This window comes from Pseudomonas sp. GW460-LB5 (assembly GCF_059423245.1).
This window is the reverse complement of record NZ_JBWKXT010000004.1, coordinates 104,099-160,005: the sequence shown is the minus strand read 5'-3', so window position 1 is coordinate 160,005 and position 55,907 is coordinate 104,099. Positions and strand designations below refer to the sequence as shown.

42 protein-coding genes, 1 tRNA gene and 3 pseudogenes are annotated in these 55,907 nt (G+C 64.7%); 29 read left to right on the top strand and 17 right to left on the bottom strand.

Annotated elements, in window-relative coordinates:
* Window positions 1–262: 262 nt before the first annotated feature.
* Entirely contained in the window at window positions 263–2,071 is a 1,809-nt protein-coding gene (locus AC07XM_RS05330; protein WP_016485840.1) for an ABC transporter ATP-binding protein/permease, read from the top strand.
* 10 nt (window positions 2,072–2,081) lie between these two features.
* On the opposite strand, the gene AC07XM_RS05325 is transcribed toward AC07XM_RS05330, so the two are convergent.
* The 7 genes and pseudogenes from AC07XM_RS05325 to AC07XM_RS05295 all read right to left on the bottom strand — a co-directional run bounded on the left by AC07XM_RS05325 (window position 2,082) and on the right by AC07XM_RS05295 (window position 13,880).
* Window positions 2,082–3,284 (bottom strand): MFS transporter, encoded by a 1,203-nt coding sequence (locus AC07XM_RS05325; protein WP_016485841.1) that lies wholly within the window; start codon window positions 3,282–3,284, stop codon window positions 2,082–2,084.
* Window positions 3,285–3,359: 75 nt separating this feature from the next.
* Window positions 3,360–5,000, bottom strand: coding sequence for a propionate catabolism operon regulatory protein PrpR (prpR, locus tag AC07XM_RS05320; protein WP_016485842.1), 1,641 nt, complete (start codon window positions 4,998–5,000; stop codon window positions 3,360–3,362).
* A gap of 30 nt (window positions 5,001–5,030) precedes the next feature.
* Window positions 5,031–5,804 (bottom strand): SDR family NAD(P)-dependent oxidoreductase, encoded by a 774-nt coding sequence (locus AC07XM_RS05315; protein WP_016485843.1) that lies wholly within the window; start codon window positions 5,802–5,804, stop codon window positions 5,031–5,033.
* A gap of 15 nt (window positions 5,805–5,819) precedes the next feature.
* Window positions 5,820–7,004, bottom strand: coding sequence for an acetyl-CoA C-acyltransferase (locus tag AC07XM_RS05310; protein ID WP_096425855.1), 1,185 nt, complete (start codon window positions 7,002–7,004; stop codon window positions 5,820–5,822).
* Window positions 7,005–7,038: 34 nt separating this feature from the next.
* A complete protein-coding gene (locus AC07XM_RS05305) occupies window positions 7,039–9,141 on the bottom strand; it encodes a 3-hydroxyacyl-CoA dehydrogenase NAD-binding domain-containing protein (protein ID WP_102690264.1) in 2,103 nt (700 codons plus the stop codon).
* Window positions 9,142–9,313: 172 nt separating this feature from the next.
* A pseudogene (locus tag AC07XM_RS05300) lies at window positions 9,314–11,112 on the bottom strand (acyl-CoA dehydrogenase C-terminal domain-containing protein).
* A 110-nt stretch (window positions 11,113–11,222) separates the two neighbouring features.
* Window positions 11,223–13,880, bottom strand: a complete 2,658-nt coding sequence (locus AC07XM_RS05295) for a LuxR C-terminal-related transcriptional regulator (RefSeq protein ID WP_016485846.1) — start codon at window positions 13,878–13,880, stop codon at window positions 11,223–11,225.
* A gap of 275 nt (window positions 13,881–14,155) precedes the next feature.
* On the opposite strand from AC07XM_RS05295, the gene AC07XM_RS05290 reads away from it, so the two are divergent.
* The 10 genes from AC07XM_RS05290 to AC07XM_RS05245 all read left to right on the top strand — a co-directional run bounded on the left by AC07XM_RS05290 (window position 14,156) and on the right by AC07XM_RS05245 (window position 23,337).
* Window positions 14,156–15,205 carry a phosphotransferase family protein gene (locus AC07XM_RS05290; RefSeq protein ID WP_060519016.1) on the top strand — a complete coding sequence of 350 codons (1,050 nt, stop codon included), beginning with the start codon at window positions 14,156–14,158 and terminating at the stop codon, window positions 15,203–15,205.
* Window positions 15,202–15,564, top strand: a complete 363-nt coding sequence (locus AC07XM_RS05285; protein ID WP_016485848.1) for a DUF6285 domain-containing protein — start codon at window positions 15,202–15,204, stop codon at window positions 15,562–15,564. Before AC07XM_RS05290 ends, AC07XM_RS05285 begins: the two co-directional genes overlap by 4 nt.
* The gene (locus AC07XM_RS05280; protein ID WP_016485849.1) at window positions 15,557–16,276 is read left to right on the top strand and encodes a histidine phosphatase family protein; all 720 of its coding nucleotides are present in this window, start codon (window positions 15,557–15,559) and stop codon (window positions 16,274–16,276) included. Before AC07XM_RS05285 ends, AC07XM_RS05280 begins: the two co-directional genes overlap by 8 nt.
* A gap of 29 nt (window positions 16,277–16,305) precedes the next feature.
* Window positions 16,306–17,484, top strand: a complete 1,179-nt coding sequence (locus AC07XM_RS05275; RefSeq protein ID WP_102689526.1) for an acyl-CoA dehydrogenase family protein — start codon at window positions 16,306–16,308, stop codon at window positions 17,482–17,484.
* Window positions 17,481–18,239 carry an SDR family NAD(P)-dependent oxidoreductase gene (locus AC07XM_RS05270; RefSeq protein ID WP_016485851.1) on the top strand — a complete coding sequence of 253 codons (759 nt, stop codon included), beginning with the start codon at window positions 17,481–17,483 and terminating at the stop codon, window positions 18,237–18,239. Before AC07XM_RS05275 ends, AC07XM_RS05270 begins: the two co-directional genes overlap by 4 nt.
* Window positions 18,240–18,396: 157 nt before the next feature.
* Window positions 18,397–19,377 (top strand): quinone oxidoreductase family protein, encoded by a 981-nt coding sequence (locus AC07XM_RS05265; RefSeq protein ID WP_016485852.1) that lies wholly within the window; start codon window positions 18,397–18,399, stop codon window positions 19,375–19,377.
* 13 nt (window positions 19,378–19,390) lie between these two features.
* A complete protein-coding gene (locus AC07XM_RS05260) occupies window positions 19,391–20,239 on the top strand; it encodes a TauD/TfdA dioxygenase family protein (RefSeq protein ID WP_023049159.1) in 849 nt (282 codons plus the stop codon).
* Between the two features lie 97 nt (window positions 20,240–20,336).
* Entirely contained in the window at window positions 20,337–21,671 is a 1,335-nt protein-coding gene (locus tag AC07XM_RS05255; RefSeq protein WP_023049160.1) for an MFS transporter, read from the top strand.
* Entirely contained in the window at window positions 21,668–22,330 is a 663-nt protein-coding gene (locus AC07XM_RS05250) for a DsbA family oxidoreductase (protein WP_016485855.1), read from the top strand. Before AC07XM_RS05255 ends, AC07XM_RS05250 begins: the two co-directional genes overlap by 4 nt.
* Window positions 22,327–23,337: a YeiH family protein gene (locus tag AC07XM_RS05245; RefSeq protein ID WP_016485856.1), complete on the top strand. Its 1,011-nt coding sequence runs from the start codon at window positions 22,327–22,329 to the stop codon at window positions 23,335–23,337. Before AC07XM_RS05250 ends, AC07XM_RS05245 begins: the two co-directional genes overlap by 4 nt.
* Window positions 23,338–23,355: 18 nt before the next feature.
* Here AC07XM_RS05245 and AC07XM_RS05240 read toward each other — a convergent pair whose 3' ends face one another.
* Window positions 23,356–24,411, bottom strand: coding sequence for an AraC family transcriptional regulator (locus AC07XM_RS05240; RefSeq protein WP_016485857.1), 1,056 nt, complete (start codon window positions 24,409–24,411; stop codon window positions 23,356–23,358).
* A gap of 244 nt (window positions 24,412–24,655) precedes the next feature.
* Here AC07XM_RS05240 and AC07XM_RS05235 point away from each other — a divergent pair, with 244 nt between their 5' ends.
* The 7 genes from AC07XM_RS05235 to AC07XM_RS05205 all read left to right on the top strand — a co-directional run bounded on the left by AC07XM_RS05235 (window position 24,656) and on the right by AC07XM_RS05205 (window position 35,054).
* The gene (locus tag AC07XM_RS05235) at window positions 24,656–25,222 is read left to right on the top strand and encodes an RBBP9/YdeN family alpha/beta hydrolase (protein ID WP_016485858.1); all 567 of its coding nucleotides are present in this window, start codon (window positions 24,656–24,658) and stop codon (window positions 25,220–25,222) included.
* Window positions 25,223–25,304: 82 nt separating this feature from the next.
* Window positions 25,305–27,170, top strand: coding sequence for a DUF1302 domain-containing protein (locus tag AC07XM_RS05230; RefSeq protein ID WP_060519006.1), 1,866 nt, complete (start codon window positions 25,305–25,307; stop codon window positions 27,168–27,170).
* Window positions 27,171–27,203: 33 nt separating this feature from the next.
* Window positions 27,204–28,562, top strand: coding sequence for a DUF1329 domain-containing protein (locus tag AC07XM_RS05225; protein WP_102689527.1), 1,359 nt, complete (start codon window positions 27,204–27,206; stop codon window positions 28,560–28,562).
* A 36-nt stretch (window positions 28,563–28,598) separates the two neighbouring features.
* Window positions 28,599–29,675, top strand: a complete 1,077-nt coding sequence (locus AC07XM_RS05220; protein ID WP_016485861.1) for a WD40/YVTN/BNR-like repeat-containing protein — start codon at window positions 28,599–28,601, stop codon at window positions 29,673–29,675.
* Between the two features lie 30 nt (window positions 29,676–29,705).
* Window positions 29,706–32,231 carry an efflux RND transporter permease subunit gene (locus AC07XM_RS05215; protein WP_060519000.1) on the top strand — a complete coding sequence of 842 codons (2,526 nt, stop codon included), beginning with the start codon at window positions 29,706–29,708 and terminating at the stop codon, window positions 32,229–32,231.
* A gap of 43 nt (window positions 32,232–32,274) precedes the next feature.
* Window positions 32,275–33,915: a fatty acid--CoA ligase gene (locus AC07XM_RS05210; protein ID WP_102689528.1), complete on the top strand. Its 1,641-nt coding sequence runs from the start codon at window positions 32,275–32,277 to the stop codon at window positions 33,913–33,915.
* A gap of 62 nt (window positions 33,916–33,977) precedes the next feature.
* On the top strand, window positions 33,978–35,054 hold the full coding sequence (locus tag AC07XM_RS05205; protein WP_016485864.1) for a beta-keto acid cleavage family enzyme: 1,077 nt from the start codon (window positions 33,978–33,980) through the stop codon (window positions 35,052–35,054).
* A gap of 72 nt (window positions 35,055–35,126) precedes the next feature.
* On the opposite strand, the gene AC07XM_RS05200 is transcribed toward AC07XM_RS05205, so the two are convergent.
* Complete coding sequence (locus tag AC07XM_RS05200) at window positions 35,127–36,410, bottom strand: arsenic transporter (RefSeq protein WP_016485865.1); 1,284 nt, start codon at window positions 36,408–36,410, stop codon at window positions 35,127–35,129.
* A gap of 289 nt (window positions 36,411–36,699) precedes the next feature.
* Between AC07XM_RS05200 and AC07XM_RS05195 the strand changes: the two genes are divergently transcribed.
* From AC07XM_RS05195 to AC07XM_RS05175, 5 genes are all read left to right on the top strand, one after another.
* The gene (locus AC07XM_RS05195; protein WP_102689529.1) at window positions 36,700–38,940 is read left to right on the top strand and encodes a TonB-dependent siderophore receptor; all 2,241 of its coding nucleotides are present in this window, start codon (window positions 36,700–36,702) and stop codon (window positions 38,938–38,940) included.
* A 157-nt stretch (window positions 38,941–39,097) separates the two neighbouring features.
* The gene (locus AC07XM_RS05190) at window positions 39,098–39,385 is read left to right on the top strand and encodes a hypothetical protein (RefSeq protein WP_016485867.1); all 288 of its coding nucleotides are present in this window, start codon (window positions 39,098–39,100) and stop codon (window positions 39,383–39,385) included.
* The gene (locus tag AC07XM_RS05185) at window positions 39,382–40,902 is read left to right on the top strand and encodes a PepSY-associated TM helix domain-containing protein (RefSeq protein WP_102689530.1); all 1,521 of its coding nucleotides are present in this window, start codon (window positions 39,382–39,384) and stop codon (window positions 40,900–40,902) included. The genes AC07XM_RS05190 and AC07XM_RS05185 overlap by 4 nt, the downstream gene beginning before the upstream one ends.
* Window positions 40,899–41,237: a DUF3325 domain-containing protein gene (locus tag AC07XM_RS05180; protein ID WP_023047828.1), complete on the top strand. Its 339-nt coding sequence runs from the start codon at window positions 40,899–40,901 to the stop codon at window positions 41,235–41,237. The genes AC07XM_RS05185 and AC07XM_RS05180 overlap by 4 nt, the downstream gene beginning before the upstream one ends.
* 111 nt (window positions 41,238–41,348) lie before the next feature.
* Window positions 41,349–41,888, top strand: coding sequence for a histidine phosphatase family protein (locus AC07XM_RS05175; protein ID WP_023047829.1), 540 nt, complete (start codon window positions 41,349–41,351; stop codon window positions 41,886–41,888).
* Window positions 41,889–41,891: 3 nt separating this feature from the next.
* Here AC07XM_RS05175 and AC07XM_RS05170 read toward each other — a convergent pair whose 3' ends face one another.
* Window positions 41,892–42,677 (bottom strand): sulfite exporter TauE/SafE family protein, encoded by a 786-nt coding sequence (locus AC07XM_RS05170; RefSeq protein WP_016485871.1) that lies wholly within the window; start codon window positions 42,675–42,677, stop codon window positions 41,892–41,894.
* Between the two features lie 296 nt (window positions 42,678–42,973).
* On the opposite strand from AC07XM_RS05170, the gene AC07XM_RS05165 reads away from it, so the two are divergent.
* A complete protein-coding gene (locus tag AC07XM_RS05165; protein ID WP_023047830.1) occupies window positions 42,974–43,351 on the top strand; it encodes a RidA family protein in 378 nt (125 codons plus the stop codon).
* An 84-nt stretch (window positions 43,352–43,435) separates the two neighbouring features.
* Here AC07XM_RS05165 and mcpA read toward each other — a convergent pair whose 3' ends face one another.
* Together mcpA and AC07XM_RS05155 are read right to left on the bottom strand one after the other, a co-directional pair.
* Entirely contained in the window at window positions 43,436–45,322 is a 1,887-nt protein-coding gene (gene mcpA / locus AC07XM_RS05160; protein ID WP_102689531.1) for a methyl-accepting chemotaxis protein McpA, read from the bottom strand.
* Between the two features lie 142 nt (window positions 45,323–45,464).
* The gene (locus AC07XM_RS05155) at window positions 45,465–46,343 is read right to left on the bottom strand and encodes a LysR family transcriptional regulator (protein ID WP_016485874.1); all 879 of its coding nucleotides are present in this window, start codon (window positions 46,341–46,343) and stop codon (window positions 45,465–45,467) included.
* Between the two features lie 100 nt (window positions 46,344–46,443).
* On the opposite strand from AC07XM_RS05155, the gene AC07XM_RS05150 reads away from it, so the two are divergent.
* Complete coding sequence (locus tag AC07XM_RS05150; RefSeq protein WP_016485875.1) at window positions 46,444–46,872, top strand: PACE efflux transporter; 429 nt, start codon at window positions 46,444–46,446, stop codon at window positions 46,870–46,872.
* 15 nt (window positions 46,873–46,887) lie between these two features.
* Here the strand turns inward: AC07XM_RS05150 and AC07XM_RS05145 are convergent, their stop codons facing one another.
* From AC07XM_RS05145 to AC07XM_RS05130, 4 genes are all read right to left on the bottom strand, one after another.
* On the bottom strand, window positions 46,888–47,949 hold the full coding sequence (locus tag AC07XM_RS05145; protein WP_016485876.1) for a hypothetical protein: 1,062 nt from the start codon (window positions 47,947–47,949) through the stop codon (window positions 46,888–46,890).
* Between the two features lie 122 nt (window positions 47,950–48,071).
* The gene (locus AC07XM_RS05140; RefSeq protein ID WP_016485877.1) at window positions 48,072–48,740 is read right to left on the bottom strand and encodes a GntR family transcriptional regulator; all 669 of its coding nucleotides are present in this window, start codon (window positions 48,738–48,740) and stop codon (window positions 48,072–48,074) included.
* Window positions 48,741–48,756: 16 nt separating this feature from the next.
* A complete protein-coding gene (locus tag AC07XM_RS05135) occupies window positions 48,757–49,461 on the bottom strand; it encodes a FadR/GntR family transcriptional regulator (RefSeq protein WP_016485878.1) in 705 nt (234 codons plus the stop codon).
* Between the two features lie 44 nt (window positions 49,462–49,505).
* Complete coding sequence (locus tag AC07XM_RS05130) at window positions 49,506–50,819, bottom strand: C4-dicarboxylate transporter DctA (protein ID WP_016485879.1); 1,314 nt, start codon at window positions 50,817–50,819, stop codon at window positions 49,506–49,508.
* A gap of 458 nt (window positions 50,820–51,277) precedes the next feature.
* Between AC07XM_RS05130 and AC07XM_RS05125 the strand changes: the two are divergent.
* The 3 genes and pseudogenes from AC07XM_RS05125 to AC07XM_RS05115 form a co-directional block, all read left to right on the top strand.
* Window positions 51,278–51,559 (top strand): annotated as a pseudogene (locus AC07XM_RS05125) (PAS domain-containing protein); the annotation flags it as partial.
* 798 nt (window positions 51,560–52,357) lie between these two features.
* Window positions 52,358–52,843, top strand: a pseudogene (locus tag AC07XM_RS05120) (methyl-accepting chemotaxis protein); the annotation flags it as partial.
* A gap of 13 nt (window positions 52,844–52,856) precedes the next feature.
* Entirely contained in the window at window positions 52,857–54,545 is a 1,689-nt protein-coding gene (locus AC07XM_RS05115; protein WP_016485881.1) for a putative bifunctional diguanylate cyclase/phosphodiesterase, read from the top strand.
* A 115-nt stretch (window positions 54,546–54,660) separates the two neighbouring features.
* Here AC07XM_RS05115 and folD read toward each other — a convergent pair whose 3' ends face one another.
* Window positions 54,661–55,515 carry a bifunctional methylenetetrahydrofolate dehydrogenase/methenyltetrahydrofolate cyclohydrolase FolD gene (gene folD / locus AC07XM_RS05110; protein WP_016485882.1) on the bottom strand — a complete coding sequence of 285 codons (855 nt, stop codon included), beginning with the start codon at window positions 55,513–55,515 and terminating at the stop codon, window positions 54,661–54,663.
* Window positions 55,516–55,785: 270 nt separating this feature from the next.
* Here folD and AC07XM_RS05105 point away from each other — a divergent pair.
* Window positions 55,786–55,862, top strand: a tRNA-Arg gene (locus AC07XM_RS05105).
* The last annotated feature ends 45 nt before the right edge of the window (window positions 55,863–55,907 follow it).

The window sequence follows — 55,907 nt, the reverse complement described above, 5'->3', positions numbered from 1 at the left end:
TCAGCCCTGCCCGAACCCCTGTAGGAGCAGCCTTGTGCTGCGAAGAGGCCGGTAAGGCTAAAGATTATCTTCGGCTGCAATGGCCTCTTTGCAGCACAAGGCTGCTCCTACAGGGGTCTGTGGTAAGTCGCCGATCGCGACACAAGGCCGCTCCTGCAGGGTCTGTGGCAACAGGTCAGGATCATGAAATGTACGTCATCTATGCCTGATGAAACGTAGGGCAATGCTACGCTCGCGGAAATACTCAGCACGGATACCCACCATGGACATGAACTGGCACCAGGCCCTGCAAGAGAGCCTGCGATGGCTGGCAATCGCTTCGTTCATCACCCTTGTCTGCTTTACCGCTGCCGCGACACTGGCTGTACGTTGCACGCGCTGGGGCAGCCAGTTCTGGCAGCTTGCCGGGCCCTACTTCAGTTTCAGGCGCAGTTGGCGGCCACTGCTGGTGTTTGCGCTGTTGCTGGTGTTGACGCTGTTCTCGGTGCGCCTCAACGTACTGTTCTCGTTCTGGTACAACGGCTTCTACAGTGCCTTGCAAGGCCTGGATCAATCCGCTTTCTGGTACATGCTCGGCGTCTTTGCCGTACTGGCCACCATCCATGTACTGCGTTCGCTGTTCACCTTCTATGTAACCCAGGCATTCAGCATTCGTTGGCGGGTCTGGCTCACCGAGCGTCTGACCCACGACTGGATGCATGGCGATGCCTACTACCGTGGTCAGTTTCTGGCCGAGCCGGTGGACAACCCTGACCAGCGTATCGAACTGGATGCCAATGCATTTGTCACCAACTCGGTCACCCTGGCCTTGGGTGCTGTCAGTGCACTGGTGTCGCTGGTGGCCTTCACCGGGATCCTCTGGTCGCTGTCGGCACCGCTGGCGGTTGCTGGTGTGGAAGTCCCCCGGGCGATGGTGTTTGCCGTGTACCTGTATGTCATCGTTGCCACCTGGATTGCCTTCCGCCTGGGGCGCCCGTTGATCCGTCTGAACTTCCTCAATGAAAAACTCACCGCCAACTTTCGCTATGCGCTGATGCGCCTGCGCGAGAATGCCGAGAACATTGCCTTCTACCAAGGCGCCTCGGTGGAGCGTGGCACGTTACTGGGCCGCTTTGGCGCCTTGATCGTCAATGCCTGGGCGCTGGTGTTCCGGAACCTGAAATTCAGTGGTTTCAACCTGGGTGTTAGCCAGGTTGCCGTGGTGTTCCCGTTTATACTCCAGGCGCCACGCTTCTTCAGCGGTGCGATCAAGTTGGGTGACGTGATGCAGACCGCCCAGGCCTTTGGCCAGGTGCAGGATTCATTGTCGTTCTTCCGCGAATCTTACGATGCGTTCGCTCAATACCGGGCCACCCTCGACCGTCTGACCGGTTTTCTTGATGCCAACCAGCAGGCGAGCGCCTTGCCGCGTGTCACCCTCGAGGCTCAGCAGCATGGGCTGGAAATCATTGATCTGCAGGTGCTGCGGCCAGACGGGCATGCCCTTGTCGCTGACCTTGGCCTGAGCCTGCACGCCGGTCAGGCATTGTTGATCAAGGGCCCGTCGGGCAGTGGTAAAACTACCCTGCTGCGAGCCCTGGCGGGCCTTTGGCCTTACGCTGAAGGTAAGGTCAGGCGCCCGCCAGGCCATCAGGCGTTGTTCCTGTCGCAGCGCCCCTACCTGCCGCTGGGCGACTTGCGGGCGGTCATCGCCTACCCGGCAGCCAGCAAGCCCGAGGACGAAGGACGTATGCAACAGGCCTTGCGCCAGGTCAACCTGGCTCATCTGGCGGAGCGGCTGGAGGTCAGTTGCGACTGGTCGCATATTCTCTCGGTGGGCGAGCAGCAGCGCCTGGCGTTCGCACGGGTGCTGTTCAACCGGCCTCAGGTAGTGTTCCTCGATGAGTCCACTTCGGCGATGGACGAAGGGCTCGAGCACGCCCTGTATTCGCTGCTGCGCACGGAAATGCCGGGTGCGCTGCTGGTCAGTGTTGGCCATCGCAGCACACTGGCGGGGTTCCATACTCACCGGCTGGAGGTGGATGGGCACGGGGGCTGGTCGTTGCTCAAGCAGGAGCCGGCGTTGGCCTAGTCCGGTATGCTCAACGTAACAGCATCACCCCCACCAGGGTGGTGCTGGCAAGCCCTGCGCCGACCAGGAAGGTTGCCTGGAACCCCGCACCATCCCACAACAACCCTGCCACCACGCTGGCCGTCAGCAGTGCCACCCCGGTCAGCAGGTTGAACAGGCCGAAGGCGGTCCCGCGCAGGTTGGCCGGTGCGCTGTCGGCGATCATGGCCGCGAAGATGCCTTGGGTGAAGCCCAGGTGCAGGCCCCAGGCGGCAACCCCCAAGGCCAGCCCCGCCCAGCCAGACAGCAGGGCCAGCAACAGGTCGGCGGCGATCAGCAGCCCCAGCCCCGTCATCAGCACGCCGCGGCGCCCCAGACGGTCCGACATTACCCCGGCAGGGTAGGCCGACACCGAGTAGGCCAGCGCCATCAGCACCAGCACCGCAGGCGCCCACATTGGCGCCAGGCCCATGTCCTGGGCGCGCAGTAGCAGGAAGGCCTCGCTGAAGCGGGCAAGGGTGAACAAGGTGGCCAGGCCGATCAGCCGCCAGTAGGCCGGGCCCAGGCGTACCCGTTCGTGCACCGCCAGCGGTGCGCGCACGGGCGGTGTCGTGGCAGGCGTTTCAGGTTCGTGCACGAAGGCGATGAGGATGTACACCGCCACCAACGCCGGGATCACCGACACCCAGAACACCCTCTGGAAGTGGCTCGCGGTCAGCCACATCAGCACGATCGCCAGCAATGGCCCGAGGAAAGCGCCAACCGTATCCAGCGCCTGACGCAGGCCAAAGGCGGCACCACGCAACTCGGGGGGCGTGACATCAGCCACCAACGCATCACGCGGCGCCCCACGTATGCCTTTGCCGACCCGGTCGACGAAACGTGCTGCGATCAGCCACTCCAGCCCGGAGGCCATGGGGAATACTGGCTTGGTCAGCGCGCCCAAGCCGTAGCCGAGCACGGTCAGCAGCTTGCGCTTGCCCAGCCGGTCGCTGAGCGCGCCGGAAAACACTTTGGTGATCGAGGCGGTTGCCTCGGCGATACCTTCGATAACGCCCACAGCAACCACCGAAGTGCCGAGCACGGTGACCATGTACAGTGGCAGCAGGGCGTGGATCATCTCCGAGGAAATGTCCATGAACATCGACACGAAGCCCAGCGCCCAGACACTGCGCGGGATCTTTGGCAAGGTTCGGCTGGCATTAACGGCGCCGCTTTCTTCATTGCTGCGCATCTGGGGTCTCGTCAGCGTTGCTACGTTCAAACTGTAGGAGCCCACGCGCAGGATGCAAACCGGAACCACGACCGGTCAGGCCAAGCTGCGCACCCGCCGCCAGACGGTGCTGCGGCTGACCCCCAGGCGCCGCGCGGCCTCGTCCATGTCGCCGTCGCAGCAAGCCAGCACCTGACGCGCATGGGCCGTTTCGGCTGCTTTGCCCAGGCTACGCAGGTTGTCGGTGGCGGCATGGGGCAGCTTCGCCGCTGCAGCCGCGCCGGCCTCGAAGAACTCCGGGAACAACGTGGCCAAGTCGACCTTGTCATCGTGGCCCTGCGGACTCAGGCACAAGGCCGCGCGCTCGGCGATGTTCTCCAGCTCACGCATGTTGCCCGGCCAAGGGTGGCGCAGCATCAATGGCAGAATGTGCTGCACGTGCTCGTCACTTGAAGGCGGCAAGCCCCTGGCTCGGCAGTGGCGCGCAAGCAGGGCATTGAACAGCGGCACGATGTCTGCGATCCGCTCGCGTAGCGGCGGTACGGCCAGGCGCAGGATATTCAGGCGGTAATACAGGTCCTGGCGAAAGCGCTGGTCGGCGATGCGCGCGGGCAGGTCGCAATGGGTGGCGGCAATCACCCGGATATCCACTGCCTTCGGCTGGCAGGCGCCCAAACGCAGCACCTCGCGCTCCTGCAGCACCCGCAGCAGGCGGGTTTGCAGGGCCACCGGCATGTCACCTATTTCGTCGAGGAACAAGGTGCCGGTGTGCGCCAGCTCGATCAGGCCGGGCTTGCCGCCTTTGCGCGAACCGGTGAAGGCACCGTCCTCGTAGCCGAACAGTTCACTTTCAAGCAGCGACTCGGGCAGCGCCGCACAGTTGATCGCCACGAACGGCCCCTGTTGGCGCGGGCTGGCGTGGTGCATGCTTTGCGCCAGCAACTCCTTGCCGGTACCACTCTCGCCGGTGATCAGCACCGTGGCGTCGGCCTGTGCGTAGCGCTGAGCCAGGCTCAGGATGGCGCGAAATGCCGGCGCGTCACCGAGCAGTTGCTCGAAGCGATGGCGCGCCTTGAACGGGCGCGCATCGGGCTGTTCACGGCCGCGCCGTGGCAGGCGGTGTGTGGGGGGCTCACCAGCCTTGGCACTCAGGGTCACCAGGCTGTCGAATGTATGGCGCAGGCTTTCGGCATCCAGCGCCAGCACGCCTTGGGCACCCGCGGCGTCGGCCAACTGGCATACCGTTGGCGAGCCGATGATCACCTCGAAGCCATCCGCGACCAAGCGTTCGACCTGATCCCGGGCCTGCTCCAGGCTGGTGTAGGTGTGTTCGCGAATCTGCAGGGTGAACAGCGCCTGCATCGCCGCCAGTTCCGGGTACGGCTGGGCGAAACTGAGGATACCCACCCGGCTGGCCCGGTCGCGGGCCTGCACCAGGGCACGGATCAGGTCGAACTCGCCCAGGTGCAGGGTTCGCACCGAGGTAATCAGGTGATGTCGCAAGTAATCGGCGGCAGCCCCGGAACACAGAATGACGTCTGCCTGCTGGTGGCTTTCCAGCTTGCGCGCCAGTGGCAGCAGGTCGGCCAGGCTGGTTTCGATGACCTCTATACGGGCTTGTTGCCGGTAGTCGGCGCTTACTTGCTCGATCAGTTGCGCCATGCGGCTGGGAGCGGCGGGGCGATGCAGGTGGGTAACCAGCGCAACCACGCGGGGCAGGTAAGCGGTGACGGGCATACAGGCTCCTTGTCTACAGCAATTGGGGCATTACAGAGGGTTTACCAGGTGCCCGCCATCCACGGCCACGATGCTGCCGGTCATGAATGCGCCGGCATCACTGGCCAGCAACAGCAAAGGGCCGTCCAGTTCGTGCAGTTGCCCCAGGCGGCGCATCGGCACGTGGTTTTTGATGTAACCCTGACCGTCCTCGCTGTCGAAGTAGTCTTCGTTCATCTCGGTCCTGAAGTAGCCTGGGGCAATGGCATTGACGCGGATCCGGTAGCGGGCCAGCTCCAGTGCCATGGCCTTGGTCAGTTGCACCACGGCGGCCTTGGCCGTGCAGTAGTGGCTCAGGCCGCTGCCGACCCGCAGGCCGAGGATCGAGGCGATGTTGACGATGCTGCCTGGCTGCCCGGCCTTGACCAGGCGCTGGGCTGCGCACTGGGCAACATGAAACACACCGTCGAGGTTGGTCGAGAGCATGCGTTGCCAGTCCTGCTCCCTCATATCGAGAAAGCGCCCGGGGTCGCCGATACCGGCATTGTTGATGATCACGTCGACCACGCCAAAGCGTGCCTCGGCTTGGTCGAAGGCCTGCTCGACGCTGTCGCGGCGGGTCACGTCCAGTGCCACGGCAAGTGCTTCACCGCCGTTGGCCTGCAGTGCGTCGGCCAGCGCCTGCAGGCGCTCGACCCTGCGCGCTGCCAGCACCACCCGGGCGCCAGCAGCCTGGGCCAGGCGTGCGAAATGCGCGCCCAGGCCGCTGGAGGCCCCGGTGACCAGCACGGTCTTGCCAGTCAAGGAAAATGTGTTTGCAAGCATGCTGTCGGCCCTTGGTCAAAGTACTTCGAACAGGCCGGCGGCACCCATGCCACCGCCCACGCACATGGTCACAACCACGAACCGCTCCCCGCGCCGTTTGCCTTCGAGCAAGGCATGCCCGACCATCCGCGCACCGCTCATGCCATAGGGATGGCCGATGGCGATGGCGCCGCCGTTGACGTTCAGCCGCGCGGGGTCGATACCCAGCTTGTCGCGGCAATACAGCACCTGGCAGGCGAACGCTTCGTTGAGTTCCCACAGGCCGATGTCGCCCACCTTCAGCCCATGCTGCTTGAGCAGGCGCGGCACGGCGTATACCGGGCCAATGCCCATCTCTTCCGGGGCCAGGCCGGCCACCGCGATGCCCCGGTAAAGGCCCAGCGGCTCAAGGTTGCGCTGCTCGGCCAGGCGCGCGTTCATCAGTACGCAGGCGCTGGCACCGTCGGACAGCTGGCTGGCATTGCCGGCGGTGATGCAGCCGCCTTCGAGCACGGGTTTCAAGCCGGTCAGGTCCTCCAGGCGTGTCTGCGGGCGGTTGCCTTCGTCCTGCGTCAGGGTCACCTCGCGGTAACTGACCTCGCCGGTCTGCTTGTCTTTGATCAACTGCTGCGCTGTCACGGGCACGATTTCGGTCTCGAACAACCCGTTGCGCTGGGCGGCGGCGGTGCGCAGCTGTGACTGTAGGGCGTAGGCGTCCTGGGCGTCGCGGCTGATGCCATAGCGCTTGGCCACGTGCTCGGCAGTCTGCAGCATCGGCATGTAGGCATGTGGGACACGTTGAATCACGCGGCTGTCCTGCTCGGCCAATGCCCATTCCAGGTTACGCGCCTGTACCGCGCTGATGTTTTCCTGGCCGGCGCCGACGGTCACCTGCATGCCATCGACCATGATCTGTTTGGCGGCGGTGGCGATTGCCATCAGCCCGGAGGCGCACTGGCGGTCCAGGGTCTGGCCGCTGACCGACACCGGCAGGCCGGCAGCCAGCGCGCTCATGCGGCCCAGGTTCCAGCCAGCGGTGCCGGAGGGCATCGCGGTACCCATTACCAGGTCTTCGATTTCATCACCGGCGATGCTGGCGCGGACCACCGCCGCCTGGATGGCCTGCGCGGCCAGGCTCGGCGAGCGGGTGTTGTTCAGCGCGCCGCGAAAGGCCTTGCCGATCGGGGTACGGGCGGTGGAGAGAATGACGGCTTCTTTCATGTCCGGGGTTCCTTGATGAACAGGGGAGAACGGCTCATAGGCTGGCCGTGCGCAACTTCGCACTGGAAGCCAGGCGCCGCAGCAACGGGGCTGGCTGTAGCCACATGTGGCCATAGGCGCCGAGCGCTTCGCGCTGTTGCTCGATGCCCGCCAGCACGTTGTCCAGGCCCAGCTCGCGGGCATAGTGCAGTGGGCCCCCACGCCAGGCCGGGAAGCCGTAGCCGTTGGTCCACACCAGGTCGATGTCGCCACTGCGCAGGGCAATGCCTTCATCGAGCACCTGCAGGCCCTCGTTGATCAGCATGAACAGGCAGCGGTCGTGGATTTCGGCGTCGCTGATGGTGCGCCGGGTGATGCCCAGCCTGGCCGCCAGTTGCGCCGCAATCTGCTCCACTTCCGGGTCTTCGATGCGTTCGCGGCCTTCGTAGCGGTAGAACCCGCGCCCGCTCTTCTGGCCGTAGCGGCCCAGGCTGTAGAGTTCGTCGGCCAGGCGGAAGTAGCTCGGGTCGTGGGCGATTTCACTGCGCCGTGCCTGGCGCACCAGGTAGCCGACATCAATGCCGGCCAGGTCGTACATGGCGAACACGCCCATGGCCAGGCCCAGGCCGGTGAGGACCTTGTCCACCTGGGCTGGCGAGGCGCCTTCAAGCACCAGGCGGTGGGCTTCGCGGGCATAGGGTTCGAGCATGCGGTTGCCGATGAAGCCAAAGCACACGCCCGAGACCACCGGCAATTTGCCGATGCGCTTGGCGACCTGCAACGTGGTGGCCAGCACGTCGGGCGCCGTCAGCCGGCCGCGCACCACTTCGAGCAGGCGCATGACGTTCGCCGGGCTGAAGAAATGCAGGCCGACCACGTCCTGCGGTCGGCGGGTACAGGCGGCGATGCGGTCGACGTCAAGGGTCGAGGTGTTGCTGGCGAGAATCGCGCCCGCCTTGCACACCCGGTCCAGGGTGCGGAACACCTGCTGCTTGATCGACAGGTCCTCGAACACCGCCTCGATCACCAGGTCGGCGTCGGCCAGGTCGGCGTAGTCGAGGGTACCTTGCAGCAGGTTCATACGTTGATCGAGCTGCTCGGCGCTAAGCTTGCCGCGCTTGATGCTGCCTTCGTAGGTCTTGCGGATCTGCGCCAGGCCCCGGTCCAGCGCTTCGGGCTTGAGCTCCAGCAGGCGTACCGGGATACCGGCGTTGATAAAGTTCATGGCGATGCCGGCGCCCATGGTGCCGGCGCCGATCACCGCCACCCGGTCAATGCTGCGCAGCGCCGTGCTGGCGTCGATGCCGGGTACGCGCAGCGCCTCGCGCTCGGCGAAGAACTGGTGGCGCAGGGCGGTGGCCTGTGGGTCTTGCAGGGCTTCGCGGAACAGTACCTGCTCGCGGGCCAGGCCCTCGGCCAGGGGCATCTCGCAGGCGGCGCGGACCGCGGCGAGCACGCGCAGGGGCGCAGTCTGGCCGGGCTTGCGGGCGATCAGCTGTGCCTCGCGGCTGGCGAAGAAGTCGCTTTCCAGGCCGTCGGCCAAAGGTGTTGCAGGGGCGCTTGGCAGGGCCGGTTGGGCCAGTTGCTCGCGAGCCAAAGTGCAGGCTGCTTCGAGTAAGTCCTGCCGGCTTTCGACCAGGCGATCGATCAGACCCAGGGCAAGGCCCTGGCGGCCATCGATCGGGTCGCCGCTGAGCATCATCTCCAACGCCGGGGCCACGCCGATAAGGCGCGGCAGGCGCTGGGTGCCGCCAGCACCGGGCAGCAGGCCCAGGCGGACTTCGGGAAGCCCCAGGCGTGCGGTGGCGGTAGCCAGACGATGGCTGCAAGCCAGGGCCAGTTCCAGGCCGCCGCCCAGGGCCACCCCGTCGATGGCGGCAATCAGGGGTTTTTCGATGCGGGTCAGGGCATCGAGGAGTTCGGGCAGTGCCGGCGCCTCCCAGGTGCGTGGGCTGCCGAACTCGCTGATGTCGGCACCGGCACTGAACGGCAGTTGCTCACCGTGCAGGATAATGGCCTGCACTTCGGGGTCAGCAGCGGCCCGGCTGCAGGCCTGCATCAGTGCCTGGCGCAAGTCATGGCCAAGGGCGTTGACCGGCGCGTGGCGCAGGCCGATCAGGGCCAGTTGGTTTTCGCGGCGATAGTCGATGAGTTGCATGGGGTAACCTTCCTGTTAGTGGGCCGTGGGCGCACGCCCGACCCGGTGGGAGCGGGCTCGCCCGCGAACACCGGCGAAGCCGGTGCCATGCACCGCGGTGTTTTCTTCGCGGGCAAGCCCGCTCCCACAGGGTAAAGCGCCGCTTGCCGGGGTTTTGACCGGCGCGCTGGTATCAGCGGGCGAATGCGGCCTCGCTGATGTCCATCAGGTTGTTGCTACCGGTGCGAATCAGCGTTTCGTGCAGGTTGGCGCGTGGCAGCAGGCGTTGCAGGTAGAAGCGTGCGGTCTCGCGCTTGCCTTGGTAGAAGGCCGCCTCGTCGCTGCCGGCAGCCAGTGCCCGTTCGGCCACGCACGCAGCGCGCAGCCAGAGGTAGCCGAGCAGGGTGTAACCGCTGAGCATCAGGTAGTCGTAGGCGCTGGCGCCGATCAGGTTGGCATCGCCTGCGCTGGCGTCACTCAGCCAGGCACTGACTTCGCGCCAGGCAATCACTTGCTTGAGCAGGGCCTGGGCCAGGTGGGTCGGGGCACTTGTGCTCTGGGTGAAGTCTTCGATTTCACCGAGCAGTTCGCCCAGGGCTTCGCCACCATCGGCGAGCACCTTGCGGGTCAGCAGGTCGAGGCCCTGGATGGTGTTGGTGCCTTCGTAGATCGCGGTGATGCGCACGTCGCGTGCAATCTGCTCCATGCCCCACTCGCGGATGTAGCCGTGGCCACCGAATACCTGAATACCCAGTTGCGCGGCCTCGTTGCCGGTTTCGGTGAGGAAGCCTTTGGCAATCGGCGTGAGCAGCGCGAGGCGGCGTGCCGCCCCCCCCCCCCCCCCCCCCCCACGCCGGCGCTGGCGCCGTGGTGCAACTGGTCGACGCCCTTGGCGCAGGTGTAGGCAAGCATGCGGCCACCTTCGGCATAGGCTTTTTGGGTCAGCAGCATGCGCCGTACATCGGCATGGCCGATGATCGGGTCGGCTGGCTGGTCACTGCGCAGGCGGGGTGTGGCGCGCATCTGCACGCGGTCCCGGGCATAGGCCAAGGCACCCTGGAACGACGCTTCGGCGTGAGCCTGGGCCTGCTGGGACACCGCCAGGCGCGACTCGTTGATGTAGGTGAACATGGCGTTCAGGCCACGGTTGGCCTCGCCCAGCAGGTAGCCTGTGGCGCTGTCGAAGTTGAGCACGCAGGTAGCGTTGCCGTGGATGCCCATCTTGTGCTCGATGGAGCCGCAGCTCACACCGTTGGGCGCGCCAAGCTGGCCTTGGGCATCGACCTGGATCTTCGGCACGGCGAACAGCGAAATGCCTTTGACCCCCGCCGGCGCGCCTTCGATGCGCGCCAGCACCAGGTGGATAATATTTTCGGTCATGTCGTGCTCACCGGCGGAGATGAACATCTTGCTGCCGCTGACCTGGTAGGTGCCGTCGGTTTGAGGCTTGGCGCTGGTACGCAGCAGGCCGAGGTCCGAACCACAGTGGGCTTCGGTCAGGCACATGGTGCCGCCCCAGCGGCCGGCGATCATCGGTGGCAGCAAGCGCTGCTGCAGGGCTTCGTCAGCGTGCTCGCTGAGGGTGCTGATGGCGCCTCCGGCGAGGTTGCCGTACATGCCCCAGGCGTGGTTGACGCTGCACACCATCTCGTAGTTGACGAACCCCAGCGACGGCGGCAGGCCCTGGCCACCGAAGGCCGGGTTCTTGTCCAGGCCCAGCCAGCCGTTGTCGGCGAAGCGTTTGTAGGCATCGGCAAAGCCGGGCGGGGTGGTGACCTTGCCGTCCTGCCACTGGCAGCCGTGCTGGTCGCCTACGGCGTTGAGCGGGGCCAGCTGCTGTTCGGCGAATTTGGCACCTTCTTCGACGATGGCGGCGAAGGTAGCCGCGTCCGGGGCTTCACAGCCAGTCAGTTGTTGGTAGTGGCGGCTCAGGCCGAGCAGCTCTTGGGCAACAAAGGTGATATCGCGCAATGGGGCGGTGTAGCTGGGCATGCCGAACTCCTGGCTGGGTGGACTCGGCATGTTGTAACAGGCAGGCCCGGGCACCGCGTCCACCCCGGGGTGGAATGGCGGGTGGAATCGCGGCGAGGGCCAGGTGGAGGTCAGCCCAGCAGTTGCAGTTCGCGCGCCGAACACAGGGCGCTGTCGCGGTCGGCCACGTCGAGCTTGCGGAACAGGTTGTTGATGTGGGTCTTGACCGTGCTAAGGCTGATGAACATCGCCTCGGCGATCTGCCCGTTGCTCTGCCCGCGGGCCATGCGCTGCAACACTTCCAGCTCACGGCGCGAGAGCGGCACGATCAGGGCGCTTTCCACGTTTTCCTTGTTTGCCAGCAATGGCCGGAACAGGGCATTCAGGTGCTCGCGCAAGGGCGCTGGGGCCTGCAGGCCCAGGCGTTGGCGCACCTGGGGCAGCAGCAGTTGGCGCAGGGCCTCCAGGCAGACGTCACCTTCATACTGCAGCAGTTGGCCGAAGCCGTAGGTGCAGGCCAGTTGCAGCGCCTGTTCGAGGCTGAGCAGGGCGTCGTCGCGGGCACCACGGTCCTGTAGCAGGGCAGCGTGGAGCAGCAGTGCGTCGACCAGCAGGCGGCGGTTGCCTTGGGCCTGCGCTTGAGCCTGCAAGCTCTGCTGGATCTGCCAGGCCTTGTCGCGCTGGCCGAGGTGGCGTTGCACCCAGGCATAGGCAAGCCACTCTTCCGGTAAGAGTTGCTCGCCATATTGGCGCCGGCACCAGTGCCATTGGTCGAGCCAGTCGGGCAGGTAGTCCTGGTCATTGTCGCGCAAGGCCAGGCGCGCGAGCCAGGCGCCGGCCTGGCGGTAGAGGGTAAGCAAACGGTTTTGGCGGGCCAGCCGGCGTACCTCTGCCCAGCGTGCCCTGGCCTGGCCGGTCTCGCCCAGCGCCCAGTGCAGGCATGCCTGGTGGTGAAACACCCAGGGCAGCGCAGCGCTGTGGGGGAAGCCCAGTGCCAGCACCTCGGCCTGGGCCAGGGCTTGGCGTGCCTGGGCCAGGCGGTTGGCTTGCAGCAGTGCCAGGCCTTTGCCCAGGTGGCGGAACAGTTCATAGAAGCGCCCCGAACTGCCGGCGGCAGGCAGCTCGGCCATGCCTTGCAGGCGCGCCCAGGCAGCATCGTTGGCACCCTGGGCCAGTTCGATCTGCGCCAGCAACAGTTGCAGCAGGTTGGTGTAGCCGCTCAGGCCAAAGCCCTGCAGCTCGCGTAGGGCGCGGCTGCCTTCGGTGTGGGCCTGCTCCAGTTGGCCGAGCGCCGCCAGGCAGTTGGCGCGGTCGAAATACAGCACCGAGCGCGCTGCGTTGTGCTGGGGAAACCGCTGCAGTGCCCGCGCCGCGAGGGCCAGGGCGTGCCCCAGGTTGCCGCCCAGGTAGGCCAGGCGGCTGCGCAAGAACATTACCGTCTGCTGCACCCGCTCGGGGTGGCGCGGCACTGCCTGGCGGCGCTGCAAGGCGTGTAGCTGGTGCAGGCACTGGCAGGCCTGGGCGATATCGTTGGTGACCATCACCGTGGAGGCCTCGGTCACCGCCAAGGTGAAGCTGTCGTTGCCAGCGTGGCCAGCGACCTCGTCGAGCACATCGACCAGGGTGTTGACCTTGCCCTCGCGCAGCAGCTCGAAACCGTGCCGGTCGACGATGTTGAGCACGGCATCCAGGTCGCGTGCCCGGCCGAACTGGTAGATCGCCTCGGTGTAGCGGCGCTGGGCCAGCAGCCAGCTGGCAGCCTGGCGGTGCAGCTGGCGCAGGCGTTGGGGGTCGCGTTGTTCCAGGCGTTGGTAGAGGCTGTTGCGCAGGGCTGGGTGGTAGCGGTACTCGGCGTGGCTGCCCTGGGGGACTTCGATGATCAGGTCCAGGCGCTGCAGCTGGCGCAGCGCGGCGGGCACATCGGCATCGGCGGCCAGTTCGCTGGCAAGGCCTGCATCAAACACCTGGGCCACGGCGGTGTGTTCCAGAAATATCCGCAACGGCACGGGCAAGCGCTGCAGCCGTTCTTCTTCGAGAAACTGCCGGGCATGGGCATACGCCTGGCGGGTGATCGGGCGCAGGTCAGCAGGGGCCTGGCCGGTGCTGTGCAGCGCCTCGCGGTAGGCCTCGAACCAGAACAGCACACCGCTAAGCCAGCCTTCGCTGCCGGCGCGCAGCTGGTACAGCGCATCGCTGCCCAGGTTGACGTCCCGGGCCTGTGCCAACTGGCGCGTCTCTTCGCTGTCCAGGGCCAGGTCACGGGCGCCCAGCACAATCAACCGACCCTCGCGGCGCAAGTGGGCCAGCGGCAGCGGGGGCGGTCCTTCGCTGGCGGCGACCAGGCGCAGCGCAGGCGGCGGGTCATGCAGCAGCGTGTCCAGGTACTGCCAGGCGGGCGCGGCGTTGAGCAGGTGCAGGTCGTCGAGCAGCAGCGTCAGCGGCGCCTGGCGCGCCTCCAGGTCGGCCAGAATCAGGCTCCACAGGTGCTCGGCCTGCGGTGTATCGCGTTGTTGCGCAGGCAGTTGCAGCGCAGCGTGCAGGTGCAGCAGCAGGGCCAGTGGCTGGTTCTCGGCGCGGGTCAGGCGCAGCCATGCCCAAGGCCCGGCCAGGCTGCGGGTGAACTGGCCAAGCAGTGTGCTCTTGCCATAGCCCAGCGGTGCTTGCAGGAGCACGACGCTGCCTTCGTCCAGGGCGTTGGCCAACTGGTCGAGCAGCCGCGCTCGCACCACCCCCCTGGTCGGCTCGGCGGGCGGGCGAAGCTGGTTCGGTTTGAGCGCGGGAAGATGCATGGCTAGCAGGTTCCATCGGTTTGGCCAGACATCCTAGCCGAGCGCACGCCCGGCGCGGGGAAATTCTGCTGGGGGAGGGCAGTGGCTTGCTGTGCAGAATTGAACGGCGGTTTCAGCTGTGCAATGGCGCTGTTCAAGTCTGATTTGAATGGCGTTGAGTGCGCTGAAAGATTAGATACAACTTATTGATTTTTAAGCGAATATTTAATTCATAGGAAGCTGGCAACCATCTTGCTTAGAGCCACGGCACTCGTGAACAGTGAGTTGGACCGACCATGCCAAGCAGTCATTTAGCGCAGCAATCCAGTGCTCGCATCGACGTCGCAGACGCCCATGAGGTGCTGTCTGCCTATTTACAGGAGCGCCTTCACGGCCAGCCGGTGCGCATTACCCATAGCGAGCGATTGTCGGGTGGCGCCATCCAGGAGAACTGGTTGATCAAGGCCGAGGTTGCCGGTGTGCCGCAACGTTGGGTACTGCGTACCGATGCGGCTTCCGCCGTGGCCGCCAGCATGAGCCGCGCGCAGGAGTTCGCCGTGCTCAGCGCCGCTCACCAAGTGGGTGTGAAGGTGCCCGAGCCACTGTGGCTGTGCCAGATGCCACAAGTGATCGGGCGCGATTTCTTCATCATGCAGGCCCTGGCCGGCCACGCTGGCGGCCACCACTTGACCAGCAGCCAAGGCGCCCCCGAGGGCGACCCGGGGCTGTGCCGGGCGCTTGGGGCCAACCTCGCACGCTTGCACCAGCTGCGCCCGCCGCAAGCGGCGCTGGCGTTCCTGCCTGCACCGGTGGCCGATGCCGTGCAGGCCAGCGTCGACCAGTACCGCCTGTTCCTCGATGCCTTGCCGGGTAGCCACCCGATCATCGAATGGGGCCTGCGCTGGTGCGAGCTGAACAAGCCTGCCCCCCTTGCCACTTGCCTGATCCACCGCGACTACCGCACAGGCAACTACATGGTCGAGGAAGGTGAGCTCTGCGGCGTGCTGGACTGGGAATTTGCCGGTTGGGGCGACCCCCGCGAAGACCTGGGCTGGTTCACCGCACGCTGCTGGCGGTTTGCCCGGCCGGACCTGGCGGCGGGCGGCATCGGCCGCCTGGACGACCTGCTCGCCGGCTACCGCAGCGTCTCGCCACTCGACCTGGACAGCGAAACGCTGCGTTTCTGGCAGGTCATGGCCCACCTGCGCTGGGCGGTGATCGCCCTGCAGCAGGCCGAACGCCATGCCTCAGGCCAGCAACGCTCGCTGGAATTGGCGCTGACCGGGCGCATGGTCAGCGAGCTCGAACAGGAACTGCTGTTGCTCACCCAAGGAGGCCGCGCATGAACCCGCCCGATGCCCAGGACTTGCTGCTGACGGCGCGTGACGCCCTGCTCAGACAGTTGTTGCCCGCATTGCCGGCACACTTGCACTACGAGGCGCGGATGGTGGCCAGCGCCTTGCTGATCGCCAGCCGCGAGGCTGCCCAGGGTGCGGCCTGTGCCGACATCGAACGCCAGGCCATGGCCGGGTTGGTGCAAGGCCAGGCGTCGCTCGAGCAAGCCCGCAGCGAACTCGCCCAGCGTATTCGCTTGGGTGCCTTCGACCAGGCCGGCGAGCCCCGCGCCCACCTGCTGGCGGCACTGCGCACCATCAACCGTGCACAACTGAGCATCACCAACCCCAAGGTATTGGCCCATGACTGAACAGCCTGCCCAGCCGGTGCGCCGCCGCCGCTGCTACCTGGTCCGCCATGGCCATGTCGACTACTTCGACACCAGCGGCCGTCCCCTCGACCCGCGCAGCGTGGCGTTGTCGGCCAACGGCGTAGCCCAGGCCCAGGCGCTGGGGCAGGTGCTGGCGCACACGCCATTCGACCGCGCCGTGTGCTCAGACTACCCGCGCACCCGGCAAACCCTCGACCAGCTCCTGGGCGGCCGCGTCCAGCCTGTGGAAGAGCACGCCGGGTTTCGTGAGATCCGTGCCGGCCGCTTGCGGGAAATCCCCCGTGAATACCTGCACCGTGAAGTGGCCCAGGCCTACCAGCTCGCCGATCACCCCGACGCAGCCTTTTTGCGCGGTGAGCCTTGGGCCGCGTTCCAGCAACGCGTGCTGGGCAGCTTCCAGCAGTTGCTGGAAGCACCTGACTGGAACGCGCTGCTGCTGGTCAGCCACGATGCGGTCAACCGCATTCTTCTGGCCTGGGCCTGCGGCGCCGGCCTTGGTGCCTTGGCTGCCTTCGAGCAAGACCCGGCCTGCCTGAACATCGTCGACATCGACATGGCGGGCCCGCAGGCGCTGCGTGCCTACATCCGCACCCTCAACTACTCAGCCTACGACCCTGCCAAGGCAACGATCGACCAGACCGTCATGGAGCATGTGCACGCCTCCATCGACCCACGTCGCCTGCTCGCCTGACCCTGATGACCCTGCTAAGGAATACCGCCATGCATTTCGCCCTGTCTGCCGAGTTGACTGCCCTGCAAGCCAAAGTACGGCAGTTCGTCGCTGACGTCGCCATCCCCCTGGAGCGCGACCGGCGCCAGACCCCCCACGGTCCGTCGCCCGAGCTGCGCCAGGTGCTGATCGAGCGCGCCCGTGAACACGGCCTGCTGACTCCGCATGCCTCGCGTGAGATGGGCGGGCTGGGACTGAGCCACATCGAGAAGGCGATCATCTTTGAAGAGGCCGGCTATTCGCCGCTTGGGCCGGTAGCCCTGAACATCCATGCCCCCGACGAAGGCAACATCCACCTGATGGAACAAGTGGCAACGCCTGCGCAAAAAGACCGCTGGCTCAAGCCGCTGGTGCAGGGCCGGATCCGCTCCTGCTTCGCCATGACCGAGCCAAGCCCGGGCGCCGGCTCCGATCCTTCGATGCTCACCACCCGGGCCGTACGCGACGGCGACGACTACATCATCAACGGCCAGAAGTGGTTCATCACCGGTGCCGAAGGCGCGCAAGTGGCAATCATCATGGCGCGCATGGAAGACGGTAGCGCGACCATGTTCCTCACCGACACCGACCGCCCCGGTTTCATCCTCGAGCGCATGATGGACTCGCTCGACAGCTGTTTCGCCGGCGGCCACGCGGTGCTGCGCTTCGACAACCTGCGCATTCCCGCCAGCGATGTGCTGGGCGAAGTGGGCAAAGGTTTCCGTTACGCCCAGGTGCGCCTGGCCCCGGCGCGCCTGACTCATTGCATGCGCTGGCTCGGCCAGGCCCGTCGTGCCCATGACGAAGCCTGCCGCTACGCCAACCACCGGGTATCGTTCGGCAAGCCGCTGGGCGAGCATCAGGGCGTAGGCTTCATGCTCGCCGACAACGATATGGACCTGCACACCACGCGCCTGTCGATCTGGCACTGCGCCTGGGTACTGGACCAGGGCGAGCGCGGCAACTTCGAGTCGAGCATGGCCAAGGTGCTCAGCTCCGAGGCCATCTGGCGGGTGATCGACCGTTGTGTGCAGGTGCTCGGCGGGCAGGGCGTTACCGGCGAGTCGATCGTCGAGCGGATTTTCCGCGATGCGCGCAGTTTCCGCATCTATGACGGCCCCAACGAAGTGCACCGCATGAGCCTGGCGAAGAAGATCCTCGCCCGTACCGCGCCGGGGGTGGCCGGATGAACCTGGACAGCTATCGCAACCAGGTGGTGATGATCACCGGCGCCGCCAGCGGTTTTGGCGCATTGTTGGCCGAGCGCCTGGCCGGGTTGGGCGCCCACCTGGTGCTCGGCGACCGCAACGTGACGGGCCTGGAGCGGGTGGCCGGCACCTTGCGCGAGGCCGGCGCCACAGTGCTGGCGGTGCCGTGCGACGTGACCCGTGAGGTGCAGGTCAAGGCGCTGGTGGACGCGGCCATGGCCACCTTCGGCCGCCTCGATGTGGGGGTGAACAACGCCGGGATACTTACGCCGATGAAGCGCTTCGTCGACACCACCGAAGAAGAGCTGGACCGCAGCCACGCGGTCAACACCAAGGGCGTCTTCTTCTGCATGCAACAACAGCTGCGCCAGATGTTGCCGCAAGGCGGCGGGGTGATCCTCAACATCGCCTCCATGGCCGGGCTCGGCGGTGCGCCCAAGCTGGCCGCCTATGCGGCGGCCAAGCATGCGGTGGTCGGGCTGACCCGAACCGCAGCGGTCGAGTACGCCCGCCGAGGCATCCGCGTCAATGCGCTGTGCCCGTTCTACAGCGCCACGCCCATGGTTACCGGGAGCGATGTGGGCGAGGAACAGGCGTTTCTCGCCCAGGGCTCGCCGATGAAGCGCCTGGGTACCCCCGACGAAATCGTGGCGGCCATGCTGATGCTGTGCGCCCGTGAAAACAGCTACATGACCGGCCAGGCGATCGCCGTGGATGGCGGTATTTCGGCGTTCTGAGCCATGCCAGCCGCGCCCCGGCACTGAAACCGGGGGCGCTGTCATGAACTGAAAAACCGTTGTCGTCCGATGATAAGCGGCGTATTGCGCAACGGCCTAAATTGCCCTTCAAGACGCATGTTGCTGTTCAACAAAAACTACAAGAAGGGAGATTGGCATGGCCAAAGCGGTACGTTTCTACGAAACCGGAGGGCCTGAGGTCCTGCGCTACGAAGACGTCGAAGTCGGCGAACCGGGCCCTGGGCAGGTGCGCCTGCGGCACGTGGCGGTCGGCTTGAACTACGCCGACACCTATTTCCGCAACGGCACCTACCCGATCCCGCTGGCCAACGGCATGGGCGTGGAAGCGTCCGGCGTGGTCCAGGCGGTGGGCGAGGGTGTCAGCGACGTAGCGGTCGGCGACCGGGTGACCTACACCGGCTTCATGAATACCCTCGGCGCCTACAGCACCGAGCGCCTGATCCCTGCCGCGCCGCTGATCAAGCTGCCGGAAACCATCGCGTTCGAAACGGCCGCGGCCATGACCATGCGCGGCCTCACGGCCTCGTACCTGATGCGTCGCCTGTACGACTTCAAACCGGGTGACAGCATCCTGCTGCACGCCGCTGCGGGTGGTGTCGGCTTGATCGTCTCGCAGTGGGCCAAGCTGCTGGGGCTGACCGTGATCGGTACCGTGTCCACCGACGCCAAGGCCGAATTGGCGCGTGCCCATGGTTGCGACCACACCATCAACTACAGCCACGAAGACGTGGCCAAGCGCGTGCGCGAGCTGACCGATGGGGTTGGCGTCAACGTGGTGTTCGACAGCGTCGGGCGCACTACCTTCATGGGCTCGCTGGACTCGCTCAAGCGCCGTGGCCTGATGGTCTGCGTGGGCACCGCTTCTGGCACCATCGAACCGTTCGACCCGCAGATCCTGGCGATGAAGGGCTCGTTGTTCCTGACCCGCCCGGCACTGGCCGACTATATCGCCGACCCGGCTGAGAAAGCCGCCCTGGCAGGCGAGCTGTTCGGCCATGTGGCCAGTGGCCGCATCAAGATCGAGATCAACCAGCACTACGCCTTGCAGGACGCAGTTCAGGCGCACCGTGATCTGGAGTCGCGCAAGACCACCGGTTCGTCGATCTTCGTCATCTGAGGAGGGCACTGCCATGCAAGTCGAACAATTGACCTGCGCCATCGGTGCTGAACTGCTTGGCGTCAGGCTGGCCGATGCGATTCATGATGACGGCCTGTTTGCAGAGGTCCGTGCCCAGTTGCTCAAGCACCGGGTGCTGTTCCTGCGCGACCAGGACATCAGCCGCGCCGACCACGTGGCGTTCGCCCGCCGCTTTGGCGAGCTGGAGGACCACCCCGTGGTCGGCAGCGACCCGGACCACCCCGGCCTGGTGCGGATCTACAAATCGCCGGAAACGCCGGTAGACCGCTATGAAAATGCCTGGCACACCGATGCCACCTGGCGTGAAGCACCGCCGATGGGGTGCGTGCTGCGCTGCGTGGAAAGCCCTGCGGTGGGCGGCGACACCCTGTGGACCAACATGGTGCTGGCCTACGACAACCTGCCTACCGAGATCAAGTCGCGCATCGAGGGCCTGCGTGCCCGGCACAGCATCGAGGCCAGCTTCGGCGCCGCCATGCCGATCGAAAAGCGCCTTGCCCTCAAGGCCCTCTTTCCCGATGCCGAGCATCCGGTGGTGCGTACCCACCCGGAAACCGGCGAGAAGGTGCTGTTCGTCAACGCCTTCGCCACCCATTTCAGCAACTACCACACCCCCGAGCGCGTGCGTTTCGGCCAGGACGCCAACCCCGGCGCGGGCGAATTGCTGCGCTACCTGATCAGCCAGGCCTACATCCCCGAGTACCAGGTGCGCTGGCGCTGGAAGCCCAACAGCATTGCCATCTGGGACAACCGCAGTACCCAGCATTACGCCGTCATGGATTACCCCGCCTGCCACCGCAAGATGGAGCGCGCCGGGATCATGGGGGATGCGACTTTCTGACCCGCCAGACACGTTGGGGCCGCAATGCGGCCCCAATCGCTACGCGATAGCCTGTAAGCAATAACAACAATAAAACTCAGATATCCGAGGAGGCAGCATGGCCACCTATCACGCCAGTGCGGCAGAACCAGGCACTGATACTTCGCTCGGCATTCCACGGCGCTACGCCTGGATCGTTTTCGCCCTGACCTTCGGCCTGCTGATTTCCGACTACATGTCGCGGCAAGTGCTCAACGCCGTATTCCCGCTGCTCAAGCAGGAATGGCAGCTCAGCGACAGCCAGCTGGGGCTGCTCAGCGGCATCGTCGCGCTGATGGTCGGTTTGCTGACCTTCCCCCTGTCGTTGCTGGCCGACCGCATTGGCCGGATCAAGAGCCTGACGTTCATGGCCGTGATGTGGAGCCTGGCGACCTTGGGTTGCGCCCTGGCGGAAAACTACCAGCAGATGTTCATCGCACGCTTTCTGGTTGGTGTCGGCGAGGCGGCCTACGGCAGCGTCGGTATTGCCGTGGTGGTGGCGGTGTTCCCGCGTGAGATGCGCGCCACCCTGGCCGGCTCGTTCATGGCCGGTGGCATGTTCGGTTCGGTACTGGGCATGGGCCTGGGCGGTGTGATGGCCCAGCACCTGGGGTGGCGCTGGGCATTCGCCGGCATGGCCTTCTTTGGCCTTGCGCTGGCGCTGCTGTATCCGCTCATCGTGCGCGAGGCGCGCATTGCCCCCAAAGGCCTGACGGCAACGCCCGACAAGGCTGCGCTCAAGGCAATGCGGCCACTGCGTACCCTGTATTCAAGCCGCTCGGTCATCAGCGCCTATGTCGGCAGCGGTTTGCAGTTGTTCGTCGGTGGCACGGTGATCGTGTGGTTCCCCAGCTACCTGAACCGCTACTACGCCATGAACACTGACCGCGCCGGCGCCGTGGCTGCGATTATCGTGCTGTGCAGCGGGGTGGGCATCGTGCTGTGCGGCATGCTTTGCGACCGCATGGGGCGCAAGCGCCCGGACTACAAAATCAGCCTGGCCATCGCCTACTGCCTGGGCAGTTGTGTGCTGCTGTCAGTGGCCTTTGCCTTGCCGCCGGGCATGCCGCAACTGGTGCTGATTTGCCTGGGCATGATGATCGCCGCCGGCACCAATGGCCCGTCCAGCGCCATGGTCGCCAACCTCACCCACTACACGGTGCACGGCACCGCGTTTGCCACGCTGACCTTGTGCAACAACCTGCTCGGGTTGGCCACCGGCCCGCTGATCACCGGCAAGGTGTCTGACCTGATCGGCTTGCAGTCGGCATTCCAGCTGGTGCCGTTGATCAGCATCGGCGCAGCAGCGGTGTTCATTTATGCCAAGCGTCACTATCACCTGGACATGGCGCGCCTGCAGCTCGGTGAAACCGCCCAGGCACCTGTCCAGCCAGAACTGGAGGCCCGTTCGTGAAGCGTTTGTTGTCGATTGATGTGTACTTCGATTTTATCTGCCCGTGGTGCTTGATAGGCCGCCGGCAATTGCAAGCCGCCCTGGTGCAGTTCAAGGCAGCGCAGCCAGAGGTCGAGGTCAACCTGGCCTGGCAGGGCGTGCAACTGTTGCCTGAGCTGCCATTTGACGGCCAGCCGTTCGCCGAGTTTTACCGGCGACGCCTGGGCAGCGATCAGGCCGTGCGGCAACGTCAGGCCCAGGTGCGCGAAGCGGCCAGCGCCGTCGGCGAGCAGATCGAATTCAGCCGCATCGAGCGCATGCCCAATACCGCCGACGCCCATCGCTTGTTGCTTCACGCCAGTGAGCTGGGCAATGAAGCACAGGTAGAGGCACTGCTGGAGCGGTTACTGGCTGCGTATTTCAAGCAGGGTGAAGACCTGGGCGACCGCGCTACGCTGTTGTGCATCGCCGAGCAGTGCGGCTTTGCCCCCGAGGCCCTGGCCGGCAGCGTGCGTGGCGATGGCCTGCCGTTCGTCAGTGCCGGCGCCGACATCGCCGGCCGTGGCGTGCCGTGCTTCGTTTTCGATGACCGGCTGCAAGTGGTTGGTGCGCAGCCGGCCGAGGCCTTGCTGGAGGCCATGCATCTGGCGGTGTCGGGCCTGGCGGAGAGGGAGGCATGAGCACGCTGGCGTTTGCCTGGGTCAACAACCGGGTGCGCGACCTGGCCCCGGGCCTGATCGTCAGCCTGATCGCCGCGGGTGCGGCGAGTTTCCTGGCCGAACACTACGGCGCGCCGGTGATGCTGTTCGCCCTGTTGCTGGGGCTGGCGCTGAACTTTCTGAGCGCGGACGGCAAGTGCAAGGCCGGCATCGAGTTTACCGCGCGCAGCGTGCTGCGCCTGGGCGTCGCGCTGCTGGGCATGCGCATCACCCTGGAGCAGATGGCTGGCCTTGGCTGGAAGGCGGTGGCGCTGGTGGTGATCCTGGTGGTGGTGACCATCGGCGTGTCGATGGTGGCGGCCAAGGCCATGGGCTTCCAGCGCCTGTTCGGCATGCTGACAGGCGGCGCCACGGCGATCTGCGGTGCTTCGGCGGCGCTGGCGCTGGCTGCTGCGCTGCCCAGCCACCCGCAGAAGGAACGGGCGACGCTGTTCACGGTGATCGGCGTGTCGGCGCTGTCGACCCTGGCGATGATCCTCTACCCGATGATCGCCAATGCCCTGGGCCTGTCGCCGCAAGCCGCCGGCGTGTTCCTCGGCGCCACCATCCATGATGTGGCGCAGGTGGTGGGGGCCGGCTACAGCATGTCCACCGAAACCGGTGATACCGCCACGGTGGTCAAGCTGATGCGCGTGGCCATGCTGGTGCCGGTGATCGTCGTCGCGGCCATGATCGCGCGTCGCCAGGGTATCGACAGTACCGGCAAGCGCCCGCCGTTGCTGCCATGGTTCGCGGTCGGCTTCATGATCCTTGCCTGCGTCAACAGCACCGGCTGGGTGCCGCTGGCGGTGCAGGGCAGTATCAACGAACTGTCGCGTGGGTGCCTGGTGGTATCGATCGCAGCCCTGGGCATGAAAACCCAGCTCAAGGAGCTGGCCGCCGTAGGCATCAAGCCGATTTTGCTGATGGTGGGCGAGACGGTGTTCCTGGTGCTGCTGGTGCTGGGCCTGATGCACGTCGGCCTGTAGCCCAGAGGCCCAGGGCCGTCAGCGTGCGCTGGTGGTCGCCTGGGCGGCGCTGCGGTTGCGTCTGGTTTGTGTGTGCGGCTCATGCTGCGCACGCCAGGTGGCTGGCGGCTGGCCGAACTGGTTGATGAACCAGCGGGTGAACGAGCTGTGCATGGAATAACCGAGCATGTCGGCGATGCGCCCCAGCGAATAGCCAGGGCTTTCCAGGTAGCGCACCACCAGGTCGCGGCGTACGCCGTTGACCAGCTCGCTGAAGGTCGCGCCTTCTTCTTCCAGGCGCCGCTGCAAGGTGCGCACGTTCATGCCCTGGGTCTGGGCGATGTGCTCGATGGTGGCGCGGCCCATGGGCATCAGCAGGAAGATCGCCTTGCGCACTTCCAGCGTCAGTGATGGCAGGTTTTCGTCCTGCAGCAACCCCACATAACGTTGCGCCAGCCGCGCCATGCCTTCGTTGGCCTGGGGGTTGGCGGTGTCCAGGTCGGATGCCGAGCAGACGATGCCATTGAAGTCGGTGTTGAACTCCAGTTTGCAGCCGAAGATGCGCCGGTGGATGGCCAGGTCAGCGGGGGCGGCGTGGGTGAAGTTGGCGCTGATCGGGTGCCAGTGCGAGCCCAGTAGCGCCGAGCAGAAGCGGTGCATCACGCCGATGGCCAGCTCGATAGCCTGGCGGCTGTGCATCGGCTGGTCAGTGATGACCTCCTGGCGGATGATCACCGTCTTGCCGATTTCCTCGATGTGGATGGCCAGTGCGTTGTTGAGCAGGTGGCGGTACTGCACGATCACCTGCAGGGCGTCGCGCAGCGAGTGCTGATGGCTGATCAGCAGGCTGACCTGGCCAAAGTCCGACAACTGGCGGAGTTCGGCCATGCGCAGGCCGAAGGCTTCGCAGCCGCTCAGCCGCGCCGACTCCTCCAGCACGTTGATGGCAGCGGCCACCGGGATGCGTTGATCGGGGGTTTCCAGCAGCGATGCACTGAGGCCGGCCTGAGCCAGCAGGCCATGGCCGTTGAGGCCCAGATGGCGTGAAACTTCCAGGTAATTGGTGAGGGTTGCAGCACGGGCGAGCACGGTCATTTTATTGTTTTCCACGTGATCTTGATGAGCTTCCGCTGCGCTGGCGGGTGGTCTTTTATAGCGGTTGTGTCGTCAGATGCAAAGCCATTTCCGAGCAGCGGAGCCCGGGGCCGGGCGGCACGGCAGCCGTGTCATCAACTGAAAAGTTCGTGACGCGCAATGTAAAGCGGCTGGCAGGGCGACTCTTTACTCTGGCTTCAAGCAGTCGGCAATCGACCGAGTTGACCAGAGCAAGGGCCCTGACGTGGAAAAACTGCAAACCGCCGCAACCGTGCTGATCGTGCCTGGCTTGCGCGACCATGTACCCGAACATTGGCAAACCCTGCTGCAAGCGCGCCTGGGCAAGGTGCGCTCGGTACCACCGCTGGAAACCGACAAGCTCAGTTGCAGCGCCCGCGTCGAAGCGATCGAGCGCGAACTGGCCAGCATTGACGGCCCGGTGATCCTGGTCGCGCACAGCGCCGGTGTGCTGATGGTGGCGCACTGGGCCGCCCGCTACCAACGCCCGATCAAGGGCGCCTTGCTGGCCGCCCCACCGGACCTGGATACCGATTGGCCGGCCAATTATCCCACCCCCGACAGCCTGCGCGCCAACGGCTGGGCACCCCTGCCAAGCGGCCGGCTGCCATTCCCCAGCCTGGTCGCGGCCAGCAGCAACGACCACCTGGCGAGCTTCGAAGCCGTCGCCCGCATGGCCGACGAGTGGGGCAGCGAGCTGGTCGATCTCGGCGCCGTTGGCCACCTCAACCCAGCCTCGGGCTTCGGCCCATGGCCACACGCCGAGGCCTTGATCCAGCAACTCGATCGCTAAACCGCCCGGGGCACGCGCACTCAGGGTCAGGCCGGCGCCCGATCGTTGCTGGCACCTTGCACATCCCAAGCAGAGATACCGCATGAACAACAATAAGAACGTTCTCTTCTGCCTTCACCGCCGCAATCTGTTGGCCACGCTGGTGCTGGTCGCCGGCGCGCCGGCTGCCCAGGCATTTCAGCTTGACCTCGCCGACCCTGACTGGAACGTGCGCTTCGACAACACCGCCAAGCTCAGCTACGGCCAGCGCGTCGAGGGCCAGAACGCCAAGGTCGCCCGCACCGCCAACCTCAACGACGGTGACAAGAACTTCAGCGTCGGCAGCGCGGTGACCCAGCGGGTCGACCTGCTGACCGAACTGGACGTGGTGTACCAGGGCAACATGGGCATGCGTGTTAGTGCTGCGAGCTGGTACGACCACGCTTATGACGACGTGGGCTCCAATTCCAACCCGTTTCCCGGCCAGGCGGGCAATGCCGGCAACCTGGTGCTGGCGCGCCCGGCCGGTGGCCTGCCGGCTGGCGCTGTGCTGCAGGGCGGCCCGTCCAGGCGCCATGGCCTGAGCAATTACAGCGACCGGTACTACAACGGCCCGTCTGGCGAATTCCTCGATGCCTTTGTGTTCTACAGCACCGAAATCGGTGACGAGTCAATGGTGAGCGGCAAGCTCGGCTGGCACTCGCTGTACTGGGGCGAGACCTTGTTCAACGCCGCCAACGGCATCAACTATGGCCAGTCGGCACTGGACCTGGCCAAGCTGTACAACGTGCCCGGCACCGAAACCAAGGAACTGTTCCTGCCGCGCAAGCAGCTGTCGCTGAGCTACACGATCAACCCGGAACTGACCCTGGCGGCCCAGTACTTTCTCGAATTCGAAAACTCGCGCCTGCCTGAAGGGGGCACCTACATGGGCGCCTACGACATGCTTGGCGACGGTGCCGACATTTTCTGGCTGCCGGTGCCCAACGCAGTCGGCGGTGCCGGTGCCTTCTATGGCGCACCCCGCGGGCATGACATCCGCCCGCACAACAGCGGCGACTTCGGTGTAATGGCCAAGTGGAGCCCGGAATGGCTCGACGGCACCCTGGGCTTCTACTACCGCAATACCTCCGACCCGACCCCCGCGGTGCTGATCAATGCCCCCAACCTGCACACGGGCAGCCTGGAAGGCACTAGCTACATGACGGCCTATGCCGACGATATCGATATCTACGGCATCAGCCTGGCCAAGAGCGTTGGTCCGGTGAGCGTGGGGCTGGACGTCAACTACCGCGAAAACATGCCGCTGATCAGCAACTTCACCACGATCAACGGGCCGCTGTACGGTGCCCTGGCCGGCACCGCCGGCGGCACCAACCTGATCGGCGAAGTGCCAGGCCACGGTGAAACCGGGCTGGCCCGCGGCAAGACCTTGCATGTGGTACTCAACGGCTTGGTGTCGTTCGGCGCCACGCCGTTGTGGAACGCTTCGTCGCTGGCCGTGGAAGGCGCCATGACCCATCTGGTCAGCGTCGACAAGGGCGAGCAAACCTTCAAGGGCGACGCCAGCTACGAAGGCGTCGACAAGGTCACCACCAACGCCTACACCCTGGCAGTCAACTTCACCCCGACCTGGTTCCAGGCGCTGCCAGGGGTCGATATCACACTGCCGCTGTCCTACAACGTTGGCCTCAAGGGCAACTCGGCCGTGCAGCTGGGCGGTAACGAAGACGCCGGCAGCTACTCGATCGGGATCGCCGCCGACGTCTACCAGAAGTACAAGTTCGACCTGAAGTACGTCGACTCCTTCGGCAAGTTCGATACCTGCGAAACCGGCACCGACAACAACACCCCGGGCACCAACGGGCGCTACCAGTGCATCCCCGGGCAGATCACTTCGCAGGCTGGGCTTGCACCGCTGCTGAAAGATCGCGGCATGGTCACGGCCTCGTTCAAGACCACCTTCTGAAGCTCCTAGTACAACAACAAGCGGAGAAACGCGATGAAGTATCTCAATAGCCTGCTGTCGGCCTCGCTTGCGGTCGTTATTGCCGGTAGTGCCCATGCGGCCGCCCCGGCCCAGGACGTCGCCCGGCTGGGCAAGGACCTGACCATGGTCGGCGCCGACAAGGCCGCCAGTACCGACGGCGCGATCCCGGCCTACCAGGGTGGCCTGAACACCCCGCCCGCCGGCTTCAAGCAGGGCGATACCCTGCGCCCGGACCCCTTCGCCTCGGAGAAACCGCTGCTGGTGATCGACGGCAAGAACGTCGACCAGTACAAGGATTCGCTGACCGCTACCACCGTGGAGCTGGCCAAGCGCTTCCCGAGCTTCCACATCGATGTGTACCCGAGCCACCGCACCGCGGCGTTGCCCAAGGTGCTGCTCGACAACACCCTGAAAAATGCCGCCAATGCCAAGTCCCTGCAGGACGGCATGGCCATCGAAAATGTGCTGCCCGGCGTGCCGTTCCCGATCCCGCAGTCGGGCGCCGAGGCCATGTGGAACCACCTGCTGCGCTACCAGGGTGTGGCACAGAAGGCCAAGTATGACTCCTGGAACGTCGACTCCGCCGGTGTCGCGGCCCTGGCCACCACGGGCCTGGCGTACAACGCCTACCCGATCTACGAAGACATGAACAAAGTCATCGAACCCAAGGACATCTACTTCCAGACCAAGCTGTACTTCGAAGGCCCGGCGCGCCGCGCCGGTGAGTCGATGATGCTCAAGGACGCCGCCAACCCGCTGGTACAAGAGCGCCGCGCCTGGCAGTACCTGCCAGGGCAGCGCCGGGTGAAGCTGGCGCCGAACCTGGCCTACGACACACCCAACCCAGGCACCGCAGGCTCCGGTACCTTCGACGACGTGTACGTGTTCAACGGTGCGCTGGACCGATACGACTGGCAACTGCTCGGCAAGAAAGAAATGTACGTGCCGTACAACACCTACAAGCTCACCTACATCCACGACCCGAAGGCCCTGACCACGCCGAACCACCTCTCGCCCGACCAGGTGCGCTGGGAAAAGCACCGTGTCTGGGTAGTGGAAGGCACCCTCAAGGGCAATGCCCGCCACATCTATGCCAAGCGCCGCTTCTACCTTGACGAGGACAGCTGGTTTGCACTGGCTTCTGACCAGTACGACGCCCGTGGCCAGCTGTATCGCGGCTCGTTCAGCTTCTTCACCCAGAGCTACGACGTGCAGATTCCCAACAACAACCCGCACGTGGTCTACGACCTGGTCGGTGGCACCTACAACGTCAACGGCCTGATCGGCCCGCACGGCGGTATCGAGTACGTCGCCCCTCTGTCCAAGGCGCAGTGGTCACCGGAAGCACTGGCCGGCGCCGGCATTCGCTGACCCCGATGACCCGTCAGGTTTTGCAGAGGATGTGGCATGGCTTCTTTGAACAAGTATGCGCCGTGGGCGTTGGCAATCACGCTCGCCCTGGGCGGCAGCTGCGGTGTGGCCCAGGCGGCCTATGTCGATGTGCTGGACCTGCCGGCCGAGCCTAGCGCGCTAGCGGTGCACAGCGCCCTGCGCGATGTGGTGCGGGCCGGCGAGCGGCTGGTCGCGGTGGGGCCCCGTGGGCACATCGTGTATTCCGACAATCAGGGCCAGGACTGGCGCCAGGCCAGCGTGCCAGTCAGCGCCGACCTCAATGCCCTGGCGTTCCCAACCCCCCAGGAAGGGTGGGCGGCAGGCAACGATGGCGTGGTGCTGCACAGTCGTGATGGCGGTGTGAACTGGGCCGTGCAGCTCGATGGCCGGAAGATCGGTGCACTGGTCACGGCCCATTACCAGGCCTTGGCACAGGCCCACCCCGACGATGCGCAATGGCCGCAGTTCGCCGCCGAAGGCCAGCGCCTGGAGCAGGAGGGTGCCGACAAGCCGTTTCTGGGTGTGTGGTTCACCGACACCCGGCACGGCTATGTGGTGGGCGTGTTCAACCTGATCCTGCGCACCGACGACGGTGGCGAAAGCTGGGTGCCGATGCAGGACCGCACCGACAACCCGCAAGGCCTGCACCTCAATGCCATCCGGGCGGTCGGCGATGACCTTTACGTGGCCGGCGAACAGGGCCTGCTGCTTAAGTGGAATGCCCGGCAGCAGCGCTTCGTCGCCCTGCCTGGCCCTTACCAGGGCACCTGGTTCGGCATTCTCGGCAAGCCCGGCGAAGTGCTTGCCTACGGCCTGCGTGGCCACGTGGCGCGCAGCCTCGACGGCGGCCAGAGCTGGACCAAGGTGGACACCGGGCTGGGCCAGAGCATCACCGCCGCCAGCCTCGACAGCCAGGGTGACTACTGGCTGTTCAGCCAGGCCGGGCATGTGCTGCGCAGCCACGACGGCGGTCAGAGCTTCGCCCTGCAACCGCAGGTGCCGCTGGCACCTGTGGCGGCTGCCCTGCAGACCCGCGGCAACGGCACCGTGCTGGTAGGTGAGCGCGGCGTGCGCGTGCTGCCAGCCCGCTAAGACCCACAAGTATTCCAAGAGAGCCTCGTGATGGCCAACATCAAGCAAGACACCATGCCGGTGATCCGCGACCTGCGGGATTTCGATCCACGTTCCGGCAACCTGCTCGAACGCATGATCTTCAACTATCGCCCGCTGTTCATGCTGTTCATGGTGCTGGCCACGCTGGTGCTCGGCTATGTGGCTGTCACTCGCCTGGAACTGCGGCCGAGCTTCGAGAAAATGATCCCGCAGAGCCAGCCCTACATCCAGAACTACCTGGACAACCGCAAGTCGCTGCGCGGCCTGGGCAACTCGGTGCGGGTGGTGGTGGAGAACACCCAGGGCGATATCTTCGACCCCGAATACCTGGACGTGCTGAAAAAGATCAACGACGAGCTGTTCCTTGCCCAGGGCGTCGATCGTGCCTGGATGAAGTCGTTGTGGAGCCCAGGCGTGCGCTGGACCGAGGTCACGGAGGAGGGCTTCCAGGGTGGCGCGGTGATGCCCGATGACTACCAGGGCAAACCGGCCGACATCGAGCAGTTGCGCCAGAACATCAACCGTGCCGGTATTGTCGGCAGCCTGGTGGCGAGCGACTTCAAGTCCAGCATGCTGGTGGTGCCGCTGCTCGACCACGACCTGGCTACCGGGCGCGGTATCGACTACCGGCAGTTCTCGCAGATGCTCGAACAGCAGTTGCGCGACACGTACGAATACGGCGGCGACAGCAAGGCGCGCGCGTCTGGCAAGGAAGGCGAGGGCAAGTACAAGGTGCGGGTCATCGGGTTTGCCAAGCTGATGGGCGACCTGATCGACGGCCTGATCCAGGTGATGATGTTCTTCGCCCTGGCGGTGGTCACCTCGCTGGTGATTATCTTCCTGTACACCCGCTGCGTGCGCAGTACCCTCTTGGTGGTGTTCTGCTCCCTGGCGGCGGTGGTGTGGCAGTTGGGCATTGTCGGTTGGCTCGGCTATGCCATCGACCCGTACTCGATCCTGGTGCCGTTCCTGATCTTCGCCATCGGCGTGTCGCACGCGGCGCAGAAAATGAACGGCATCATGCAGGACGTCGGCCGTGGCACCCACAAGCTGGTGGCGGCGCGCTATACCTTCCGCCGCCTGTTCGTGGCCGGGGTTACGGCGCTGCTGGCGGACGCCGTGGGCTTTGCCGTGCTGATGCTGATCGACATTCCGGTGATCAAGGACCTGGCGATCACCGCCAGCATCGGCGTGGCGGTATTGATCTTCACCTCGTTGCTGTTGATTCCAGTGTCGCTGTCTTACGTTGGCGTTGGCCGCAAGGCGTCGGAGCGTGCCTTGCGTATCGACCAGCGCGCCGCCGAGCACCGGGGCTTTGGCAAGTTGTGGGACGCCCTCGACCGCTTTACCACGCGCAAGTGGGCCACCGGCGCGTTGCTGGTAGCCACGTTGCTGGGCCTGGGCGGTTTCTGGGTGAGCCTGCAGCTGAAGATCGGCGACCTCGACAGCGGCGCGCCGGAGCTGCGCGCCGATTCGCGCTACAACCGCGACAACGCCTACATCACCAGCCACTACGCGCTGTCCAGCGACCTGTTCGCGGTGATGATCAAGACCCCGCCGGAAGGCTGCCTGAGCTACAAGACGCTGATCCTCGCCGACCGCCTGGCCTGGCAGTTGCAGCAGTACCCCGGGGTGCAGACCACAGTGTCGCTGGTCAACGCCGTGCGCCAGATCACCGCAGGCGCCTTCGAAGGCAACCCGAAGATGAGCAGCCTGCAGCGCAACCAGGACATGCTCAACTACGCCGCCCAGCAGGCTTCGGTCAACGCCCCGGAGCTGTTCAACACCGATTGCTCGATGATGCCGGTGATCGCCTACCTCAAGGACCACAAGGCCCAGACCCTGGACGACGTGGTGGCCATCGCCGACCGCTTCGCCCGCGAAAACAGCAGCCCCGACCGGCAGTTTCTGCTGGCCGCCGGCAGCGCCGGTATCGAAGCTGCCACCAACATCGTGGTGCGCGAAGCCAACCGCACCATGCTGCTGTTCGTCTACCTGGCGGTCACGCTGTTCTGCCTGATCACCTTCCGCAGCTGGCGCGCGACCTTGGTGGCGCTGCTGCCTCTGGTGCTGACTTCAGTGCTGTGCGAAGCGCTGATGGTGGCCATGGGCATTGGCGTGAAAGTGGCCACCTTGCCGGTGATCGCCCTGGGCGTCGGCATCGGCGTGGACTACGCGCTGTACCTGCTCAGTGTGCAGCTGCACTACCAGCGGCAGGGCCGCACCCTGGGCGAGGCGTACCAGAACGCCGTGGCCTTCACCGGCCGGGTGGTCGGGCTGGTGGGTATCACCCTGGCTGCCGGCGTGGTCGCCTGGGCGTGGTCGCCAATCAAGTTCCAGGCCGACATGGGCATCCTGCTGACCTTCATGTTCCTCTGGAACATGCTCGGCGCACTGCTGCTGATCCCGGCCCTGTCGCACTTCCTGCTGCCGGACAAGCGCTTTGTCGCGGCGGCCCCCGCGCATTGCGAAGCCGCACCACAGCCCCGTGACAGTGCCCAGGTACCACGCGCGCAAGCGCGGGTGCAGGCGTAGTCAGCTCTTAGTCGATTCGAACATGGAAACTGGAACCAACGTCATGGCCAAGACAAAAATAATGCCGCCGGCAGCCGGCGCCTATGCCTACCCCTTGCTGATCAAACGCCTGCTGATGTCGGGTGTGCAACACCAGCCGGACCAGCAGATCGTCTACGCCGACACGCTGCGCTACACCTACCGCGAGCTCGAGCAGCGGGTGCGGCGCCTGGCCAACGTGCTGCGCGCGGCCGGCGTGCAGGCCGGTGACACCGTCGCGCTGCTGGACTGGGACAGCCACCGTTCGCTGGAATGCTTCTTCGCCGTGCCGATGATTGGCGCGGTGCTGCACACAGTGAACATTCGCCTGTCGCCGGAGCAGGTGGCCTACACCATGAACCACGCCGGGGATGACCTGGTGCTGGTGCATGACGACTTCGTGCCTCTGCTGGAGCAGCTGCACGGCCAGTTGGGTAAGGTCAAAGGCTACCTGCAACTGACGGACCGGGAGGCTGCGGCCACGTCGCTGCCGGTGCTCGGCGAGTACGAAGCGCTGCTGGATGCAGCCAGCCCCGAGGCCGAGTTCGAGGACTTCGACGAGCAGTCGGTGGCCACGCTGTTCTACACCACCGGCACCACCGGCAACCCCAAGGGGGTGTACTTCTCGCACCGCCAGCTGGTGCTGCACACCCTGAACCAGTTAGGCACTTTCGCCGCCTACGACGGCCAGCCGTTGCTGCGATCCAGCGACGTGTACATGCCGATCACCCCGATGTTCCATGTGCACGCCTGGGGCGTGCCCTACACGGCCACGATGCTGGGCATCAAGCAGGTGTATCCGGGCCGCTACGAGCCGGACAAGCTGGTGCGCCTGTACCGCGATGAGGGGGTGACGTTCTCCCACTGCGTACCCACCTTGCTGCAGATGATGCTCGACAGCGAGCAAGGCCGGCACACCGATTTCAGCCGCTGGAAGATCCTGCTCGGCGGCAGCGCGCTTACCCACGGCCTGGCGCGTCAGGCCAGCGAGCGCGGCATGCTGATCTTCAGCGGTTACGGCATGTCGGAAACCTGCCCGCTGCTGACCCTGACCCACCTGCACGACGAAGACCTGGCCTTGCCCATGTGCGAACAGGTGGCGCAGCGGATCAAGACCGGCGCCCCGGTGGCGATGGTCGACCTGCGCATCGTTGATGCGGCGGGCGTCGAGGTGGCCCACGACGGTGAGTCGCTGGGCGAGATCGTGGTGCGTTCGCCGTGGCTGACCCAGGGGTACCTGCACGAGCCGGAAAAGGGTGCCGAACTGTGGCAGGACGGTTGGCTGCACACCGGCGACATGGGCTCGATCGACCGCCACGGGGTGCTGGAGATCAAGGACCGCATCAAGGACGTGATCAAGACCGGGGGTGAGTGGATCAGCTCGCTGGCGCTGGAGAACCTGATCAGCCAGCACGCTGCGGTCAATGCCGTGGCGGTGGTGGGCATTCCCGACGCGCACTGGGGCGAGCGGCCGATTGCGCTGGTGGTGTGCATGCCGGGTGACAGCCTCGATCAGGTAGGGCTCGAAGCGCACCTGAAGCAGTTTGTCGACAGTGGCCAGATCAACAAGTGGGCGATTCCGCGCCAGGTGCACTTCGTGGCGGACATCCCCAAGACCAGTGTCGGCAAGATCAACAAGAAGCTGATCCGCGAGATGCATTGCTGAAACCCAATAGCCGTCGGTCTGTACCGACACCTTTCCAACAATCCCAATATAAGGAACACCCCATGAACTTCCTTGATGGCCACCTGTTCACCGAGAACCAGCAGCCGTTGATCATCACCGCAGCGCCCTATGCGCCTTCCTGGGTGCCGTCCGACTTCCCCGAGGACATCCCGGTGACCATGGCCGAGCAGGTACAGAAGGCCGTGGATTGCTACAACGCCGGTGCCACGGTGCTCCACCTGCATGTGCGCGAGCTGGATGGCAAGGGCTCCAAGCGCCTGTCCAAGTTCAACGAGTTGATTGCCGGTGTGCGTGAAGCGGTACCGGAAATGATCATCCAGGTGGGGGGCTCGATCAGCTTTGCCCCCGAGACCGAAGGCGCTGCGGCCAAGTGGCTGAGCGACGATACTCGCCACATGCTGGCCGAGCTCGATCCCAAGCCCGATCAGGTCACGGTGACGGTCAACACCTCGCAGATGAACGTGGTCGAGCACTGGGGCTATCAGGATGTGCGCGGGACTTCGATGGAAGACCCGGCGGTGTACGAGGCCTACAAGGAAATGACCGTGCCCGCGCAGCCCGGCTGGGTCGAGGAGCACGTGCGCCGCCTTAGCGCCGCGGGTATCCAGAGTGCCTTCCAGTGCTACAACCTGAACAGTTTCGAGTCGGTCGAGCGCCTGATGCGCCGTGGCATCTACAAAGGCCCGCTGGTGATGAACTGGGTGGCCATCGGCGGCGGCATGGACGTGCCGAACATCTACAGCCTCGCCAACATCGTGCGGGCCGTGCCGGACGGCGCCGTGCTCACCGTGGAAAGCTCGATGCGCAACGTGCTGCCGATCAACATGATGGGCATCGCCATGGGCCTGCACGTGCGCTGCGGCATCGAGGACAACCTGTGGAACCAGGCGCAGACCGAGAAGATGTCCACGGTGCAGCAGATCGAGCAGCTGGTGCGCATGTCGCGCGAGTTCGGTCGGCCGATCGCCACCGCCAGGCAAGCCCGCGAAATCAGCAAGATCGGCGTGTTCTACGACACCGTCGAAGAAAGCCTGCAGGCCAATGGGTTCGCGCCAAACCGCAACGGTGGCCAGCAGGGCTTCTTGCGCAAGACGGCTGAAACCGCTGACGGCAACTGAGCATTGGTTGACGAGAGGTTTTGCGCTGGCTGAAGCTGTGCTCCAGGGATTGGAGCCAGCTGCTCGGCAACCTCAAACACTCAACCAAAGTGCCAGGGCCGCCAAGGTCACCAGCAGCACCGGCACGGTCAGCAGTACGCCGACCTTGAAGTAATACCCCCAGCCGATCACCACCCCTTTGCGCGCCAGCACATGCAGCCACAGCAACGTGGCCAGGCTGCCGATCGGGGTGATCTTCGGCCCCAGGTCGCAGCCGATGACATTGGCGTAGATCATCGCCTCGCGCACCACGCCCTGAGCTTCGCTGGCATGGATCGACAAGGCGCCGATCAGCACACTGGGCAGGTTGTTCATCAGTGACGAAAGCAGCGCTGCAATCAGCCCGGTGCCCAGCGTAGCCGCCCACAGCCCATGCCCGGCGAGCCAGTCCAGTACCCCGGCAAGGGCGTCGGTCAGGCCGGCATTGCGCAGCCCGTACACCACCAGGTACATCCCCAGTGAGAACACCACGATCTGCCACGGTGCTTCGCGCAGCACGCGGCGGGTTGAAATCACGTGGCCGCGGGCGGCCACGGCAAACAGCACGGCGGCGCAGGCCGAGGCCACGGCGCTGACCGGGATGCCCAGCGGTTCCAGCACGAACAGCGCGGCCAGCAACACCACCAGTACCACCCAACCCGCACGGAACGTGGCGCGATCGCGCACTGCCAGGGCAGGCACTTGCAGGTCGTCGGTGGCGTACCGCAGCGGGATGTCGCGGCGAAAATACAGCCACAGCACCAGCAGCGTGGCCGCGACCGCCACCAGGTTCACCGGCACCATCACGGCGGCGTAGGCGTTGAAGCCGAGCCCGAAGTAGTCCGCCGACACGATGTTGACCAGGTTCGATACCACCAGCGGTAGGCTGGCGGTGTCGGCGATAAAACCGGCGCCCATCACGAAGGCCAGGGTTGCCGTGGGGGAAAAGCGCAGCGCCAGCAGCATCGACATGACGATGGGGGTGAGGATCAGGGCTGCGCCATCGTTGGCGAACAGCGCGGATACCGCTGCCCCCAGCAGCACCATGAAGGCAAACAGGCGACGCCCGTCGCCTCGGGCCCAACGCGCCACATGCAGCGCCGTCCAGGCGAAGAAACCGGCTTCGTCCAGCAACAGGCTGATGACGATCAGGGCGATGAAGGTGGCGGTGGCGTTCCAGATGATTGCCCAGACGGTGGGGATATCGTGCAGTGACACCACGCCGCACAGCAGGGCCAGAAGCGCACCGAAGGTGGCACTCCAGCCGACGCCGAGGCCTTTGGGTTGCCAGATGACCAGGGTCAGGGTGAACAGGAAAATCAGCGTGGCTGGGAGCATGAACAGATGGCTCGGGTTAGAGGAAGGCCAGTGTAGCCAGTGCAGCAGCCAATTACTGCAGCATGGCCAGGATTCTGTGTGAGCGGGAATACGGCGCTCTACCGCGCGCTTCAGCAAAGTTCGGTTACAAACATGTAAACTTCGTAAATACGATTTACTCTCATTTGCAATTCCCTATATTTACCACCCCTGTTGGCCACCAGACTGTGTTTGCGAGGCCGGTGGGCGAGGGCTCCCGGTTTGCGACAGGGATGTGCCGTTTCGCTCATGAATCGCAGGAGATGTACCCATGCAGTGCAGAACTTCACCCAACAGCCTGGCCCTGGCGTTCGTGGCGCTGGCGTCACCGGCCATGGTGGCCACCGCGGCCCAGGCTGAAGAGCAGCGTACGGGTGAGGTGCTGGAAGTGCCGGTTGCCGACAACGCGCTGGTGATTCAGGACACCCTGATCACCGCCGAGCGCGAGGCGCGTCAGGCCTTGGGTTCGTCGATCATCACCGCCGACGACATCAAGCGCCACCCGCCGTCCAATGACCTGTCCGATATCATCCGCCGCGAGCCCGGCGTCAACCTGACCGGCAACAGCGCCAGCGGCGCGCGCGGCAACAACCGCCAGATCGACCTGCGCGGCATGGGCTCGGAAAACACCCTGATCCTCATCGACGGCAAGCCCTCCAGCGCCCGCAACGCTGTGCGTTATGGCTGGAACGGTGACCGTGATACCCGTGGTGAAACCAACTGGGTGCCCGCCGAGGCCGTCGAGCGTATCGAGATCTTGCGTGGCCCAGCCGCCGCTCGCTACGGCTCCGGCGCCATGGGCGGGGTGGTGAATATCATCACCAAACGCCCCACCGACGAGCTCAAGGGCAGCGTCAGCCTGTTCACCCAGTTGCCGGAAGACGGTGCCGAGGGTGCCAGCCGGCGCGCCAACTTCAACCTCGGTGGCGGCCTCACCGATAACCTTGGTTTCCGGCTGTTCGGCGGCTTGGCCAAGTCTGACGCTGACGACCTCGATATCAACGCCAGCCACGCCAACAGCGCACTGGTTGCCGGGCGCGAGGGGGTGCGCAACAAGGACATCAACGGCCTGCTCAGCTGGAAGTTGAACGACGAGCACCGCTTCGAAGCCAGTGCCGGCTACAGCCGCCAAGGCAATATCTACGCGGGCGACACCATGAACAGCAACGGCGGCAGCGACGTCGCACTGATTTCCAGCCTGTATGGCCACGAAACCAACGTCATGCAGCGCAGCACCTACGACCTGACCCACCTGGGCGACTTCACCTGGGGTACCAGCAAGACCACACTGGCCTACGAATACGTGCGCAACTGGCGCCTCAACGAGGGTTTGGCTGGTGGCCCGGAAGGGGCGATCAACGACAGCGGCGCGGCGATGTCGCGGTTGCGTAACACGCGCTTGAACAGTGAGGTCAACTTGCCGTTCGCCCTGGGCAGCACCGAGCATGTGCTGACCCTGGGGGGCGAGTACCTGTACGAGTCGCTCAACGACCAAGGCTCGTTCCGTCCGCAGAGCTTCGACCCGAGTGGGTCGGGCAATGACGCGATCAGCGGTTTCGACCGCAGCGAATCGAAGATGACCGCCAGAAGCTACGCGTTGTTCGTCGAGGACAATATCGTCATCGGCGACACGACGGTGACGCCTGGCTTGCGTTTTGACCATCACGAGATGTTTGGCGACAACTTCAGCCCCAGCCTGAACCTGTCGCACAAGCTCACCGAGGCGCTGTCGGTCAAAGGCGGCATTGCTCGCGCCTACAAGGTGCCGAACCTGTACCAGTCCAACCCCAATTACCTGCTCTACAGCCGCGGCCAAGGTTGCAGTGTGGGGCAGACCAACTCCGGTGGTTGCTACCTGCAGGGTAACGCCGACCTCAAGCCGGAAATCAGCGTCAACAAGGAGATTGGCCTGCTGTACGACCGCGGCACCTGGCGTACCAGCGCCACCTACTTCCGCAATGACTACAAGAACAAGATCATCGGCGGTACCGATGTGCTCTATGCCATCAACAGCGGCCGCCGCGTGACCCAGTGGGAAAACGCCGGCAAGGCGCGGGTGGAAGGGATCGAAGGCAACGTCTTCATCGAGCTGACGCCGACCCTGGACTGGAACACCAACCTGACCTGGATGCTCGACAACGACAATCGCGAGACTGGCGAACCGCTGTCGGTGATCCCGGAATATACCGTCAACACCACCCTGGACTGGCGCGCCACCGAGCAGCTGTCGTTCCAGGTGGCGGGCACCTACTTTGGCAAGCAGAAATCGCCGACCTACAACTACCGCACCCAGCAAGACTACGACAAGGCCGCGCAGCAGGACGTCGAGGCCTATGGCCTGGTGGATGTGAGCGCCGGGTACAAGTTCAACGCCAACTACGACGTGCGGGTGGGCGTGAACAACGTGTTCGACAAGCAGATCCTGCGTGGCGGCAACGCCAGCAGTTCGGGGGCCAACACGTATAACCAGCCGGGCAGGGCGGTGTTTGCTGCGCTGAATATCAACTTCTGACAGCGGGGGCCGCTTCGCGGCCCGATCGAGACACGAGGCCGCTCCTGCAGGTACCGCACAGCCCTCGAATGCTGTGCGGGGCCTGTGGGAGCTGGCTTGCCGGCGATTGGGCTGCGCACAGCCCTGGCCTCATCACCGGACCTCAAGGAACCCTCCGATGATCAAAGCCCCTGCCTGGCTACAACTACTCTCTCGCAGCGCCGCCGCGTTGCTCGGCGGCTACGCCCTCAGCTACGCCGCCAGTGCCTGCCTGGCCCGCATCCTGCCGCTATCTGCCGCCGATGCGGTCATCGTCGCGACCCTGCCGGCGTTCATTTTTTACACCGTTGCCATGCTCTGGGCCTTCGCCTGCCGTGATGCCCTGCGCGCCTGGGCGCCGCTGGCACTGGCCGTGCCCCTTGCCCTGATCGGTTTCTGGCCCCAGGTAATGGAGCGGCTGACATGAAGAATACCTTCACCCAATCGATGGCCTGGCTGCATACCTGGGCCGGGCTGATCTTCGGCTGGCTGTTGTTCGCCATCTTCGTCACCGGCACCCTGGCGGTGTTCGACAAGGAGCTCAACCACTGGATGCAGCCGGAAATCCCGGCCACCCAGGTGCCCCAGGCCGACGCTGCCCGGCGCGCTATCAACTACCTGCAGGCCCATGAACCAGAAGCAGGCAACTGGGGCATCAGCCTGCCGAGCGAACGCGCGCCAGGGCTGCGCGTTTCTACCGGCGAGCGCCGCCACGGCGGTGGCGTGCAGCTCGACCCGCGCACCGGCGAGGCCATCGAGGTGCGTGACAGTGTCGGCGGCAACTTCTTCTTCCGCTTCCACTTCACCCTCGACCTGCCACGCAACTGGGGTATTTTCGTGGTCGGTGCGCTGGCGCTGGTGATGCTTGCGGCACTGGTGACCGGCATCGTCATCCACAAGAAGATCTTCAAGGAGTTCTTTACTTTCCGGCCGAACAAGGGCCAGCGCTCGTGGCTGGATTTCCACAACGCCAGCGCGGTGCTGTTGCTGCCGTTCCACCTGATGATCACCTACACCGGCCTGGTGATCTTCATGCTCATCTACATCCCCGCCGGGGTCGATGCGCTCTTTGCCGGCGACGCACGCGCCTACTTCCAGGCCCAAGGCAATGCCCGCGTGGAACAGCCCCGTGGCCTGGCCAGGCAGCCGGCCGCGCTGGTGGATGTAGCCCCGCTGTTGGCCCAGGCCGAGGCGCGGTTGGGGCCGATCGGCGGCTTGAACATCCGCAACCCGAACACGGCGGCGGCGCGCGTTGAAATCCGCCCCGAGCTGGGCAACCGGATTGCCCTGGCCAAGGGGCAGGCCATGGTCTTCGATGGCGTCAGCGGGCAACTGCTCAGCGACGTACCTGAGTGGCGCGCGGTGCCTTTGACCCAGCGGGTCATGGTCGGGCTGCACTTTGCCCAATTTGGCGGCTACCCGATGCGTTGGTTGTACTTCGTGTGCGGGCTGGTCAGCTGCCTGATGATCGCCAGCGGCCTGGTGCTGTTCTGCGTAAAGCGCGGGCGCAAGTATGTCAGTGCCACTGCCGATGCTTCGGCACGGCGCTGGTACCGGGTGGCCGAGGTGTGCAACGTGGGCTTCATCAGCGGTTTGCTACTGGCATGCGTCGGGCTGCTGTGGGTCAGCCGCTTGTTGCCGGTGGAACTGCTACAGCGGGAGAGCTGGGAAGTACGTGCGTTCTTTGGTGTATGGCTGCTGGCGCTGTTGCATGCGGGTGTCAGGCCGGCACGCCGTGCATGGGCCGAGCAACTGTTGCTGACGGCATTGCTGTGCATCGGCCTGGGTGCGTTTGGCGGCCTCGAAGACGCCATGCGCCTGGGCGTAGCGGCCTGTGCGTTGGTGCTGGGCGTGTTGATTGGGCTGGTGGCCTGGCGGGTGCGGCAAGTACAACCGGTGCAGCGCAAGGCCCGGGCAGGCCGGCAACAGGAGGCCGAGGCATGATGATGTGGATTGCAGGCGCAGTGCTGTTCGCTTATGCCGGTATGCTCGGGCTGTGCCAGGGGCTGGAGCGGCATTACAAACAGGTGTGGAATCGCACCTGCCCGCGCGTTTGGAGTATCAGCCTGCGCAGTGCCGGTTGGTTGGCGTTGCTGGCGAGCCTGACGCTGTGCGCCCAGTCCTGGGGCTGGGCCATGGGGCCGGTGGCCTGGTTCGGCGTGTTGTCGCTGGCGGGGTTGGTGCTGGTGATGTTACTGCCGTACTGGCCACGGCTGGCGGTGGGATTGGTGGGGGCGCTGCCGGTGTGGGGTTTGGCGCAGGTGGTTACCTATCTATGAACTGAGCGCGCCTACAAGGGATACGCGTTTGTGCGGGTGGCGACAATGTTGCAGCCAAACGCCTCGCAGCATGCTAAACCATGGGCCCCTGCCTGCTGCGAGAGAGCCCCGGTGAAAGCCGTCCGCCTGACCCTGATCTGCCATGCCCTGACCCAGGCCCAGAAGACCGGGCGCCTGCACCGTGCAGATGACGCCATCTTGCCGTTGACCCAAGAGCCCGACGCCATCGTGCCCGGCGTGCAAATGCTGACTGCGCCAGAACGGCGAGCCTGCGAGACGGCGGCGTGGTGGTCGGGGCCGGTGCAGATCGAGCCGGCATTGGCCGATTGCGACCTGGGGCGTTGGCAGGGTTTGCCGCTGAAGCAGTTGCAAACCGAACAACCGCAGGCGTTGGCGCAGTGGCTGCAGGACCCGGCCAGTGCGGTGCATGGGGGGGAATCTTTCGCGAGAGTATGCCAGCGTGTGGCCGCTTGGCTGGCGGCCTTCGACACGCCGGGTGAGTGGCTGGCAGTGACTCACCCGATGGTGATGCGCGCCGTGTTGGTAGAGGTGTTGGGGTGCCCGATGCAGGCTAGCCAGCGTGTCGACGTGCCGCCGCTTTCGCGCCTCGAGTTGAGCTTTACCGGGCAGTGGCGCCTGCGCCTGGGCTGAGGGTCAGAACGCCAGCTTGTAGCCGATCAGCAGCAGCATCGCCGCCAGGCACGGGCGCAGTACGCGGTCCGAGATCCGTCCGGTGAGGTGGCTGCCCAGGTAGATGCCCGGCAGCGAGCCCAGCAGCAGGTAGCCCAACAGCGACCAGTCCATGTTGCCCATGCCCGCGTGGCCCAGGCCTGCTACCAGGGTGAGCGGCACCGCGTGAGCGATTTCCGTACCGACCAGGCGGCGGGTGACCAGAAACGGGTACAGCAGGAACAGCGCCACGGTGCCCAGGGCGCCAGCACCGATGGAGGTGAGGGTGACCATAACCCCCAGCACCACGCCGGTGACTACGGTGAGGGTGTTCAGGCTGCGGTCGCTGAGGTGATAGTGGTCACTGGCATGGCGGCTGGCAAAGGCCTGCAGACGCGATTTGAACAGAATGGCCAGCGCGGTGAGGATCAGCACCACTGCCAGGCCTTGCTTGATGATGGCGTTAAGCGCCGAGGTGTCGGTGTGCAGGGTGCTGAGGAACCACAGGGTCAGTGCTGCGGCGGGCACGCTGCCCAGGCTGAGCAGCCCGGTGATCTTCCAGTCGATGTTCTTGTGGCGCGCATGCACCCAGACGCCACTGGCCTTGGTGATGGCTGCATAGAGCAGGTCCGTACCAACGGCCGTAGCCGGGTTGATGCCAAACCACAACAGGATCGGGGTCATCAGCGAGCCGCCACCGACGCCGGTCATGCCGACGATGAAACCCACGACCAGGCCCGCAATGGTGAAACCGAAAGAACCTACATCCATACGCTACTCGACTGCCCATCTTTGCCCGTTATCGGATGCAGCCAGCATATAGATTTTTTTATAGCCAAATAGACTTGTTCGTTATTAGGTTATAACCGGCATGTGTTCAGGCCCCGGGCGAACGCTTGCCCGGGGTTGCAGATAAAATCGTCGAACTGGCGCCCGTTCGCGGGCGATAATCCGGGCTTGGACCGGAGCCGATCAGTGCGGCATGGCGAGGGTCGGCCTGTCACCTTGCCGGCGCAGCGCCCCCACCTTCCCCGGCCCGTTTCCAGCAACCTCGAAAGGAGCATCCCATGAGCAATGACATCCAGCGTTTCCCCAGTAGCCTGCCGTTTCCGTTTTCCCGTGCAGTGAAGGCCGGGGGGTTTCTGTTCCTCTCCGGCCAGGTGCCGATGAGCGCCAGTGGTGAAGTAGTGCGCGGTGATATCCAGGCCCAGACCCGCGCAGCCTGCGAGCGCATCGCCGAAAGCCTGGCGGCCTGCGACGCGCGCTTCGATCAAGTGGTCAAGGCCACGGTTTGGCTGTCGGACATGAGCCACTTTGCCGGTTTCAACGAGGTCTACAAGGAGTTTTTTGGCGCGGCGCTGCCAGTGCGTTCGACTGTGGCCTCGGCGTTGGCGCTGGGGGTGGATGTGGAAATTGAAGTGCAGGCGTTTGTCGGCGAAGCCTGACCGAGCTGAGTCCCTTGCAAATCAATAACCCATTTTTTCTAAGAGGCGGCAACAGGCAGTGGCTGTTGCCGTCTATGACATGGCTTAGATCCTGAAGCTGCCTACCAGCTGCTTCAAGCGGCCAGCCTGTTGAGCCAGTTGATCGCAGTGCAGCAGTGTCTCGTTCAGGTTCTCGACGCCTTGCTGGTTCAGGGCGTTGATCTGGGTGATGTCCAGGTTGAGGCTCTCGACTACGGCAGTCTGCTCTTCGGTGGCGGTCGCCACCGACTGGTTCATGCCATCGATTTCGCCAATACGCTGGGTCACGCTGGCCAGGCGTTCGCCGGCCTGGTTGGCCACCTGCACGGTCTGCTCGCTCGAAACCTGGCTGGTGTTCATGGTGTGCACCGCTTCGCGCGAGCCTACCTGCAGGCTGGTGATCATGCGGTGGATCTCTTCGGCCGATTCCTGGGTGCGGTGTGCCAGGTTGCGCACTTCGTCGGCCACCACGGCAAAACCACGGCCGGCCTCACCGGCACGGGCGGCCTCGATCGCGGCGTTCAGTGCCAGCAGGTTGGTCTGCTGCGAGATGCCCTTGATCACATCGAGGATCTTGCCGATTTCGTCGGTGCTGGCGTTAAGCGTTTCGATCTGCGCGCAGGACTCGCTGATGCGCTGGGACAGGGCGGTCATGGCGCTGATCGCTTCCTCGACCACTGCACGCCCGCCGTGGGCCTGCTCGCTGGCGCCGCTGGCATGCTGCGAGGCATCGGCGGCGTTACGGGCGATTTCCTGGGTGGCAGCCCCCAGTTCGTTGATGGCCGCGGCCACACTGTTGGTGCGCATACTCTGTTCTTCAGAACCGCTGATTGACGCGTTGGACGCGCTGACCACTTTTTCCGACAGGTCATGCACCAGGCGGGTGGCCGAGGACACTTCGCTGATGGAGGCATGGATGCGTTCGACAAAGCGGTTGAACGAGGTGGCCAGCTCGCCGAATTCGTCCTTGTTTTGCACGGTCAGGCGGCGGGTCAGGTCGCCTTCACCTTCGGCGATGTCGCGCATGGCGCGGCCCATGGTGGTCAGCGGGCGCATCAGCACCGGGATCAGCAGGCCCAGCAGGCCGGCGATGGCAGCCACGGCAATGAGCATGGCGATGATCGCCGAGGTGCGGAATTGGCTGAGCGCCGCGTAAGCCTTGTCTTTATCGATGGACAGGCCGATGTACCACTGTGCCGACGGCAGGCCGGCCACCGGGGCGAAGGAAATGATGCGGTCCTGGCCGTTGAGGATGACATCCTGCATGCCGGCGGCAACCCGCAGGTTGCTGCCCGGATAGATGTCCTTGAGGTTCTTCATCACCTGGTCTTTGTCGGGGCTGACAATCACCTGGCCGTTGGCGTCGGCCAGGAAGGCGTGGCCGATGCCGCCGAAATCGACCGAGTTGATGATCTCGACCAGCGTGTCCAAAGTCACGTCGCCACCGACCACACCTATCAGTTCACCATCGCCCTTGCGCTTCACCGGGGTGGCGATGGTCACCATCAGGCCACCGACAGCGCCTTGGTAGGGGGCTGTCAGCACAGTCTGCCCGGCGCTGGCGGCGGCGCCGTACCACGGGCGCTGGCGAGGGTCGTAACCGGCAGGCATCTGGGTATCCGGGCGCTGGGTGAACACACCGTTGGCCTGGCCCAGGTAGGTGAACAGGAAATTGCGCGTGTAGGAAGGCTGCTCGATCAGCCCGGCCAGGGTCTCGCCGGTGCCTTGCTGGCCGATATCCTGGGCCAGGTTTTCCAGCACCAGGATGCGCCCGCTCATCCAGTTTTGCACGCTGCTGGCAGTCAGTGCGCCGGATTGCTGTACCGAGGCTTCGATGTTCTGGCGGATCGTGTTGCGTTGCAGGTAGTCGTTGTAGAGCGTGAACAGGGCAAATGCCAGGACCACGACGCCGCAGGCGCTGAGCAGGATCTTGTGGCGAAATTTCAGGTTCATGTTTCGAGACCTTGAGCCAATGAGGGGAGGGCGCAGCACGCTCATGACGCGATGCGGTGCCTGTCGACCGAGATATCGGCTCAAGGGGTAAAAGATTGAAGCACTTACAGTAATTTCTTCTGGGCGTTTCGACAGACGGCAGTCACTGATTCGTCAGCTGTTCGATCAACAGCCGTGCGGCCTGCTGCAGCGGTTGTTGTTTGCGCCACAAAATGTGTACCGGCAACTGCAACTCGTTGCGGGTATTGCGAAAATCCAGGCGTACCAAGCGCCCGTTGGCCAGCCGCGGCGCGACCCGTGACAGTGGCAGGTCGCCCCAGCCCAGGCCGGCTTCCACCATTTGCAACGCCAGGTCGAAGCTGTCGGTGGACCAGTGTGTGGCGCCGATCAGCGGGCGCGGGTCAGCCAGCGGCAGGTCGCGGCTGCGCACCAGAATCTGACGCACCCGGGTCAGGTCTTCGAGGTAGTGAATGCGCCCCTCGCGCAAGGCCGGGTGGGTGGGCGACAGCGTGGCCACCAGCGACTCCACGCCGATGTGCTGGAAGCTTCGGCGGGCATCGACCTGCAGGCCGGCAAAGGCCACGCAGAGGTCGGCCCGCCCGCTGTCCAGCAAGTGCAGGGCTTCTTCCTGCGGGGCGCTGAGCAGGGCGATATCCAGCAACGGGTGGCGCTCGCCCAGGCTGGCGATGGCCGCCAGCAACGGGCGGTGGTCGATGTCTGGCACAACGGCCACGCTCAGGCTGCTTTCCAACCCCTGGGACAGCTCCAGGGCATGCACTTGTAGCAGCCCCAGTTGTTCGGCAATCAGCCTGGCGTGTGGCTCCAGGGCCAAAGCCTTTGCGGTAGGGCGAACCTCACGTGAGCCGCGCTCGAACAGGCTGTAGCCCAGCTCGGCCTCAAGATTGCCGATGGCCATGCTCACGGCCGAAGGCACCCGCTGGAGGGCGCGTGCGGCGGCGGAAAACGAGCCGCGGTCGAGTACGGCAAGAAACAGCTGGATGTTGTCGCTGGAAAAATTCATGGCAGCCTCCTGTCAGTAGATCTGACAGCCGCTGACTTTTGCTGTCAAGCATGATGACGCATGATCGCGCCCCATCGCTTTTGTCATTGGAGTAATCCCGATGCAGGGACTAAAACGCAAACTGGTCTACGTGACTTTCTATGAGCTGATCGGGCTGTGCATGTCGACCCTCGGCCTGGCCTACCTGTCGGACACCCAGGCGTCGCATACCGGGCCACTGGCGGTCATGATCACCACCATCGCCATGCTCTGGAACCTGATTTACAACACCCTGTTCGAGTACTGGGAGAGCCGCCAGGCCAGGCGCGGGCGCAGCGTGGCGCGCCGAGTGGCGCATGCCATCGGTTTCCAGCTGACCTTGGTGGTGTACCTGATCCCGCTGATTGCCTGGTGGCTGGACATGACGCTGATGGAGGCGTTGCTGGTCGATATGGCGTTCATCATTCTGGTGCCGTGCTACACCTTCGCCTACAACTGGGCGTTCGACCGGGTCTTTGGGCTGCCACGTTCTGCCATGGCTGCTGCTTGATCCAGCCTGTACCCACTAAGGCGGCAGGCGGATGATCAAAGGTTCTTGCTGCTGCTTTACCTGCTGTTCCACCGGTTGTTCAACTGGCCGTGGTGCGCTGGCGAGCAAGCTGTCCTCAACCTGCCCCGACAGGTAATACACCCCCGCCATTGCCCCGCTCTGGCGGTTCTCCATCAACTCCTGCCATTCCTGGTTCAGTGCCACGTTGAGGATCACCCGCAACTGCTCGACCATCTGCGGCTGTTCGCGGTCATGGGTCATCATGCCGTAGCCGGCCGCGGCGATTGAAATCATCGCTCCCGCCACTTTGCCGACTGCTGATGCGACGGCGCTGGCGATGCCGCGTGGGGCCAGGGTAGCGCCGAGCTTGTCGCTCGCCTGGGTGGCCACCGAATTAAGCCCGACATCGGTTCTCCCGGGGCCCTTGCTGGCCAGTTGATGAAGGTGCTGGCGCATGGCTTGCCAGGCCGGCTGCTGGTCCAGCGGCTTGGCCCGTAGCAGTTGATACAGGCTGGCATTGCGGGCATCCGGTGGCCCCAGGGCGATGGCGGGGATGCGGTTGAGGCGCTGGCTGAGCTGCTCGGGCGGCGCGTTGTAGCGGCTGATGATGGCTGGCAGTTGCTGGCCGAACAGTTGCAGGTACAGCTCGCAGGCCCGGTCACGGATGCCCTCGGGGTTGATCTGTTCGGCCACCGGCTCGATCACCCGCACGTGGTATTGCTCCTGCAGGTACAGGGCCAGGCGCTTTTCTGCCGGCTCCCGGCCTGTGCCACTGTCGAGTTTGTACCAGGCCACCTTGAGGGTCAGCCACTGTTGGGTCCAGTAGCCGGTGAACCAGGGGATGAAGTCACTTTCGGTGCGCTGTTGTACCTGTTCCCGCCACACCCGCATGGAGCGCCGTGCATAGTCATTGGCCGAGCCGGCTGCGCCGACCGAGGCGTCGATCAATTCCTGATCGATGCGTTGCCAGGTGGCCGGGGTGAGCACCGCAGGGGGCGGCGGGGCTGGTGGGCGCTTGCCCGCGCAACCGGTGAGGGCCAGCAGAAGGCACAGCAACAGAAGGATTCGAGAACTCACGCGGCCGCCTCCCTGGTAGAGGCTGGGGTGGTTCTCGCAGTATAGGGCCGGGTGAGTGGGGTTGCTGTGCAGCCCATCGCCCGGTCATCGCGGTCCTACAGGGACCGCGTCAGCATGAGCGGCTAGTTCAGGTCGAGCTTTTGTTCCAGGCGGTCCAGGTGCTTGTGCATCAGCCCAAGCGCCGCCTCGGCATCGCCTTGCTCCACGGCATCGATGATCGCCGCATGTTCTTGCCAGGCGCAGTGGTCGCAGCACGGCGATTCGTAGCGGGCAATGATTAGCGAGGTCATTGGAACCAGGCCGTTGAGAAACCGCGCCAGTGGCGCATTGGCTGCCACCTGCGCCAGTTTGAGGTGAAACTCGCCGCCCAGGCGGATTGCCGCGCACCGTTCGCCGCTTTCATGGTGCTGGCGTTCGCGTTCCACCAGTTGCCGCAGCTGGCGCACCTGCGCCGGCCGAGCGCGTTGGGCGGCCAAGGTGATCAGCGTGGTTTCGGCCAGGCGTCTGGCACTGAGTACCTGGCGCGCCTGGTCCGGGTCGGGCGCCGCCAGGTGCGCGGTGTGGCTGGGCCGCTGCACCACCACCTGCTGGTCGGACAGGCGCCCAAGCACACGGCGTATCACGGTGCGGCTGACGCCAAAGGCATGGCCCAGCGCCTGCTCGGGCAACAGGGCGCCCGGTGGCAGGCGCTGTTCGAGAATGGCGTCGAACAGCCGAGGGTAGATTTGCTCGGCCGACAGACGGGTTTCGCCAGCAGCCAGCAGGGCTGGCAGGTGGGGGGCGGCATTCATGGTCGCTCTCCTGGGGTCATGGGCGCGGGTGTTCGTCCGGGATGTTCAGCGGGATGCCCATGCGTTGGCCTTCGGCCAGAATGTGCTGGCGCATTTGGGCGCTGGCCTGGGCACTGTTGCGTTCGCGAATGGCGCGTACCACGGCTTCGTTTTCCTTGAGCCGTGCTGCCAGGTGTTCGGGGGAATTGCGCAGCATGTCGGCACTTTGCTTCAAGGCATTACCGGTCTGTTGCACCACGCTCTGGAAGATCGGGTTGGTGGTCAGGGTGAACAGCGCCTCATGGAAAGCGATGTAGGCTTTTACCCCGGCTTCGCTGTCATCGGCCTCCAGCGCTTCACGCATGTCCATCAAGGTGAGGCGCAACTGGCCGACGTCCTGGCTATTGGCCGACTGCGCCACCAGCCCGACGATGAAAGGCTCGAGGGTGTAGCGCAGCTCCAGCACATCGGCCAGGCTGGCCGCAGCACCGGTGTCCATGCCCTGTTCCTGAGTGACGGCGTCGGCATCCAGCACCAGGACGCCCTTGCCCGGCAGCGAGCGCACCAGGCCCAAGGTTTCCAGTACGGTCACCGCTTCGCGCAGGCTGGGCCGGCTGATGCCCAGCTGTTCGGCCAGCTCGCGCTGGCCCGGCAGCATGTCGCCGGTGCGCCATTGGCCCCGGGCCAGGGCCTGGCGCAGTTTTTCCACCACTGAGTTGACGACGGTCGATGAGCTGATCACGGTTCGCTCCTGCAAGGGCCGGCGTCATCGCCGGCCACTTTCGGTCAAAATTCCTGTTGATGGTGCGTATTGGGCTGTTTGCGCGGGGTTGGGGTAAAGCCGAGCTTGCCGTCGAGCACGTTCTGCGCGCGTTCCAGGTCAATATCCTTTTCCCAGCGGGCGATGGCCACGGTGGCCACGCAGTTGCCAATCAGGTTGGTCAGCGCCCGGCCGATGCCCATGAACCAGTCCACCGCCAGCACCAGCACCAGGCCTACCACCGGGATTGCCGGCACGGCAGTCAGGGTGGCGGCGAGGATCACCAGTGCCGAGCCTGGGATGCCATGAGCCCCCTTGGAAGTCACCAGCGACACCAGCAGGATGGTCAGCAGGTCGGTCATTTCCAGCGGCGTGCCGGTCGCGTTGGCGATGAACACGATGGCCAAGGTCAGGTAGATGGAGAAACCGTCGAGGTTGAACGAGTAGCCGGTCGGGATCACCAGGCCGACCGTGGAACTGCCAATGCCCAGGTGCTCCAGCTTGCGCATGATCTGGGGCAGCACAGCGTCGGAAGACGCGGTACCAAGGACGATGGTCAGCTCCTCTCGCAGGTACTTGATCAACGGCAGCAGTTTCAGCCCCGACAGGCGCATCACCGTACCCAGCACAATCAGCACGAAGCCGGCGCAGGTCAGGTAGAACAATGCCACCAAGCCGCCCAGGTGTTGCAGCGATTCCAGGCCGTACTTGCTGGTGGTAAAGGCGATGGCGCCGAATACGCCGATGGGGGCCAGGCGTACGATCATGCCCATGATGCGGAAGATCACATGGCTCAGCTCGTTGATCAGCCGCGAGATACCGGCGGCCGAGTCACCTACCAGGTTCAGTGCACTACCGAACAGCACCGAGAACAGCAGTACCTGAAGAATGTTGTTGTCGGCGAAGGCACCTACCACGGAGGTGGGGATCAGGTCCATGAAGAACGCCGTGGCGCCATGGATGTGCTGGCCGCGCTCGGCCAGGCCATTGGCATCGGCGCTGGATAACTGGTCCAGGTGGATGTTGGCACCGCTGCCGATGCCACTGCTGAAAGCGAACACCAGACCGATCACCAGCGCCAGAGTGGTCAGCACTTCAAAGTAGATCACCGACTTCAGGCCGATGCGTCCGACCTTTTTCAGGTCGCCCGCGCCCGAGATGCCGCTCACCACCACACAGAACACGATCAGGCCGATGAGCATCTTGATCAGCTTGATGAACCCGTCGCCGAGGGGTTTGAGTTGCAGGGAAAGGTCGGGAAAACTGAGACCGCAGGCGATGCCGAGGGCAAGGCCGAGCACGACTTGCAGGAATATCGAACGCGAGCACCATTTGAGCATGGGGGGAGTCTCTGATCGGTGTCCTTGCTTCGGTAGCCGCACGGGGCGAAAGAGCGCAGGACTTAATTATTGTGGTCTTACCGGTTTGTTCAGCGCGAAGCCATAAAAGCGCGAAAAATCCGACATTGCAAGGGTTTTTGGCCTTACCGGTCTGACCAGTTATGGGGCACTCTGGCTTGCCAGGCTCTAGTTCGGTGCGCGCCATGCAGGTGGCGCGTACGAAATTGTGCAGGGCTTGACCAGCGCCTCAAGGGCTTTGCAATCAGCTTGCCAAGCCCAGCCGAGAGCCTTGAATAATAGATAACGCCATGATCCGTAAGGTTTATTTGCTTTATGTGTTGGGGCTCGTAGAATCCGCGCCTGACTGGGCAGTCACCAAGCAGGTGTTTGCGGGATTATTTATCCCGCAAAACGCTCGGTAGCAGCCGCCTGGCACCCCCCATGAATGGAGTCTCACTGTGCGTCTCAACTTGCCGGTAACCCCGGTCGAGCAACGTTTTCCCTCTGATCAGCGGCTCATTTCCGCTACCGATACCGCCAGCCTGATCACCTATTGCAACCCCGAATTCGCCGCCATCAGCGGCTACAGCGACGCTGAACTGATCGGCAGCCCGCACAACCTGGTGCGCCACCCGGACATGCCGCCGGCGGTGTACGAACTGATGTGGCGCTACCTGAAGGCTGGCAAGAGCTGGATGGGTATCGTCAAGAACCGCTGCCGCAACGGCGACTACTACTGGGTCAACGCCTATGTCACGCCGATCCTCGAAGGTGGGCGGGTGGTGGGCTATGAGTCGGTAAGGGTGTGCCCCACGCGTGAGCAGGTGACACGCGCCGAGGCCCTGTATGCGCGGATGCGTGCCGGCCAGGCGACACTGTCGGTACCGCGCCGGCTGAGCATGCTGGTGCAGGCCTTGGCCTTGCCACTGGCCGGTGGGCTGCTGGCGCTGGGCGCCAACCAGCTGTGGCCTGGCCTGGTGGGGCAGGGGCTGACCGTGGGGTTGTTCCTGGCCTACGGGCTGTGGGCGCACAACGCCATCGGACGCCGGATGCAACAGGTGGTCGAGGGGGCCGAAGGTACCTTCGCCGACCCGGTCGCGGCCTTGACCTACAGCGACCTGCCTGGCGCTGCCGGGCAACTGCAACTGATGCTGATCAGCGAAGAAGCCCGCCTGAAAACCGCGTTGACGCGGTTGAGCGACCTGGCCGGGCAAATGGCCGTGGCGGCCCACGATGCCGGGCAGTTGTCACGCAGCACTGAGGCGGCGTCGCTGGAGCAGCGCGCAGAAACCGATCTGAGTGCCACAGCGATGAACCAGATGGCGGCCTCCATCGGTGAAGTGGCCAACCACGTGCACTTGACTGCTGCCGAAGCCCGCACTGCGCACCAGTTGGCCGAACAGGGTAGCCAGGTGGCCGATGCCAGTGGCGCGGCGATTCGCACCTTGGCCAGCACCGTAACCCAGATCAACCAGGCGGTCAGCCACCTGGCCGGTCAGACCGGTGCCATCGCCGAAGCTGCCGGGATGATCCGCGGTATTGCCGAACAGACCAACCTGCTGGCCCTCAACGCAGCCATTGAAGCTGCGCGTGCGGGCGAACAAGGCCGTGGTTTCGCCGTGGTTGCCGACGAGGTACGTGCACTGGCTGACAAGACCCGCCAGTCAACACTGCACATCCAGGCCATCATCGACACCTTGCGCACTGGCGCCGAGGAGGCCGTGGCCATTGCCAGCCAAGGCATCATTGGCGCCGAGCAAGGTGTTGCTCAGGTCCAGGAAGCCCGGCAGGCATTGCATGGCATTCGTGACGCGGTGCAGCGTATCAGTGACATGAGCCAGCAGATGGCGACCGCCTCGCAGCAGCAGTCGGCGGTGGCAGAAGACGTTTCGCGGCAGATCAACGGCGTAGCCGGAATTGCCCAGCATAGCGCTCACAGCGCCAACGCCGCCGCCTCACGCGGCGCCGAACTGGAACAGGTGTGCGCCGGATTGCGCGCCCTGGTGGAGCGCTTCAACCGCTAAGGCAGGATGCTTTATGGATGATAACTATCGCGCGGCCGTAGATGCGGCCGCGATCTTTTCCGAAACCGACCTGCGTGGGAACATCACCTACGTCAACCAGCAGTTCTGCAGCATCTCGGGCTACAGCCGTGAGGAGCTGCTGGGCGCCAACCACCGCATCCTCAACTCCGGCCTGCACGAGCCGGCGTTCTTTGTCGGCATGTGGCGCGCCCTCGCCGCCGGGCGGGTGTGGAAGGGGGAGATCTGCAACCGGTCCAGAGACGGTTCGCTGTATTGGGTCGACAGCACCATGGTGCCACTGGTCGATCCGCTGACTGGCCAGGTGCGCAAGTATGTGTCGATTCGCTTTGACGTCACCGAGAAGCGCCAGTTGCTGCATACCTTGCAGTGGCGGGTGGGTCACGATGTGCTGACGGGCCTGCCCAACCGTGCCTACCTCTCCGACCTGCTGAACCAGGCCTTGGCCTACTCACGCCGCGAAGACATCTCGCTGGCGGTGTGCATGCTCGACCTGGATGGCTTCAAGGCGGTCAACGACGGTTACGGGCATGCCGTGGGCGACCTGCTGCTGGTGGAAGTGGCGCAGCGCTTGAAGGGTATCCTGCGAGGGGGTGATGCCGTGGCCCGGTTGTCGGGTGACGAGTTTGTGCTGATCCTGCGCCATGTTGATGATGAGCGCCAGCTGCATGCAGCCCTGAGGCGGGTGTTGCGGGCATTGGCGGCGCCCTGTGTGGTACGTGAACACACGCTGTCGCTTAGCGCCAGTATTGGCGTGACCCTGTACCCGCAGGATGACGAAGATGCCGATACGCTGGTACGCCACGCCGACCAGGCCATGTATCTGGCCAAGCAGCGCGGGCGCAACCGCTATCACCTGTTCGACGTATCGCAGGAGCAGGAGCTCAAGGCTACCCACCAGACGGTGGCGCGGGTGCGACGGGCACTGACCGACCGCGAGCTGTGCCTGTATTACCAGCCCAAGGTGAACCTGCGCAGTGGTCAGGTGCTGGGCTTCGAGGGCTTGCTGCGCTGGCAGCGGCCTGGCCGGGGCGTGGTGCCGCCCGGCGACTTTTTGCCTTGGGTTGAGCAGACCGACCTGATCGTTGAAATCGGCGAGTGGGTGATCGGCCAGGCGCTGAGTCAGTTGCAGGCCTGGGGGCGGCAGGGGCAGCCTTGGTCATTGAGTGTGAATATTGCGGCGCGGCATTTACAGCGCAGTGACTTTACCGAGCGGCTGCAGCAGCTGTTGGCAGAGTACCCGGAGGTGAACCCGTCCCGGCTTGACCTGGAAATCGTCGAGTCAGTGGCCATCGACAACCTGCAGCACGTCAGCCGCTGCCTGGATGCCTGTCGTGCACTGGGCGTGCGCTTTTCGCTGGACGATTTCGGCACCGGCTATTCGTCGTTGAGTTACCTGAAACGCTTGCCCACCCAGACGATCAAGATCGATCAGTCGTTCGTGCGCGACATCCTGCACGACCAGGACGACCTTGCGCTGACCGCCGCCGTCATCGGCCTGGCGCGAGCCTTCGGTCGCGAGGTGGTAGCCGAAGGGCTGGAGAGTGTGGAGCACGGCAGGGTGCTGATGGGCCTGGGCTGCGAGCTGGCGCAAGGTTATTGCATTGCCAGGCCGATGCCGGCCGGCGAAGTGCAAGCCTGGGCGCAGGCCTACCGGCAGCCGGTGCAGTGGCGCCAGCCCTGAGCGGCCACCCGCGGAGGGTGGTAAAGACTCAGGCCTGCCAGCGTGCTGCCAGCGCATTGCTTATGGGCAAAAAAAACGGCACCTGCCAGAGGTGCCGTTTTCACATCACGTACTGTTACTTATGCAGCTCTTCCGCCGCATACAGCGTGTTTTCCAGCAGGCAGGCCCGGGTCATCGGCCCGACGCCACCCGGCACCGGGGTGATCCAGCCAGCGCGCGGCAGGGCGGTCTCGTAGACCACGTCGCCCACCAGCTTGCCGTCTTCCTGGCGGTTGATGCCCACGTCAATGACGATGGCGCCTTCCTTGACCCACTCCCCCTTGACCAGGCCCGGCTTGCCGGCAGCCACAACCACCAGGTCGGCACGCCCGACATGGCCGGCCAGGTCCTTGGTGAAGCGGTGGCAGACGGTCACGGTGCAGCCGGCCAGCAGCAGCTCCATGGCCATCGGGCGACCCACGATGTTGGAGGCGCCGACGATGACCGCATCCATGCCGTACAGGTCCTGACCAGTGCTTTCCAGCAGGGTCATGATGCCTTTCGGTGTGCATGGGCGCAGCAGCGGGATGCGTTGGGCCAGGCGGCCTACGTTGTACGGGTGGAAGCCGTCCACGTCCTTGTCCGGGCGAATGCGCTCGAGCAGCAGCGAGGCGTCCAGGTGCTCCGGCAGCGGCAGTTGCAGCAGGATGCCATCTACGGCCGGGTCGTCGTTGAGGCGATCGATCAGCTCGGTCAGGGCCTGCTGCGAAGTGTCGCTGGGCAGGTCGAATGCCTGCGAAATGAAACCGACCTCTTCGCAGTCCTTGCGCTTGTGCGAGACATAGACTTGCGAGGCGGGGTCGGTGCCGACCAGGATCACTGCCAGGCCCGGCGTACGCAGGCCTTGCTGGCGACGCTCCACGACACGTTGAGCGATCTGCTTGCGCAGGCTGGCGGCGATCGCCTTGCCATCGATTAGGTGTGCAGTCATAGACGCGTGATTAACCATCGAGAAGGAAACAATAAAGAACGCGTATTCTCGCACGACACGCGCCAAGGGCAAAGGCGGGTGGTCGGGCAAATCCCCTAACCCCTTAAATAATTTAAATTTTTTTGAAAAAGGTGTTGACGACTTTCGGGGTCGCCTATAAGATTCGCCGCACTTGTCGGGCACAGCCTAGCACTGGTTGGCTAAGTCGGGCAGAATGAGTGGTTTAGCAGTTACCTGTTAATGACTTGTTCGGTTAGGCTTCAAGCTTAAGCGCCCGTAGCTCAGCTGGATAGAGCATCCGCCTTCTAAGCGGATGGTCGCAGGTTCGAGTCCTGCCGGGTGCGCCATTAGGCAGCTTGGGCAAGCAAGTAAAGTTGTAATGCAATATGGTG

What these genes read in the sequence shown, in the direction of transcription:
- AC07XM_RS05330 (WP_016485840.1), top strand. Translation starts at nt 263, where the DNA reads ATGGACATGAACTGGCACCAGGCCCTGCAAGAGAGCCTGCGATGGCTG.
- AC07XM_RS05325 (WP_016485841.1), bottom strand. Translation starts at nt 3,284, where the DNA reads ATGCGCAGCAATGAAGAAAGCGGCGCCGTTAATGCCAGCCGAACCTTG.
- prpR (WP_016485842.1), bottom strand. Translation starts at nt 5,000, where the DNA reads ATGCCCGTCACCGCTTACCTGCCCCGCGTGGTTGCGCTGGTTACCCAC.
- AC07XM_RS05315 (WP_016485843.1), bottom strand. Translation starts at nt 5,804, where the DNA reads ATGCTTGCAAACACATTTTCCTTGACTGGCAAGACCGTGCTGGTCACC.
- AC07XM_RS05310 (WP_096425855.1), bottom strand. Translation starts at nt 7,004, where the DNA reads ATGAAAGAAGCCGTCATTCTCTCCACCGCCCGTACCCCGATCGGCAAG.
- AC07XM_RS05305 (WP_102690264.1), bottom strand. Translation starts at nt 9,141, where the DNA reads ATGCAACTCATCGACTATCGCCGCGAAAACCAACTGGCCCTGATCGGC.
- AC07XM_RS05295 (WP_016485846.1), bottom strand. Translation starts at nt 13,880, where the DNA reads ATGCATCTTCCCGCGCTCAAACCGAACCAGCTTCGCCCGCCCGCCGAG.
- AC07XM_RS05290 (WP_060519016.1), top strand. Translation starts at nt 14,156, where the DNA reads ATGCCAAGCAGTCATTTAGCGCAGCAATCCAGTGCTCGCATCGACGTC.
- AC07XM_RS05285 (WP_016485848.1), top strand. Translation starts at nt 15,202, where the DNA reads ATGAACCCGCCCGATGCCCAGGACTTGCTGCTGACGGCGCGTGACGCC.
- AC07XM_RS05280 (WP_016485849.1), top strand. Translation starts at nt 15,557, where the DNA reads ATGACTGAACAGCCTGCCCAGCCGGTGCGCCGCCGCCGCTGCTACCTG.
- AC07XM_RS05275 (WP_102689526.1), top strand. Translation starts at nt 16,306, where the DNA reads ATGCATTTCGCCCTGTCTGCCGAGTTGACTGCCCTGCAAGCCAAAGTA.
- AC07XM_RS05270 (WP_016485851.1), top strand. Translation starts at nt 17,481, where the DNA reads ATGAACCTGGACAGCTATCGCAACCAGGTGGTGATGATCACCGGCGCC.
- AC07XM_RS05265 (WP_016485852.1), top strand. Translation starts at nt 18,397, where the DNA reads ATGGCCAAAGCGGTACGTTTCTACGAAACCGGAGGGCCTGAGGTCCTG.
- AC07XM_RS05260 (WP_023049159.1), top strand. Translation starts at nt 19,391, where the DNA reads ATGCAAGTCGAACAATTGACCTGCGCCATCGGTGCTGAACTGCTTGGC.
- AC07XM_RS05255 (WP_023049160.1), top strand. Translation starts at nt 20,337, where the DNA reads ATGGCCACCTATCACGCCAGTGCGGCAGAACCAGGCACTGATACTTCG.
- AC07XM_RS05245 (WP_016485856.1), top strand. Translation starts at nt 22,327, where the DNA reads ATGAGCACGCTGGCGTTTGCCTGGGTCAACAACCGGGTGCGCGACCTG.
- AC07XM_RS05240 (WP_016485857.1), bottom strand. Translation starts at nt 24,411, where the DNA reads ATGACCGTGCTCGCCCGTGCTGCAACCCTCACCAATTACCTGGAAGTT.
- AC07XM_RS05230 (WP_060519006.1), top strand. Translation starts at nt 25,305, where the DNA reads ATGAACAACAATAAGAACGTTCTCTTCTGCCTTCACCGCCGCAATCTG.
- AC07XM_RS05225 (WP_102689527.1), top strand. Translation starts at nt 27,204, where the DNA reads ATGAAGTATCTCAATAGCCTGCTGTCGGCCTCGCTTGCGGTCGTTATT.
- AC07XM_RS05220 (WP_016485861.1), top strand. Translation starts at nt 28,599, where the DNA reads ATGGCTTCTTTGAACAAGTATGCGCCGTGGGCGTTGGCAATCACGCTC.
- AC07XM_RS05215 (WP_060519000.1), top strand. Translation starts at nt 29,706, where the DNA reads ATGGCCAACATCAAGCAAGACACCATGCCGGTGATCCGCGACCTGCGG.
- AC07XM_RS05210 (WP_102689528.1), top strand. Translation starts at nt 32,275, where the DNA reads ATGGCCAAGACAAAAATAATGCCGCCGGCAGCCGGCGCCTATGCCTAC.
- AC07XM_RS05205 (WP_016485864.1), top strand. Translation starts at nt 33,978, where the DNA reads ATGAACTTCCTTGATGGCCACCTGTTCACCGAGAACCAGCAGCCGTTG.
- AC07XM_RS05200 (WP_016485865.1), bottom strand. Translation starts at nt 36,410, where the DNA reads ATGCTCCCAGCCACGCTGATTTTCCTGTTCACCCTGACCCTGGTCATC.
- AC07XM_RS05195 (WP_102689529.1), top strand. Translation starts at nt 36,700, where the DNA reads ATGCAGTGCAGAACTTCACCCAACAGCCTGGCCCTGGCGTTCGTGGCG.
- AC07XM_RS05190 (WP_016485867.1), top strand. Translation starts at nt 39,098, where the DNA reads ATGATCAAAGCCCCTGCCTGGCTACAACTACTCTCTCGCAGCGCCGCC.
- AC07XM_RS05185 (WP_102689530.1), top strand. Translation starts at nt 39,382, where the DNA reads ATGAAGAATACCTTCACCCAATCGATGGCCTGGCTGCATACCTGGGCC.
- AC07XM_RS05180 (WP_023047828.1), top strand. Translation starts at nt 40,899, where the DNA reads ATGATGATGTGGATTGCAGGCGCAGTGCTGTTCGCTTATGCCGGTATG.
- AC07XM_RS05170 (WP_016485871.1), bottom strand. Translation starts at nt 42,677, where the DNA reads ATGGATGTAGGTTCTTTCGGTTTCACCATTGCGGGCCTGGTCGTGGGT.
- AC07XM_RS05165 (WP_023047830.1), top strand. Translation starts at nt 42,974, where the DNA reads ATGAGCAATGACATCCAGCGTTTCCCCAGTAGCCTGCCGTTTCCGTTT.
- mcpA (WP_102689531.1), bottom strand. Translation starts at nt 45,322, where the DNA reads ATGAACCTGAAATTTCGCCACAAGATCCTGCTCAGCGCCTGCGGCGTC.
- AC07XM_RS05155 (WP_016485874.1), bottom strand. Translation starts at nt 46,343, where the DNA reads ATGAATTTTTCCAGCGACAACATCCAGCTGTTTCTTGCCGTACTCGAC.
- AC07XM_RS05150 (WP_016485875.1), top strand. Translation starts at nt 46,444, where the DNA reads ATGCAGGGACTAAAACGCAAACTGGTCTACGTGACTTTCTATGAGCTG.
- AC07XM_RS05140 (WP_016485877.1), bottom strand. Translation starts at nt 48,740, where the DNA reads ATGAATGCCGCCCCCCACCTGCCAGCCCTGCTGGCTGCTGGCGAAACC.
- AC07XM_RS05130 (WP_016485879.1), bottom strand. Translation starts at nt 50,819, where the DNA reads ATGCTCAAATGGTGCTCGCGTTCGATATTCCTGCAAGTCGTGCTCGGC.
- AC07XM_RS05115 (WP_016485881.1), top strand. Translation starts at nt 52,857, where the DNA reads ATGGATGATAACTATCGCGCGGCCGTAGATGCGGCCGCGATCTTTTCC.
- folD (WP_016485882.1), bottom strand. Translation starts at nt 55,515, where the DNA reads ATGACTGCACACCTAATCGATGGCAAGGCGATCGCCGCCAGCCTGCGC.